General features: G+C 61.6%; 46 protein-coding genes and 1 tRNA gene (1 of these 47 only partly in view). 11 read left to right on the top strand and 36 right to left on the bottom strand.

From position 1 onward, the window contains the following. From E2A64_RS03180 to E2A64_RS03170, 3 genes are all read right to left on the bottom strand, one after another. Window positions 1-221, bottom strand: partial view of an acetyl-CoA carboxylase biotin carboxylase subunit gene (locus tag E2A64_RS03180; protein WP_133282978.1) — the beginning only. It extends 1801 nt beyond the left edge of the window; the window shows 221 of its 2022 coding nt (coding positions 1-221); its start codon is at window positions 219-221; its stop codon lies off the left edge, out of view. Further along, on the bottom strand, window positions 218-595 hold the full coding sequence (locus tag E2A64_RS03175; protein WP_206662415.1) for a hypothetical protein: 378 nt from the start codon (window positions 593-595) through the stop codon (window positions 218-220). Before E2A64_RS03175 ends, E2A64_RS03180 begins: the two co-directional genes overlap by 4 nt. Before the next feature lie 82 nt (window positions 596-677). Further along, entirely contained in the window at window positions 678-2210 is a 1533-nt protein-coding gene (locus E2A64_RS03170) for an acyl-CoA carboxylase subunit beta (protein WP_133282977.1), read from the bottom strand. A 141-nt stretch (window positions 2211-2351) separates the two neighbouring features. On the opposite strand from E2A64_RS03170, the gene E2A64_RS03165 reads away from it, so the two are divergent. Further along, window positions 2352-3785, top strand: coding sequence for a helix-turn-helix domain-containing protein (locus tag E2A64_RS03165; RefSeq protein ID WP_133282976.1), 1434 nt, complete (start codon window positions 2352-2354; stop codon window positions 3783-3785). A gap of 144 nt (window positions 3786-3929) precedes the next feature. Here E2A64_RS03165 and E2A64_RS03160 read toward each other — a convergent pair whose 3' ends face one another. Further along, complete coding sequence (locus E2A64_RS03160) at window positions 3930-4355, bottom strand: type II toxin-antitoxin system PemK/MazF family toxin (RefSeq protein ID WP_158285667.1); 426 nt, start codon at window positions 4353-4355, stop codon at window positions 3930-3932. 136 nt (window positions 4356-4491) lie between these two features. On the opposite strand from E2A64_RS03160, the gene aroQ reads away from it, so the two are divergent. Both aroQ and E2A64_RS03150 read left to right on the top strand, forming a co-directional pair. Next, window positions 4492-4929: a type II 3-dehydroquinate dehydratase gene (gene aroQ / locus E2A64_RS03155; RefSeq protein ID WP_133284231.1), complete on the top strand. Its 438-nt coding sequence runs from the start codon at window positions 4492-4494 to the stop codon at window positions 4927-4929. Window positions 4930-4947: 18 nt separating this feature from the next. Further along, the gene (locus tag E2A64_RS03150) at window positions 4948-5829 is read left to right on the top strand and encodes an MBL fold metallo-hydrolase (RefSeq protein WP_133282974.1); all 882 of its coding nucleotides are present in this window, start codon (window positions 4948-4950) and stop codon (window positions 5827-5829) included. Here the strand turns inward: E2A64_RS03150 and E2A64_RS03145 are convergent. From E2A64_RS03145 to E2A64_RS03095, 11 genes are all read right to left on the bottom strand, one after another. Beyond that, window positions 5826-6926, bottom strand: coding sequence for a LacI family DNA-binding transcriptional regulator (locus E2A64_RS03145; RefSeq protein ID WP_133282973.1), 1101 nt, complete (start codon window positions 6924-6926; stop codon window positions 5826-5828). The two genes, E2A64_RS03150 and E2A64_RS03145, sit on opposite strands and share 4 nt — an antisense overlap. Then, window positions 6919-8556: a dihydroxyacetone kinase subunit DhaK gene (locus tag E2A64_RS03140; RefSeq protein WP_133282972.1), complete on the bottom strand. Its 1638-nt coding sequence runs from the start codon at window positions 8554-8556 to the stop codon at window positions 6919-6921. Before E2A64_RS03140 ends, E2A64_RS03145 begins: the two co-directional genes overlap by 8 nt. 24 nt (window positions 8557-8580) lie before the next feature. Continuing rightward, window positions 8581-9573, bottom strand: a complete 993-nt coding sequence (locus tag E2A64_RS03135; protein WP_133282971.1) for an ABC transporter ATP-binding protein — start codon at window positions 9571-9573, stop codon at window positions 8581-8583. After that, window positions 9566-10663 (bottom strand): ABC transporter ATP-binding protein, encoded by a 1098-nt coding sequence (locus E2A64_RS03130; protein WP_133282970.1) that lies wholly within the window; start codon window positions 10661-10663, stop codon window positions 9566-9568. Before E2A64_RS03130 ends, E2A64_RS03135 begins: the two co-directional genes overlap by 8 nt. A 3-nt stretch (window positions 10664-10666) precedes the next feature. After that, on the bottom strand, window positions 10667-10855 hold the full coding sequence (locus tag E2A64_RS03125; RefSeq protein ID WP_133282969.1) for a hypothetical protein: 189 nt from the start codon (window positions 10853-10855) through the stop codon (window positions 10667-10669). After that, entirely contained in the window at window positions 10852-11790 is a 939-nt protein-coding gene (locus E2A64_RS03120; RefSeq protein WP_133282968.1) for a carbohydrate ABC transporter permease, read from the bottom strand. Before E2A64_RS03120 ends, E2A64_RS03125 begins: the two co-directional genes overlap by 4 nt. Continuing rightward, window positions 11787-12734 (bottom strand): carbohydrate ABC transporter permease, encoded by a 948-nt coding sequence (locus E2A64_RS03115; RefSeq protein ID WP_133282967.1) that lies wholly within the window; start codon window positions 12732-12734, stop codon window positions 11787-11789. Before E2A64_RS03115 ends, E2A64_RS03120 begins: the two co-directional genes overlap by 4 nt. 94 nt (window positions 12735-12828) lie before the next feature. Next, complete coding sequence (locus E2A64_RS03110) at window positions 12829-14154, bottom strand: ABC transporter substrate-binding protein (protein WP_133282966.1); 1326 nt, start codon at window positions 14152-14154, stop codon at window positions 12829-12831. A gap of 154 nt (window positions 14155-14308) precedes the next feature. Next, window positions 14309-15808 (bottom strand): T6SS phospholipase effector Tle1-like catalytic domain-containing protein, encoded by a 1500-nt coding sequence (locus E2A64_RS03105; RefSeq protein ID WP_133282965.1) that lies wholly within the window; start codon window positions 15806-15808, stop codon window positions 14309-14311. A 119-nt stretch (window positions 15809-15927) separates the two neighbouring features. After that, window positions 15928-16758, bottom strand: a complete 831-nt coding sequence (locus E2A64_RS03100; protein WP_133282964.1) for a transglutaminase-like domain-containing protein — start codon at window positions 16756-16758, stop codon at window positions 15928-15930. 107 nt (window positions 16759-16865) lie between these two features. After that, window positions 16866-17261: a VOC family protein gene (locus tag E2A64_RS03095; RefSeq protein WP_133284230.1), complete on the bottom strand. Its 396-nt coding sequence runs from the start codon at window positions 17259-17261 to the stop codon at window positions 16866-16868. A gap of 320 nt (window positions 17262-17581) precedes the next feature. Here E2A64_RS03095 and E2A64_RS03090 point away from each other — a divergent pair, with 320 nt between their 5' ends. Next, window positions 17582-18706: a glycosyltransferase family 8 protein gene (locus E2A64_RS03090; RefSeq protein WP_158285666.1), complete on the top strand. Its 1125-nt coding sequence runs from the start codon at window positions 17582-17584 to the stop codon at window positions 18704-18706. A 120-nt stretch (window positions 18707-18826) separates the two neighbouring features. Further along, on the top strand, window positions 18827-19858 hold the full coding sequence (locus E2A64_RS03085; protein ID WP_133282962.1) for an NAD-dependent epimerase/dehydratase family protein: 1032 nt from the start codon (window positions 18827-18829) through the stop codon (window positions 19856-19858). Between the two features lie 36 nt (window positions 19859-19894). On the opposite strand, the gene E2A64_RS03080 is transcribed toward E2A64_RS03085, so the two are convergent. Further along, window positions 19895-20494, bottom strand: coding sequence for an invasion associated locus B family protein (locus tag E2A64_RS03080; protein WP_133282961.1), 600 nt, complete (start codon window positions 20492-20494; stop codon window positions 19895-19897). A gap of 303 nt (window positions 20495-20797) precedes the next feature. On the opposite strand from E2A64_RS03080, the gene E2A64_RS03070 reads away from it, so the two are divergent. The 3 genes from E2A64_RS03070 (at window position 20798) to E2A64_RS03060 (ending at window position 34042) form a co-directional block, all read left to right on the top strand. Then, window positions 20798-29716 carry an autotransporter outer membrane beta-barrel domain-containing protein gene (locus E2A64_RS03070; RefSeq protein ID WP_158285665.1) on the top strand — a complete coding sequence of 2973 codons (8919 nt, stop codon included), beginning with the start codon at window positions 20798-20800 and terminating at the stop codon, window positions 29714-29716. A gap of 194 nt (window positions 29717-29910) precedes the next feature. Further along, the gene (locus E2A64_RS03065; protein ID WP_133282958.1) at window positions 29911-33747 is read left to right on the top strand and encodes a PAS domain S-box protein; all 3837 of its coding nucleotides are present in this window, start codon (window positions 29911-29913) and stop codon (window positions 33745-33747) included. Between the two features lies 1 nt (window position 33748). Beyond that, window positions 33749-34042: an Hpt domain-containing protein gene (locus tag E2A64_RS03060; protein WP_133282957.1), complete on the top strand. Its 294-nt coding sequence runs from the start codon at window positions 33749-33751 to the stop codon at window positions 34040-34042. On the opposite strand, the gene E2A64_RS03055 is transcribed toward E2A64_RS03060, so the two are convergent. The 6 genes from E2A64_RS03055 to E2A64_RS03030 all read right to left on the bottom strand — a co-directional run bounded on the left by E2A64_RS03055 (window position 34039) and on the right by E2A64_RS03030 (window position 40643). Next, window positions 34039-35472 carry a glycosyltransferase family 2 protein gene (locus E2A64_RS03055; RefSeq protein ID WP_133282956.1) on the bottom strand — a complete coding sequence of 478 codons (1434 nt, stop codon included), beginning with the start codon at window positions 35470-35472 and terminating at the stop codon, window positions 34039-34041. The two genes, E2A64_RS03060 and E2A64_RS03055, sit on opposite strands and share 4 nt — an antisense overlap. After that, on the bottom strand, window positions 35469-36503 hold the full coding sequence (locus E2A64_RS03050; protein WP_133282955.1) for a HEAT repeat domain-containing protein: 1035 nt from the start codon (window positions 36501-36503) through the stop codon (window positions 35469-35471). The genes E2A64_RS03055 and E2A64_RS03050 overlap by 4 nt, the downstream gene beginning before the upstream one ends. A 2-nt stretch (window positions 36504-36505) precedes the next feature. Continuing rightward, the gene (locus tag E2A64_RS03045) at window positions 36506-38236 is read right to left on the bottom strand and encodes a tetratricopeptide repeat protein (protein ID WP_133282954.1); all 1731 of its coding nucleotides are present in this window, start codon (window positions 38234-38236) and stop codon (window positions 36506-36508) included. A gap of 6 nt (window positions 38237-38242) precedes the next feature. Beyond that, on the bottom strand, window positions 38243-38611 hold the full coding sequence (locus E2A64_RS03040) for a response regulator transcription factor (RefSeq protein WP_133282953.1): 369 nt from the start codon (window positions 38609-38611) through the stop codon (window positions 38243-38245). Between the two features lie 17 nt (window positions 38612-38628). Next, the gene (locus E2A64_RS03035; protein ID WP_133282952.1) at window positions 38629-40140 is read right to left on the bottom strand and encodes a hypothetical protein; all 1512 of its coding nucleotides are present in this window, start codon (window positions 40138-40140) and stop codon (window positions 38629-38631) included. Window positions 40141-40259: 119 nt separating this feature from the next. Further along, window positions 40260-40643, bottom strand: coding sequence for a response regulator (locus E2A64_RS03030; protein WP_133282951.1), 384 nt, complete (start codon window positions 40641-40643; stop codon window positions 40260-40262). Window positions 40644-41183: 540 nt separating this feature from the next. On the opposite strand from E2A64_RS03030, the gene E2A64_RS03025 reads away from it, so the two are divergent. Both E2A64_RS03025 and E2A64_RS03020 read left to right on the top strand, forming a co-directional pair. Further along, entirely contained in the window at window positions 41184-42491 is a 1308-nt protein-coding gene (locus E2A64_RS03025; RefSeq protein ID WP_133282950.1) for a tyrosine-type recombinase/integrase, read from the top strand. Between the two features lie 500 nt (window positions 42492-42991). Continuing rightward, window positions 42992-44011: a DNA cytosine methyltransferase gene (locus tag E2A64_RS03020; RefSeq protein WP_206662413.1), complete on the top strand. Its 1020-nt coding sequence runs from the start codon at window positions 42992-42994 to the stop codon at window positions 44009-44011. On the opposite strand, the gene E2A64_RS03015 is transcribed toward E2A64_RS03020, so the two are convergent. From E2A64_RS03015 to E2A64_RS03000, 4 genes are all read right to left on the bottom strand, one after another. After that, window positions 43962-45257 carry a PP_RS20740 family protein gene (locus E2A64_RS03015; protein WP_133282949.1) on the bottom strand — a complete coding sequence of 432 codons (1296 nt, stop codon included), beginning with the start codon at window positions 45255-45257 and terminating at the stop codon, window positions 43962-43964. The two genes, E2A64_RS03020 and E2A64_RS03015, sit on opposite strands and share 50 nt — an antisense overlap. Next, the gene (locus E2A64_RS03010; RefSeq protein ID WP_133282948.1) at window positions 45244-47151 is read right to left on the bottom strand and encodes an ATP-binding protein; all 1908 of its coding nucleotides are present in this window, start codon (window positions 47149-47151) and stop codon (window positions 45244-45246) included. Before E2A64_RS03010 ends, E2A64_RS03015 begins: the two co-directional genes overlap by 14 nt. A 371-nt stretch (window positions 47152-47522) precedes the next feature. Then, window positions 47523-47762 (bottom strand): hypothetical protein, encoded by a 240-nt coding sequence (locus E2A64_RS03005; RefSeq protein ID WP_133282947.1) that lies wholly within the window; start codon window positions 47760-47762, stop codon window positions 47523-47525. A 14-nt stretch (window positions 47763-47776) separates the two neighbouring features. Further along, entirely contained in the window at window positions 47777-48115 is a 339-nt protein-coding gene (locus tag E2A64_RS03000; RefSeq protein WP_133282946.1) for a hypothetical protein, read from the bottom strand. A 144-nt stretch (window positions 48116-48259) separates the two neighbouring features. Here E2A64_RS03000 and E2A64_RS02995 point away from each other — a divergent pair, with 144 nt between their 5' ends. Then, a complete protein-coding gene (locus tag E2A64_RS02995) occupies window positions 48260-48451 on the top strand; it encodes a helix-turn-helix domain-containing protein (RefSeq protein WP_244598126.1) in 192 nt (63 codons plus the stop codon). A 32-nt stretch (window positions 48452-48483) separates the two neighbouring features. On the opposite strand, the gene E2A64_RS02990 is transcribed toward E2A64_RS02995, so the two are convergent. The 10 genes from E2A64_RS02990 to E2A64_RS02945 all read right to left on the bottom strand — a co-directional run bounded on the left by E2A64_RS02990 (window position 48484) and on the right by E2A64_RS02945 (window position 57445). Next, on the bottom strand, window positions 48484-48801 hold the full coding sequence (locus E2A64_RS02990) for a DUF6074 family protein (RefSeq protein ID WP_133282944.1): 318 nt from the start codon (window positions 48799-48801) through the stop codon (window positions 48484-48486). Between the two features lie 853 nt (window positions 48802-49654). Then, window positions 49655-51793, bottom strand: coding sequence for a hypothetical protein (locus E2A64_RS02985; RefSeq protein WP_133282943.1), 2139 nt, complete (start codon window positions 51791-51793; stop codon window positions 49655-49657). Further along, complete coding sequence (locus tag E2A64_RS02980; RefSeq protein WP_133282942.1) at window positions 51793-52026, bottom strand: hypothetical protein; 234 nt, start codon at window positions 52024-52026, stop codon at window positions 51793-51795. Before E2A64_RS02980 ends, E2A64_RS02985 begins: the two co-directional genes overlap by 1 nt. After that, window positions 52023-52205 carry a hypothetical protein gene (locus E2A64_RS02975; RefSeq protein ID WP_133282941.1) on the bottom strand — a complete coding sequence of 61 codons (183 nt, stop codon included), beginning with the start codon at window positions 52203-52205 and terminating at the stop codon, window positions 52023-52025. The genes E2A64_RS02980 and E2A64_RS02975 overlap by 4 nt, the downstream gene beginning before the upstream one ends. Then, complete coding sequence (locus E2A64_RS02970) at window positions 52202-52393, bottom strand: helix-turn-helix transcriptional regulator (protein WP_133282940.1); 192 nt, start codon at window positions 52391-52393, stop codon at window positions 52202-52204. The genes E2A64_RS02975 and E2A64_RS02970 overlap by 4 nt, the downstream gene beginning before the upstream one ends. A gap of 95 nt (window positions 52394-52488) precedes the next feature. After that, window positions 52489-53178 (bottom strand): hypothetical protein, encoded by a 690-nt coding sequence (locus E2A64_RS02965; protein WP_133282939.1) that lies wholly within the window; start codon window positions 53176-53178, stop codon window positions 52489-52491. After that, window positions 53171-53247 (bottom strand) — tRNA-Arg (locus tag E2A64_RS02960). Before E2A64_RS02960 ends, E2A64_RS02965 begins: the two co-directional genes overlap by 8 nt. A gap of 319 nt (window positions 53248-53566) precedes the next feature. Continuing rightward, a complete protein-coding gene (locus E2A64_RS02955; protein ID WP_428977441.1) occupies window positions 53567-55126 on the bottom strand; it encodes an ATP-binding protein in 1560 nt (519 codons plus the stop codon). A 43-nt stretch (window positions 55127-55169) separates the two neighbouring features. After that, window positions 55170-56603 carry a dihydrolipoyl dehydrogenase family protein gene (locus E2A64_RS02950; RefSeq protein WP_133282938.1) on the bottom strand — a complete coding sequence of 478 codons (1434 nt, stop codon included), beginning with the start codon at window positions 56601-56603 and terminating at the stop codon, window positions 55170-55172. Between the two features lie 23 nt (window positions 56604-56626). Next, window positions 56627-57445, bottom strand: a complete 819-nt coding sequence (locus E2A64_RS02945; RefSeq protein ID WP_133282937.1) for a TVP38/TMEM64 family protein — start codon at window positions 57443-57445, stop codon at window positions 56627-56629. Window positions 57446-57671 lie beyond the last annotated feature (226 nt).

The raw sequence follows: 57671 nt of genomic DNA, 5'->3' as shown, positions 1-57671 counted from the left end.
CAGGCCGCGATGATCCTGTCGGCCAGAAGATAGGACTGGGCGGCCGGCGGCGGGCCGATATGGACGGCTTCGTCGGCCATCTTCACATGTTCGGCATTGCGGTCGGCATCGGAATAGACGGCGACGGTGGCGATGCCCATCTTCTGCGCCGAGGCGATCACCCGGCAGGCAATCTCGCCGCGATTGGCAATGAGGATCTTCTGGAACGGCTTGGTGGTCATACGTCGAGAACGTCCTTGAAGGCGTCGGGATAGGTTTTGCGGGCGGCGTGTTCGTCGATCTTCAGGAGCGCCTCGTAGCTTTCCGGATCGAAGGGATTCTCGGCCGGCACGATCTCGCGGTTGAAGAGCCAGGAAATGCGCCCGGCATCGAGATTGCCGCGCTCGAAGGGCTCATCGCCGAACATGTGCCAGATGGCATGCAGGAAGGCGGTGTCGGCGAGCTTCTCGGTGGAGGTGCGGTCGTTGAACCGCTTGCGCTCGATGATCTTCGTCGCGCCCTTGGGGTTGGCGCGCCGCACGGTGAACTGGAACCCGGTGCCCGGAAGGCCGGAGGGAAAGCCGCGATGTTTGGTCATGTCAGGAAGTTTGGGCATTTCAGGCGGCAGTCCTTGTGTGGATGAATTCTAATTTCGTGTTGGCTGAGAGAGGGGGACGCTGCGACAAACTCGCTCTCCCCTACAGCGGAATGTTGTCGTGCTTCTTCTTCGGGGGCTCGACCTTCTTGGTCTTGAGCATCTCGAAGGCGCGGAGCACGCGGCGGCGGGTGGAATGGGGCATGATCACCTCGTCGATGAACCCGCGCTGGGCGGCGACGAAGGGGTTGGCGAAGCGGTCCTCGTATTCCTTCGTCCGGGCGGCGATCTTGTCGGGGTCGCCGAGTTCGGAGCGGTAGAGAATTTCGGTCGCGCCCTTGGCGCCCATCACGGCGATCTGCGCGGTGGGCCAGGCATAATTGACGTCGGCGCGGATGTGCTTGGAGGCCATCACGTCATAGGCGCCGCCATAGGCCTTGCGGGTGATGACGGTGACCTTCGGGACGGTGGCCTCGGCATAGGCGAAGAGGAGCTTCGCGCCGTGCTTGATGATGCCGCCATATTCCTGGCTGGTGCCCGGCAGGAAGCCCGGCACGTCGACCAGCGTCAGGATGGGGATGTTGAAGGCGTCGCAGAAGCGGACGAAACGGCCGGCCTTCTTGGCGGAATCGATGTCGAGGCAGCCGGCGAGCACCATCGGCTGGTTGGCCACGACGCCGACGGTGGAGCCGTTGAGACGGATGAAGCCGCAGAGGATGTTCCTGGCGTGGTCTTGCTGGATCTCGAAGAACTCGCCCTCGTCGGCGACCTTCAGGATCACCTCCTTCATGTCGTAGGGCTTGTTCGGGTTGTCCGGGATCAGCGTGTCGAGCGACATTTCCAGCCGCCCCTGCTCATCATGGGTGGGCAGGACCGGCGGCTCCTCGCGACTGGACAAAGGCAGGAAGTCGAACAGACGCCGGATTTCCAAGAGCGTCTCGATGTCGTTGTCGAAGGCGCCGTCGGCGACCGAGGATTTCTTCGTGTGGGTGGAGGCACCGCCGAGCTCTTCAGCCGTGACGACCTCGTTGGTGACGGTCTTGACCACGTCCGGGCCGGTCACGAACATGTAGGAGGTGTCGCGCACCATGAAGATGAAATCGGTCATGGCGGGCGAATAGACCGCGCCGCCCGCGCAGGGCCCCATGATGACGGAGATCTGCGGAATGACGCCCGAGGCCTGGACGTTGCGCCAGAAGACTTCCGCATAGCCGCCGAGCGAGGCCACGCCCTCCTGGATGCGGGCGCCGCCGGAATCGTTGAGGCCGATCAGCGGCGCGCCGTTCTGCACCGCGAGATCCATGATCTTGCAGATCTTCTCGGCATGGGTTTCCGACAGCGAACCGCCGAAGACGGTGAAATCCTGGGAAAAGACATAGACCGGACGGCCGTTGATGGTGCCCCAGCCGGTGATGACGCCGTCGCCGGGATATTGCTGCGAGGCCATGCCGAAATCGACGCAGCGATGCGCCTTGTACATGTCGTATTCCTCGAACGAGCCCTCGTCGAGAAGGACGTCGAGACGTTCGCGCGCCGTCAGCTTGCCCTTGGCGTGCTGGGCGTCGATACGCCGCTGACCGCCACCCAGACGCGCCTGAGCCCGGCGCTCTTCGAGCTGATCGAGAATATCCTGCATGGTAACTCCCCCGGCTGGCCAGCCGGTTTGATTGCAATCCGACGGCGACATTACCGTGGCGGGAGACCCGCGAACAGGGTTGAAAATGTGAACAAGTTGAAATAGCAAATATCAAAATCATCATTTTGCGAAATTGCGAATATGCGTGCGAGAAAGCTCTTCATCGGCGGCAAGATCCGGGCGATCCGCACGGAGGCCGAACTGACGCAGGCGGCATTCGCGGCCAAGCTCGGCATCTCGACGAGCTATCTCAACCAGATCGAGAACAACCAGCGCCACGTGAGCGCTGCGGTACTCCTGGCGCTGGCGGAGAATTTCGCCGTCGACATCACCAGCCTGTCGGATCAGGATTCCGACAGGATTCTGGCGGACGTGGTGGAAGCGCTCGCCGATCCGCTGGTGGGCGCGGCACAGCCCTCGAGCGCCGACGTGAAGCTGGTGGTGCAGAACGCGCCGAGCTTCGCCAAGGCCTTTCTCGCCATGCACCAGGCGATGCGGCGGGCGGGCGAGCAGATCGCCGAACTCGACGAAACGCTGGAGCGGACAGGCGCGCTCAGCGAGCCGACGCCCTACGAGGAAGTGCGCGACTTCTTCCATTATGTCGACAACTATATCCACGAGCTCGACCTCGCCGGCGAGAAGCTGGGCGAGCAGATATCGAAGAGCCGCGGCAGCCCTGTGAGGGGGCTTGCCGAACATATCGAGCGCAAGCACCGGGTGCGGGTGACGATCGGCGCCGAAAGACAGGACGGCAGCGAAAAGGACGGCAAGACGCTGCGCCATTTCGATCCGCTGAGCCGGGTCCTGTGGCTCAATGCGCGCACGCCCGCCTCCACGCAGGCTTTCCAGATCGCCCACCAGACCGGGTTGCTGGAGCACGAGGCGACAATCGACCGGATAATCGAGAAGGCGGCGTTTCATTCCAACGATGCGGCGGCGATCTGCCGGATCGGACTCGCCAACTATTTCGCGGGTGCGGCGATCCTGCCCTATGGCGCATTCCTGACGGCCGCCCGCGAATTGCGGCATGACCTGACGCTTCTCGCCGACCGGTTCGGCACCTCGATCGAACAGGTGGCGCACCGGCTTTCGACATTGCAGCGACCGGGACACAAGGGCGTGCCGTTCTTCTTCGCCCGCGTCGACCAGGCGGGCAACATCACCAAGCGCCATTCGGCGACGAAGCTGCAATTCGCCCGTTTCGGCTCGGCATGTCCGCTGTGGAACGCTCACCGCGCCTTCGAAACGCCGAACCGGATCACCCGGCAACTGGCCGAAACACCCGACGGCATCCGCTATCTCTGCCTCGCACTTGCGGTCACGAAAGCGAGCGGAGGCTGGCGCGACCCTGTGCAGACCTATGCGCTGGCGCTGGGTTGCGAAGTCACTCATGCCAACGAACTCGTCTATGCCGACGATCTGGACCTGAGCCAGGCGTCGAGCTTCGAGCCTATCGGCATTTCCTGCCGGATCTGCGAGCGCCGCGACTGCCACCAGCGCGCCGTGCCGCCGCTCAAGCGCAGGCTGCACGTGGATGCCAACGACCGCGGCATCATTCCCTATTCGCTGGATTGATACAGAAACAAAAAGCCCCACCTCGGAAGGCAGGGCTGTCAACCGACGGAGCTTGGTATCGCTCCGCAACTGGTTCGCCGTCTCGCGACGGACTTGAGGCGCACCACCATCTCTGGCGAGCGCAATCAACCAAAAGGTGTGCTTTCACCCGCCCTTTGTCAAGTGCTCGAGCGACAAGGCATGGAGCATGGCCGACTGGATCTTACGCAATTCAGCCGGAGGAAGCCTGATTTGCAAATATCTGCGCCGGCCAGTGCCGGAGCGGCCGTCGAATGGCAAGCTCATCCGCTCATACGACAAGGTGGCAAGCATATCCGCCTTAGCCCACTTTACCGCTCCGGAAAAAGTATCGGGAAGATCAACCGGCAGTTCCACCTTGCATTGGTAACGAATACCGGAGCGGCTCGGTGTCGTACTCAGAGGAACCACGGTGCAAAGACCATCCCGATAAGGCAGACGCTCGGAAACCACGACAGCGAGCCGTCGCTTGACCATTTCGGGTGGCTTAAAGCCGGTGTCGTAATTGCAGATGACAACCAGCCCGATTGCCGGTGGAAACTTGAGAGCCATCCTGCAATTTAAACAAGAGTAAATATAGAACACAACCTTCTGCAACCCGGTAGTGCACGGACAGACCCAAGGGACAGGTTCTTGACGGAAACCGGGGAACATGGGACGGAGCGAGGAGCGGAAGAAAGGCCTCACAATGGCGAAGACGATCTACATTCTCAACGGACCGAACCTGAACCTTCTGGGCAAGCGGGAACCGGAGATCTACGGCGCGGAAACGCTGGCCGACGTGGAGAAGTCCTGCGGCGAGCTTGCAAGCGACAAGGGCCTTGCCATCGCCTTCCACCAGTCGAATTCCGAAGGCGCGATCGTGGACCTGATCCACGAAGCGCGCGAGAAGGCCGCGGCCATCATCATCAATCCGGCCGCCTACACGCATACCTCGGTGGCGATCCTCGACGCGCTCAACGCCTTCGAGGGACCGGTGATCGAGGTGCACATCTCCAATGTTCACAAGCGCGAAGCCTTCCGGCATCATTCCTTCGTGTCGGGCCGCGCTGACGGCATCATCGTGGGCTGCGGCACACAGGGCTACGAGCTGGCGCTGATGCGCGCGGCAAAGCTTCTCGACTGAGACAGGCAGGCTCGCCGGATGAACTATCCGCTGCACATGGACATCCACCCCGAAGTGACGGCGTTCTTCGATGCCGGCACCAACACGATCTCCTATGTTGTGCGCGATCCGGGCTCGACTGCCTGCGCGGTCATCGATTCGGTGATGGACATCGACATGGCGGCGGGCCGCATCACCCATGACGGCGCGGACCGGATGATCGGCTTCATCGAGGCGCAGGGCTACGACCTCGAGTGGCTGATCGAGACCCATGTCCATGCCGACCACCTCTCGGCGGCGCCCTATATCCAGGAGAAGCTCGGCGGCAAGATCGGCATCGGCGAGAAGATCCTCCTCGTGCAGGACACGTTCGGCAAGATCTTCAACGAGGGCACCGAATTCCAGCGCGACGGCTCGCAGTTCGACCGGCTGTTCACCGATGGCGACAGCTACACGATCGGCGGCATGCCGATATTCACGATCTACACGCCGGGTCATACCCCGGCCTGCATGACGCATGTGATCGGCGATGCAGCCTTTGTGGGCGATACGCTGTTCATGCCGGACGGCGGTTCGGCGCGGGCGGACTTCCCGGGCGGCGACGCGGGCCAACTCTACGATTCGATCCAGAAGATCCTTGCGCTGCCCGAAGAGATGCGGCTGTTCATGTGCCACGACTACGGGCCGAACGGGCGCGACATCCAGTGGGAGACCACGGTGGGTGCCGAGAAGCGCGACAACATCCATGTCGGCGGCGGCAAGACCCGCGAAGAGTTCGTACGGTTCCGCACGGAGCGCGATGCGACCTTGTCGATGCCGCGTCTGATCCTGCCTTCGCTGCAGGTCAACATGCGCGCGGGCGAAGTGCCGCGCGACAAGGACGGCCGCCCGATGCTGAAGCTGCCGATCAACTCGCTCTAGACTTCCGGTGTATCGGCCACTCTCTCCGGCTCGGCGAGCCTGGGCATGTTTTCCTTGAGAAATATGTCGATGCGGATGAGTTCCTGCCATGGATCATGGGGAACGCGGTCGATCTGCGCGCGCAACAGGCGCACGGAACTTCGGACCAGATGGCCGGCATCCTGCGAGATCACCGCGTCGAATGTGCCGCTTTCGAGCGCCTCGCGGGAGATATCGGTCAATTCATGGCCGATGACGGTGAGGTTCCTGCCGAGCCCCGCACCTTCCAGAAAACCCACGAGACCGCGATTGGCGCCGGTCGAGGAATAGACCGCGCAGATGTCGTCCTGCGCGAAGACGCGGGAGAGAAGCTGGCGCAACAGGGCCGGATCCTCCGGCGCCTCGATGGAGGGCAGGATGTGAAGGCCCGGATATTCGCCCTGCATGACGGTGTCGAAGCCCAGACGCCGCTCGATGTGATCGCGGGCAAGCCGCGAGCCCGTCAGCACCACCACCTTGCCCCGCCGGCCGCCGAGGAAACGCCCCATCAGCCGCCCGGCGGTCTTGCCCGCGGAAATGTTGTCGATGCCGACGAAATGATCGCGCGCCGAACTCGGCAGGTCGGAGACGAGGGCGACGACGGCGACGCCGTTCTTCTTGAGCCGGTCGATCGCATCGCGCACGGAAGGCGTTTCCGGGCCGAAGACGGCGACGCCATGGAAATGGCGCGGATTGATGCGGCCGATGATGCTGGCCGCCTCCTTCGGATCGAAGGAGCGGACGCGGATCTTGTGAACGCGGGTGCGGTCGCCGCCCTGGACCCGGGTGAAATCGCGGATCTTCTGCTCGATCGTGGCGACGAACTCATCCTCGCTGTCGGGCAGGATGAAGAGGAGATTGTAGAAGCGGCCACGGGCCAGATTGGCCGCCGCGCGGTCGCGGACATAACCCAGTTCCTCGATCGCGGTCTGCACCTTGTCGATGGTGACCTTGCGCACGCCGGGGCGCGCGTTGAGCACGCGATCGACGGTCGCCAGCGACACCCCGGCAACACGCGCGATGTCGTTGACCGTCGGCGCGTCTCCGGAAATGCGCTCTGGCTCGGCGGATCTAGGCATCAGCACCCGTGCTTCGCGCCAGCCCCTGGAACAGAAGTGCGACGGCTTCCGCGCCGGGATCGTTGTGGCCGGCGAGATGATCCTCGGGCACGTAAGATGCCCGCCCCGCCTTGGCCTTGCGGATCGAGGCGGTCGAATCGGCGGCCTGGCGCGCGGCTCCGGCTGCCGGACCGAGGCCGTTTTCCAATGCGTCGAGGGCCGGTTCCAGCGCATCGATCATGGTGCGGTCGCCCTTCTGCGCACCGCCCACTTCGCAAATGCGGTTGAGACCGAATTTGAGTGCCTCCAATGTCGACATGCCTTTCGCATAGGCGTCGCCCGTCGCGCCGAAGAAGATCGCCAGGATGACACCCGACGAGCCTCCCATGGTCTGGGACAGCTCGTTGCCGATCGCCGGGAAAAGCTGCGTGAGGTCGGCCAGCGGCATCCTGTCGAGCTTGCCCTTCAGCGCCCGCGAGGCGGTGGCGAGCGTGGAGCCCGTATCGCCGTCGCCGGACTTCGCATCCAACTCGTTGAGCTTCCGCTCGGCGGCGATCAGGATGTCGCAGCACTCCTCGATCACGCGCCGGGTGGAAGCGTTGTGCGAAGGTACCGGGCTGATCGGCGTGAGGCCATCCGGCAGGGCCACGGTTTCCACCGGAGATATGGCATGAAGCCCCGGCCAGGCCGGCATGCCGACGGGGGCTGCCAGCGCCGTTTCCCATTCCGGCCTGAGCGGCATTACCGAGACCGAGAAGCCGTGCATGTCGAGCGAGGTCATCAGAAGCGCCGGCCCGATGACGGCTTTCACCTTCTCCGCATGTCCGGAGCGCACCAATTCGTAAGCGAGCACCGACATTTCGAGCGGGGTCGTGGAGCCGAGATTGTTGAGAAGCACCGCACAGCGCTCGCCGGTCATGTGCGGACCGAGGCGCTCCATGACCATCGCCATGGCCGAGCGGGCGGATTCGAAGGCCACCTGCTCGACACCGGCCTCGCCGTGGATGCCAAGGCCGAGTTCGCCCATGCCGGGCTTGATCCGGTCTTCCTTGCCGACGCCGGGAATGGTGCAGGAATCGAGCGACATGCCGATCGAGGCGATGCTATCAATGACGCCCTGGGCCGTGTCGCGAACCTCGTCCAGCGAGGCTCCGCTCTCGGCTACGTGACCGGCGATCTTGTGCACGAAGAGCGTGCCGGCGACGCCGCGCGGCTGCGGCAGGTCCGGCAGCGCGATGTCGTCATTGACGACGACCATCTCGACCTTGACGCCGAAGGCGCGGGCGCGCTCGGCAGCCAGACCGAAATTGAGACGGTCGCCGGTATAGTTCTTGACGATGAGAAGGCAGCCCGCCTCACCCGAAACAGCAAGGATACCGGCGAGAACCGCATCGACGGAGGGAGAGGCGAACACCTCGCCGCAGACGGCCGCCGTCAGCATGCCCCTGCCGACGAAGCCCGCATGGGCCGGCTCGTGACCGGAACCGCCGCCGGAGATCAGCGCGACCTTGGACTTGTCCCAGTCCGAGCGCATGACGACCTTGATGTGCGGAAAGCCATCCAGCCGGGTGAGCTTGCCGCCCGATGCACTCAAGAGGCCATCGATCGCCTCGGTGACGAGGTTTTCCTTCGAATTGACGAACTGGTTCATGTCGCTCTCCCTATCCGCCGAGGCTTATATCCGCTGACCGGTCGCATCGAAATAGAGCGGGTCGCGGGGTTGGATTTTCAGTGTGTCGCCGGTTGCGTAATTCTGGTGCGGGTCGGCGAGCGTGGTGATCGCCTGTCCTTCGAGGTCGAGATGCACGCGCATCTGGTCGCCCAGATGCTCGACGCGGGTGACCTTCGCCTCCCTGCCCGCGCCCTGCTCGATCTGCTCGGGCCGCAAGCCGATGATCGCCGCATCCGCCGGTGCGCCGGGAAAGACCGAGACCGGCAGCAGGTTGATGCGCGGCAGGCCGAGGCGGCTCGCCACATAGGTGCTGACCGGGTTCTCGTAGATCTCGCGCGGTGTACCGAACTGCACGAGCCCGCCCTCGTCGAGCACGCCGACATGGGTGGCCATGGTCATCGCCTCGATCTGGTCGTGGGTGACATAGAGGACAGTGGCGCCCAGCTGGGCCTGAATGCGCTTGAGTTCGACACGCAGCTCCGAGCGCAGCTTGGCATCGAGCGAACTCAAGGGCTCGTCCATGAGGAAGATCGCCGGCTCGCGCACCAGCGCCCTGCCGATCGAGACGCGTTGCATCTCGCCGCCCGACAGCTGCGTCGACTTGTTGTCGAGCTTGTGATCGATCCTGAGAACCTTGGCGACCTCGGAAATGCGACGATCAATTTCGGCCTTCGGCGTCCTGAGGATCGGCGACTTCAGCGGGAATTCGAGGTTCTCGCGCACCGTCAGGTGCGGATAGAGGGAATATTGCTGGAAGACCATGGCGACGTTGCGCTCGGCAGGCGAGGTACCGTTCACCACCTCGCCGCCGATGGTGATCGTGCCGGCGTCGGGCGCCTCGAGGCCGGCAATCAGCCTGAGCGTCGTCGTCTTGCCCGCCCCGGTGGGGCCGAGCAGCACGACGAAGGCGCCGTCCGGAACGGTCATCGAGACATGGCGGACGGCTTCGGTCGCACCGAAGGTCTTCGACACGCCGTTGAGGACCACTTCAGCCATGGGACAGCACCTCGCGGTTTGCTTCCGACAACACGGCCCGGCCGGTTTTCGTGTCGAAAATTGTGAGCGCACCCTGCCTGAAGGACAGACCGACCTGGCTGTCCACCCCGACGATCCGGCTCGACGGGGCGCGGACCTTCAGGTTGCCGCCCTGCGTGGCAACCGAAATGATCTGGGTGGTGCCGAGATATTCCGTCGCCGTCACAATGCCGCGAACGGGGGAGTTGTCGTCGATCACGACATGCTCGGGACGGACGCCGAGCGCAAGCTTGCCGCTTGCCTCGCCTGCCTGGACGGGAACGGCCACTTCCACATCATTGAGCCGAATGGAACCGGTTCCCGGTTTCACCGCGCCCTCGAAGTGCAGGAAATTCATCGGCGGCGAGCCGATGAAATCGGCGACGAACATGGTCGCCGGCCAGTCATAGATATTCTGCGGGGTGCCGAACTGCTCGACCACGCCGTGGTTCATGACCACGATCTTGTCGCCCATCTGCATGGCTTCGAGCTGATCGTGGGTGACGTAGACGGTCGTGGCGCCCATGCGATCGTGCAGCGCGCGCAGCTCCTCTGCCATGCGCTCGCGGAATTCGGCATCGAGCGCGCCGAGCGGCTCGTCCATCAGGAAGGCCTTCGGCTGACGCACGATCGCGCGGCCGAGTGCGACGCGCTGGCGGTCGCCACTCGACAAGCCGCCGACGGGACGGTCGAGGATGTTGCCGATATCGAGAATGCGGGCCACCTCCTCGACGCGCTCGCGCACGTCCTTGCGGGCCATGCCCTGGCTGACGAGCGGGTAGGAAATGTTCTTGCGGACGTTCATGTGCGGATAGAGCGCGAACATCTGGAAGACGAAAGCGATGTCGCGGGCACTGGCACGCATCTGCGCGACATCCTGTCCGTCGAGCAGGATCTGGCCGGAGGTGGGAAGTTCGAGACCGGCGATCATCCTGAGTGTCGTTGTCTTGCCGCAGCCGGAGGGGCCGAGCAGCATGAAGAACTCGCCGTCCTCGATGGTGAAGCTCGAGGACTGGACCGCGGTGAAGGATCCGAATTCCTTGCGCAGATTGTTGATGACGATCTGGGCCACGTTCTACTCCGGGAAATGACTGACGACGATGAACATGACGGTTCCCGCCAGGGTGACGATGAAGGAGTAGGTGTAGGCCCACATCACGAATGGCTGCATGAGCATGACGACGCCGAGGGCGATGAGCACGGTGGCGAGCATTTCCCAGGGGCTGCGGCGCAGCCGGGCAAGGCCCAGGAGAAAATCGGTCATTTGCGAACCGCTCCGAAGGTGATCCCGCGCAGAAGATGTTTGCGCAACAGGATGGTGAAGACCATGACGGGGACGAGGAAGAGCGTGGTGCCCGCGGCGACCGCCGGCCAGTCCTTGCCAACGCCGATGATGGTGGGGATGAAGGGCGGCGCGGTCTGCGCCGTGCCCGAGGTCAGAAGCACGGCGAAGGCGTACTCGTTCCAGGAGAAGATCAGGCAGAAGATGGCGGTGGACGCTATCCCCGTGGTCGCCTGCGGCAGCACCACCTTGTAGAAGGCCTGGAAGCGCGTGTAGCCGTCGATGAGGGCCGCCTCCTCGTACTCGATCGGGATCTCGTCGATGAAGCCCTTCAGCAGCCAGACCGAAAGCGACAGGTTGACCGCGGTATAGAGCAGGATCATCCCGAGATGGGTGTCAGACAGCCCCAGTTGCCGGAACATCAGGAAGATCGGAATGGCGACCGCGATCGGCGGCATCATCCGTGTCGACAGGATGAAGAACATGAGATCGTCCTTCAGCGGCACCCGGTAGCGCGAGAAGGCATAGGCCGCCAGCGTGCCGAGGAAGATCGACAGGAAGGTCGAGCCGAAGCCGATGATGATCGAGTTGAGGAATCGCTCGCCGTAGCGGCTCGGACCCGAGATCACCATGTCGTACCGGCGCACGATGCGGTCGTACCAGGTCTGCGGCGGCCCGATCTCCTCGAGCGCTTCCGGCGTCATGCGGGTGCGGGTGGTGAACAGGTTCACATAGCCTTCAAGCGTCGGTTCGTAGACGATCTTGGGCGGATAGGCGATGGCATCGGCCGGCGACTTGAAGCCGGTGGCGATGATCCAGACGAGCGGCATGAGGGTGACCAGCGCATAGACGACGACCACGATGCCGGCGAACCATTTCTGGCCCTTCGAGGGTTCGGTGACCGAGAAGCTGCTCATCGTTCCTTCACCTTGTTGAGGGCCTTCACATAGATCGAGGCGAGACCGAAGACCGTGACGAAGAGGATCACCGCATAGGCGCTGGCAAAGCCGGTGCGCCACTTCTCGAAGGCCTCCCGCTTCAGGTTGATCGAGGTGAGTTCGGTGATCGAGCCCGGGCCGCCGCCGGTCAGCTGCACGACCAGGTCGAACATCTTGAAGTTCTCGATGCCACGGAAGAGCACGGCGAGCATGAGGAAGGGCAGCGCCATGGGGATGGTGATGGTCCAGAACTGCCGCCAGGCGCTGGCGCGGTCGCACTCTGCGGCCTCGTAGATCGAATCCGGGATCGAGCGCAGACCGGCGAGGCAGATCAGCATGACGAAGGGCGTCCACATCCAGGTATCGACGATGACGATCGCCCAGGGGGCGAGATTGACGTCGCCGATCATCGAGAATGAGGCAGGATCGGCTCCGGTGAAGAAGGCGATCACATAATTGAAGAGGCCGATCTGCGGCTGGTAGAGAAACGTCCAGAAATTGCCGACCACGGCCGGCGAGAGCATCATCGGCAGAACGATGATGGTGGTCCAGAGATCGTTGCCCTTGAACTTCCGGTTGATCAGATAGGCGAGCCCGAAGCCGATGAGCACCTGCAGGACGAGCGTCCAGATGAGGAAATGGGCCGTTGCCTGCATCGAATACCAGATGTCGGGATCGGTGAGGATGCGCTCGTAGTTGCGCAGGCCGACCCATTTGACCTCGGCGTTCAGCCGGTTGGCGCGATAGTTGGTCAGGCTCAGCCAGACCGTCCAGATCAGCGGAAAGATGTTGATGGCCAGAAGCAGGAAGATGGTGGGGGCGATGAAGACCCAGGCGAGCGCCCGGTCCGAAAGCCCCCTCACCTTCCTTCCGAGCGCGAGCGGTGCCGCGGCCGGATTACGACCTTTTGTGTCGTCCGTCATGAATTCGTTCCACGGAAATGGATGTCACCGGATTGTTCGGCCTGGTACGGGCGGGGCTTGAGGCAACCCCGCCCGCCAGGGAGGCGGCAGCCCGTCAGAGCTTGCCGTCATCCTCGAAGGTTTCGGTCCAGTCCTCGACGAGGCCGTCGAGCGCTTCCTGGGCCGTGCCGTTCCCGGCCACCACATAATCGTGGAAACGGCGCTGGGCGGCCTGGAGAAGCGTCGCATAGCTGGGCTCGGCCCAGAAATCCTTCACGATCGCCATGGAATCGAGGAAGGTCTGCGCATAGGGCTGGCTTGCCGGGAAGGATGGATCGAGGGTGACCGCCTTGAGGCAGGAGAACCCGCCCATTTCCCACCACTTGGCCTGGACCTCGGGCTGGGCGAACCACTTGATGTATTCGAGGGCTGCGTCCTTCTTGTCCGAATAGGACACGACCGAGATGCCCTGACCGCCGAGCTGGGCGAACTGGGCGCCATCCGGGCCCGCCGGGTTGACGAAATAGCCGGTCTTGCCGCCACCCACATTGGCATCGTTCTCGAAGCCCGGCCAGGTGAAGGCGAAATTCATCTGCAGCGCCACCTGGCCCGACTTGAAGGCGTCGATGCCTTCGGACATGTAGCCGTTCGACGATCCGGGCGGCGTGCAGCAGTCGTAGAGTTCCTTGTAGTATTCGAGGCCGGCGACCGCACCGGCCGAGTTGACGAAACCATCCATCGAATAGGGCTCGTCCGGGTTCTCATACTGGAAGCCGAAGGAATAGAGCACATCCATGACGCCCATGGTGATGCCTTCCGAGCCACGCTCGGTATAGATGGACGCGCCGTAGACCGTCTTGCCGTCGATCTCACGGTTCTGGAAGAACTCGGCGATGTCCTTGAGCTCGGCGAAGGTCGTCGGGGCTTTAAGATCGCGGCCGTGTTTCTCCTTGAACTCGGCCTGCAGCTCGGGGCGCTCGAACCAGTCCTTGCGGTAGGTCCAGCCGACGACGTCGCCAAAGGCCGGAAGCGCCCAGTAGTTGGGCGTGTTCTTCGGCCATTCGGAATAGCCCGTCACGGTGGCATCGATGAAATCGCTCATCTGGATGCCTTCCTGCTCGAAGAAGTCGTTGAGCTTGATGTAGTGACCGTTTTCGGCGGAACCGCCGATCCACTGGCTGTCGCCGATCATCAGATCGCAGAGCTTGCCGCCGGAATTGAGTTCGTTGAGCATGCGGTCGGCGAAATTCGGCCAGGGCACGAACTCGAAATTCATCGAGTGGCCGGACTTGGCCTCGAAATCCTTGGACAGTTCGACGAGTGCGTTGGCGGGGTCCCAGGACGCCCAGCAGAGTGTCAGATCTTCAGCCTGAGCGGATTGCGCCCAGCCGAGAGCGAGCGCCGAAACCGCGGACGCGGCGGCGAGCTTGGCAATGTTCATGTAACTCCTCCCAAAGTGACAACCGGGCGCCGGACCCTCCACAGCCCCGCCTCTCCCGATGGTCCGAAACGCTATTTGAGGTACGCACCTCATGTCAAACAAAAAATGAGGAGCGTACCTCAGAACGACATTTCCGGATGGTCGAAGTCCGTGCTCAGAACATCAGAAACAGACCGGCCAGGACTGCCGCAGCAACCAGAAGGACCAGCAATCCACGCGGGCTTGCCGCCTCTTCCACCGCATCGTCCAGCTGCTCCTCGAAATAGGACTTCGCCTCGCGATGCCGGCTGAGGCCGCTCGGACGATATTTCCCGGGCGCGTCATAGTGCACGACGCTGTCCAGCTTGAGCCGCTCGATAACGCTCGGATGCAGAGGCGCGTCCTCGGGCACGCTCCGCAACTCGCGGGGCCATTTCATCCGCCCCGACTTGATCTCGTCATGCTGAATCCCCGAGGGATCGGGATAGATCCGCAGATAGGCCTCGTCGATGAGGATGGGATCTTTCGCCGCCAGGGACCGCTCGACCATCCAGCCGAGTGCAATGTCGGACAGCCGGGATTCGGTTTCGGGGTAACTTCCACCAACGTCACTGTGGACGCCGGCGAACCAGACCTGTTCGAACCAGTCGTCGCTCTTCCCCTCGCCTTGCGATGACTCGTAGGTCCACTCGACGCGACGGAAATCCTTGCGGTTTTCGTCAATGGACAGGGCATGCTTGGCATATTCGACCCGCGGATTGAGGTACTTGTCGTAGAAGGCCATCTTCCAGGCACGGAAATGCAGGGTCTGCAGGAGCGGATAGGATGTCTCGGACGACCATGCGAGATGCGTGCGCAGATAGACGAGGACCGCTCCAATGAACGCCAGCGCAACCCCGGCGCAGATCCATGCCTGATAGGTCAGCCAGGAAGGCTGAAAGAAAAGTGTCAGACCCCAATAGACGAGAGAGACAAGTCCCCAGGTGACGGCCAGGATCACCGCCCCCATCGCCAGCTTGCGCGGCGCGCTCGCACCGACTGCGGCCACCGTATCCCATACGCCGATAAAGTAGGGAACGGCGTTCGACCAACCGGTGTCGGCCCACTCCGGCCGGACATTGGATCCATATTTTTCACGGAAGCGAAGAGCCAGTTCGTGGCGCTGCGTCTTGAAGCGCTCGCTCTTGCGGCCCAGTCCGTGCTGGTAGACCCCGATCACCGCCTCGCGCGCGATGCGTTCTGCCGTTTCGGGGTCGCGGAAGACGGGCTTTCCTCCTTCGGTGACGGGGATACCGCAATAGGCCATGACGCCGCCGAGGCAGCGCACCGTGTAGGCGCCGCGCGAGAAGCCATAGAGATAGACGCGATCACCCTCTTCCCAGTGCCGCAACAGGAAGGCGTAACAATCGACGATGTTGCGGGTGAGCCCCAGCCCCATGGCCTGGGCCAAGATGTTGTAGGCCTTGCGCCAGATATCTGAGCGAATGTGCTCGCTGTCGAGGGACGAGCCCAGACCGGGGTCGTAAAAGGCAATCTGCCTGTCGGGCGAAATACACGTGTCGGGCGCCGAACGCGTGGCACGATAGAGCTTGTAGACGTTGCTGCGCAGCTCATCGAGCGTGAGGCCGCTTCCCTGCCCGGTCCCGTCAGAAAAGATGATAATGTTCTTCGGCATGCCAAAATCCCAAAAGCAGAAACGCAACTTTTGGTTCATTTAGCACATAATAAAACGCCCGCAAAGTTGAACATCGCCAGCTCGCCGAGCGATCACCTATCGGCGAATTTGACGCATATTCACGTGCCGTAACGCTGCTCCGGCAAGACAACCTCGTCCGTGACGATGTCGAAACGCACGAGATTGGCGGAGCCGAAGCTTGTCGATATGGCGACGTCGGTTGCGTCGCGGCCGGTCGCGATCAGGATGCGGCCGATGCGCGGATGATTGTGGCGGGCATCGAATGTGTACCAGCGACCGCCGAGATAAGCCTCGAACCAGGCGCTGAAATCCATCGGCGCAGGATCGGCAGGCACGCCGATATCGCCGAGATAGCCGGTGCAGTAGCGCGCCGGGATGTTCATCGCCCGGCAGAAGGTGATTGCGAGATGGGCAAAATCACGGCAGACGCCGGTGCGGTCGATGAAGCCGCCGAACGCCGAGCGGGTGGAATCCGCCTTCTGATAGTCGAAGGCGATATGATCGTGCACGAAATCGCAGATCGCCTGCACGCGCGGCCAGCCGGGCTCGGTGTTGCCGAATTGCGCCCAGGCAAAATCAGACAGCTTGTCCGTGTCGCAATAGCGACTGCCGAGCAGGAACGGCAGGACATTGTCGGGCAGGTCGCGGACATCATGCTGGACCGCGTGCGGCGAGACGGCATCGGGCTCGCCGGAATCCTCGATCAGGAAATCGGTCGAGATCGTCGTCACACCCGCAGGCAGGACGATGCGGGCGCAGAGATTGCCGAAGGCATCCTCGTAGGCCGAAGCCTCGAGGGGGCGGTCGAATGCAAGCACCTGCCCGGTCAGGAGATCGCCGCGACGCGACGGGTGCACGTTGAGCGTGAGCAGCATTTCGGTCGGCGTTTCGCACCGATAACCCAGATGAAAACCGGCATGAATTTGCATGAACCAAACCTCCCTGAGCGCCGGCGGATGCACGACTGCACTCAAACGCCGACCGGTTACGGGGGTTCCACGCAGGATTACTTATTTATTGCGGCGACAGGGCGCCCTCACACGCGATCCAGCCTGCGGAGATGCCAGTCGCGATCGTTAAATTGCTGGATCTCGACACTGTATCCGTGCGGGCTGAGGAACATCGAGGAATATATCCCGAACGTCCCGCTATGGGCGGGTTTGCGGACATAGTCGACCCCTTTCGCGGTGAGGAAGTCGTACCATCCATCCACATCGTCGGAGACGATCGTGATCGTGACGCCGGCCTGTTCGGTCGGCCGGTCGGGCAGGTTGCACACACCCAGAAAGCTCGTCTCGCTGAGCTTGTAGATGTGGCAGCCCCCCTGGTCGACGACGAAATCCAGCTCCATGATCTCGCGGAAGAAGCGGGAGGTCATTTCGAGGTCGTCGGTATAGGTGAAGACGACGGTCTGTCCGATCGAGGGGTGCATGGGTGGCTCCATGGGAAGCGGGTGCAGGAAGACCGACCGGATCATGTCTCCGGCCCAAGCTCAAGTCAGACTGTGGCGAGGCCGGCACGGTTGCGGAGACAGGCCGCATCGCCGATCGGAAAGAGCCGTGATGAACGCGATCAGTCCCGGAATAGAAGACAAGAAAGTTCCGCGCGCGAAACACCATATACAATAGCAGAGGAGACAAGATTACATTATTGACAAGAGGCGACCTTGAATTAGATTTGGATGCTCATTCCTCAGCATGACCTAAACTTACCGCACGTCGCAATCCCGCAAACCAGATGCACGGCGCAACAGTGAAGAATGCAATTTTCCTGATCACGGATGCTCGCTTCGCCAAGATAACCGGAGCGGTCGGCAAGCGACTGGCCAGGCAATGGGAATGTGATGTCCATGTGTTTGTCGAAGACGAGAATGCCGACCTCGTGGACGTTCCGGGCGGCAGTGATATTCGTGTCCATCGCAACAAGATCAAGGCGAGTCTGCCCCGCAATATTCCGCTCTACGAGAGATGGCCACACATAGTCTTTCTGCGATGCTTTGCGACGACGCTGCTCAAGGATTACGATCGCCTGCTTTATCTCGACGCCGACATTCTGTGCGAGCGCGCCGACCAGTCCATCTGGGGGATCGAGCTGGCCGATGCCGGGTTAGGCGCGGTCACGGATGCCGCCACCATCGACAGGGCGCCGCTGGCAACAGGCTTGCCCCGGGCGGAATGGCTCAGCCGCATCGGCGTTTCGAGCGACCGCTATTTCAATGCCGGCGTCATGCTGATCGATCCGGCACGGCTGGATTGCGAGATGGTGAACCGAAAGCTGGCTCACTATTATGACGACCGTCATTTCGCGGGAATAAAGTCGCAGGACTTCTTCAACCATGCCTTTGACGGCCGATGGACGGAACTCAATCCGCGCTGGAACTATCAGCCGCCCTTCTTCGAACTGGGGCTCGATGGGTGGATTGATCCGGTGTTCCTGCATTTCTGTTCGTCGAACAAGCCCTGGTTCTTTCCGGACAATCCGGGAGCTTCGGGCTCCAGGCTCGAGCATGAGAAGGCATTCTTCGAAATCCTCGAGGAAGCCGGCATATCACCCCACGAGGTAGCAGCCTCCGCCCAGCACAAGAAGAGCAACGCCCATTACAGGACATCAAAGATGCTTCGGGCGCGGCTGCGCGCCACCTTATCGCGATTTGGCGTGAGGATGGGCAAGGAGCGCCGCGCGCGCGCGACCTGGCTGGCGCAGCGAAGAAAGATGATCGACTATCTGAACACCGCGCACAGAGACGGTCGGTTTGCCGACGCACTGGCGCGCTCCACTCACCCGCCTCTCACCAGCGATTTGAAGTTCGACGGCCGCAAACTCTGGTTGCAGCATTCGCCGCAGATGCCGGATGAACGTCCGCTCGCCGCCAACTGACGCCCCGACGAAGCCCACCCTGTAACCCGAGGCATCGCCAGCCTTTCGCGACAACCGCCCTGTTTGCCGAAATCTGGCGGACGCAGACATCACAAGCAGCTTATGAAATCCGCAAATTCCATGAATGACAGACCCTATTTGGTGACCGGCGCCGCCGGCTTCGTCGGATACCATGTCGTCCTGGCGCTACTGGCCCGCGGCGACACGGTGATCGGCATCGACAATATCAACGGTTATTACGACCCCGCGCTGAAGGAGGCCCGCCTGGGAAATCTCGCAGCCGGGGCGGCGACGAAGAATGCGACGTTCATTTTCGAGCGCATGGACATTTCGGACACCGGGGCCGTGGCGGGCCTCTTCGAACGGCACCACCCTTTCAGGGTCGTCCATCTCGCCGCCCAGGCAGGCGTCAGGCACTCGATCGAAAACCCGGGATCCTATGTGCAGTCCAATCTCGTGGGTTTTGCCAATATTCTCGAGAGCTGCCGCAATGCGGGCATCGACCACTTGACCTATGCATCGTCCTCGAGCGTTTACGGCGCCAATGGGAAGAGACCCTTCAGCGAGCACGACAATGCCGATCATCCGGTACAATTCTATGCCGCCACCAAACGCGCCAACGAACTGATGGCGCATGCCTATAGCAGCCTGCACCGGCTCCCCACGACAGGGCTCCGCTTCTTCACCGTCTACGGCCCCTGGGGAAGACCGGACATGGCCTATTTCAGCTTTGCTCGGAAGATACTGGGTGGCGAGCCGATACAATTGTACAATTTTGGGCGCCAAAGCCGCGACTTCACCTATATCGACGATGTCGTCGCCACCATGCTCGATCTTTGCGACCGTCCGGCACGCGGGAATGACAACTGGCGTCCCGAGCATCCCGACCCGCAATCATCGGCCGCGCCTTTCCGGCTGGTCAATATCGGCAGCGCCAAGCCGCACTCGCTCGGCGCCCTTGTCGGCGCCCTGGAAGCCGCGCTCGGCGTAAAGGCGGAGATCGAGTATCTGCCACCGCAACCGGGCGACATATCCGACACCCATGCGGATATCTCAAACCTCTCGGCATATATCGGAAGCGCGCCATCGACGCCCCTCGACCTGGGAATCTCCCGGTTTGCCGAATGGTATCGCGACTTTTACAACGCCTGATACGCGGCCCGGGTCAGATCCCCGTCGCTCCGCGACCTAGCTGAGCTTCGCAAAGGCTTCCCTGAAGCCGCCGAGAAAAATGGGGATCTCGATCTTGTTCCTGTTCAAATTGCCGAAGGCAACGAGCAGCTGCTTGCCGTCCTGCAGCTTCTCCAGCACATCCGGCTTGATCGATAGCCCGACGTAACAGCCTTCCGGATCGCATGTCTGAATCGGTTGCTTCTCCAATTCCTCACCGTCGATCGCCATCGTGATGCCGTCAGGCAGGTACAGGCCGTGCGGAAGCTGAATCATCATCGTTGCCTGTTCGGCTTCCGGAGGCATGCGCACGGATATGGAGATGAGAAGCTGACCGGTCTCTTTGATCTGCAGCCTTTTCACCGCTTCACATGTGGTATGCCCGGTCAGGCTAGCGCAGTTCACGAGCCACGGAATTTCGGCCCCCGGGTCCGCCTGCACCTGCTCCGTCTTCACGTCTCTTGCCGGGTCCTGAGCAAAACCAGCCACCGGCCAAACCGCGGCGAGGAGACAAACCGCGCCCAGTTCAGCTCCGGCAAATCTCCGCAATATTTTTACAAAACTCATAGTTGAAAACCCGAATTTCATGCAACCTCTACCAGGATCATCAATATTCATGATCTTTCGATCAGATTAAAATCAATCCCAGATATTCTGATCTTGGAACAGGCCATTTTATCCTGCTTACCGTATCAGTTTTGTGACAACTGCATGGTTTATCGGGCTCGCAAACATATTTTTTTAAGCACGTTATTTTTATCTCGCATTTTCCTCACATCTAATAGACAGCTCCCGGAAATGGTGCTTGTAGGAGCGCCGAATAGACGTTTTCGCCAGATGCGGCGCCGCTTGTCCGCGGTGTCGCCATGAGGGCCCGCAGTCTATTTACAGGCTGCCGGTCAAGTCGTACCGGAGTTGAAAATGGGGAATCTTGTTCGGCTGGTTCGCCGCGGCGCTCATCACGCGTACGGCCCCACTCATCCCCTGGATTCAGGAATTCGAAAATCCGTCTGGCGGAGAGCCGGCTTTGCGAGCCTGCTTGCAGCGCTCTGTCATACGCCTGCGCAGGCGGCGCCCGTCAGCTGTGCCCTGTACGGCGGCAACCAGGTCTGCACCGTAACAAATGACAATGGCACTCTGGATCCGACCGACGATTTCGAAGAACTCGTCAATTCGGACGGCGAATATATTCCGAGCGACGACAACAAGCGGATTGTCGTCGTCGTATCGGAGGACGGCACCCAGGTCACGCTTACCGACGTGGAGGGCAACGAACTTCCTGCCGACCAACTGACGAACTATCTGGCCACTCTCGCAGGCGCGGCTTCCGACGGCTCCGGGACTGATGAAACCGACAGCTCCTCCATCAGCGGCATCGTCAACCGGTCGACCGGCAAGAACGGCAGCAATGGCGGCACCCACAATTACCTCGTCTATTCCTACGGGGACAATGGCGGCAGGGCCGCAGACGGTGGCGCAGTCAATATCGAAAACGACCTGAACATAGTCGCGAACGGCGTTGGGATCGAGGCGACCAGCCAGGGTGGCAGAGGCGGCAATGGCGGCGGCGCAGGTGCTGCCCTCGGTTCGAATGCCGGTAGCGGCGGCGATGGCGGCGCGGGCGGAACCGTCAGCGTCGGAAACGAAGGTAACATCACCACGTCCGGCGATGGCGGACACGGCATTCTTGCCCAGTCGCTCGGGGGAGATGGCGGAAAGGGCGGCAAGGCCAGCGGTCTGGTTGCCCTCGGCGACCGAGGCGGCGACGGAGGGGATGGCGGCGATGTCACCGTCGACAACAGCGGCAACATAACCACGCAGGGCGACGAAGCCTACGGCATCTACGCCAGAAGCTACGGCGCCGGCGCAGGGTCGGGTTCAAGTTCGGGCGGTCTGGTCTCCATCGGCGGCAATGGCGGCGGCTTTGCCAGCGGCGGCAATGTTTCCGTCACCAATTCCGGCGCGATCGGCACGGCGGGCGAAGGCTCCTACGGTGCATTCGTGCAGTCGATCGGGGGCGGGGGCGGCGATGGCGGCAATAGCGGCGGTCTCTTCGCCTCGGGAGGAAAGGCCGGCTCCGGCGGCAATGGTGGCGTTGTTTCGTATACCCAGACGGCGGACGGACGAATTACCACACAGGGCGATGGCGCGACGGGCGTGCTGGTTCAATCCATCGGCGGCGGCGGCGGCAACGGCGGCAACGCGGTCGCCGTCGGTTATGGCGCATCGCTGGCATTGGGGGGTTCCGGCGGCAGCGGTGGCCATGGCGGCAAGGTGAGCGTCAATGTGGACGGAGGCATCCAGACGAGCGGCGACAGCGCCAATGCGATCGAAGCGCAGTCCATCGGCGGGGGCGGCGGCAATGGTGGCGTGGCCATTTCCGTGGCCGCGGGCACATCCGGATCGATAGGCGTTTCCGTCGGTGGCAGTGGCGGCAGTGGCGGTAACGGCAGCGATGTGGACGTCGATTCCTGGGCCGACATCGCGACGTCGGGCGAAAGCGCGAATGGTGTCATCGCGCAATCCATCGGCGGCGGCGGCGGCAATGGCGGCGCGGCGGTCAGCGCGTCCCTGTCGCCCGCGACGTCGATCGGTGTGACGGTGGGCGGCAGCGGAGGGGGCGGCGGCAATGGCGGGAATGTCACGGTCGATGTCAATGACGGGTCGATCACGACCACCAACGCCAACTCCAATGCAATTCAGGCTCAGTCGATCGGCGGCGGCGGCGGCAATGGCGGCCTTTCGGTGGCCGTATCCGGTGGCTCGGGCGCGGTCGGCATAAGCCTGGGCGGCAGCGGCGACGCGGGTGGTTCAGGGGGCCGGGTGGCTGTCGACAATTCGGTGACGCTGAAAACCATCGGCGACAATTCCACCGCGATACTTGCGCAATCGATCGGCGGTGGCGGCGGCAATGGCGGCCTTTCCGTGGCAGCCGCCGCGGGCGGCGCAGCAGCGACTGTCAGCATTGGCGGCAATGGCGGAGCCGGTGGGACGGGCGGAGAAGTCACGGTGACCAATACCGGACAAATCACCACTGCTGGCGATTACTCTTACGGTATTGCCGCGCAATCCATCGGCGGGGGCGGTGGCAATGGCGGCGGCTCGATTTCAGTCAGCGCCTCCGGCGGCCCCTATGCCGGCAGCGTCGGCCTGAGCCTCGGCGGCGGCGGCGGCGCTGGCGGCACCGCGGGCGCCGTCACCGTGTCCAATGTCGCACCCGATGCGCCAGGCAGCACAAACATTTCGACGCGAGGAGACGGCTCCTCGGCCATTCTCGCGCAGTCGATCGGCGGAGGTGGCGGCGCGGGTGGCTATTCCGTCGCGGCGACGATTTCGGGCGGCTCGAACGGCAGCGCGGCGGCTTCCGTCGCATTGGGCGGCGCGGGCGGAGATGGCGGCACTGCCGGCGCACTGACAGTGGCGAATGACGGAACGCTGATCACGGAAGGCAATCTGGCCTCGGCCATCGTGGCACAATCGATCGGCGGCGATGGCGGGTCCGGCGGAACCGCGGTTGCAGGTTCCATCAACATCAGCGGCGCCAGGGGCGTTGCCGCCTCGGTCTCGCTCGGAGGGAACGGGGGCAAAGGCGGCACCGGCGCCGGTGTGAGCGTGACCAACAAGGGTGCCATCGTCACTCATGGCGACCTGTCCAACGGTATTCTCGCGCAGTCCATCGGCGGCACGGGCGGCAGCGGCGGCGTGTCCGTTTCCGGCTCGATCAACGTCTCGGGAGGTTCGGGCGGCTCAGTCGGCGTGAGCCTCGGCGGCAGCGGCCGCAAGGGCGGTGCCGGCGGCAGTGTCGCCGTCACCAATGAGGCGGGACTGACCACGCTCGGCGATCTCGCATCCGGCATCGTGGCACAGTCCGTCGGCGGCGATGGCGGCAGCGGCGGCATGTCCGTTACCGGCGCCCTCAATGCTAGCGGCAGCAGTGGCGGTGCGGCTTCCGTCACGGTCGGCGGCAGCGGCGGAACCGGCGGGACAGGCGGCAGCGTCACCGTGGCGAATGACGGCAAGATCGTCACTCTGGGCGATCTGTCATACGGCATCCTGGCTCAATCGATCGGCGGCAATGGCGGCAGCGGCGGCATCGCCGTGGCAGGCGCGCTCAGCGGATCAGGCGGCTCGGGCGGCTCCATCGGCGTGGGCGTCGGCGGGTCCGGCGGCATTGGCGGGACCGGCGGAACGGTCACCGTCACGAATAAGGCAGACATAACGACGACCGGCTATCGCTCCAGCGCCATCGTCGCCCAGTCGATCGGCGGCGACGGCGGGACGGGAGGCCTTTCTGTCGGCGTGTCCGGGACCGCATCGCAATCCCTGGCCGCGGCACTCAGCGTTGCAATTGGCGGCGACGGTGGCGTCGGGGGACATGCAGACGCCGTCACGGTCACGAATACCGGCAACATCGTGATGTATGGCGCGTCCGGCGTCGATGACGACGACGAGGACAGTGCAGGCGAAATCGAAACCGTCGGCGCCGACTCATATGCTGCGATCGTGGCGCAATCCATCGGCGGATCGGGCGGCATGGGAGGCGCCGGCGGCTCCGGCACCGTTACGCTCGGCAGCCGGAATTCCCTCGTGGGCAGCGTGACGATCGGCGGTTCGGGTGGCACAGGCGGCGCCTCGGGCATGGTCAGCGTCGACAATAGCGGCGACATTCTAGGCTTCAGCAATGAAGTGATGGGCATCGTCGCGCAATCCATCGGCGGCAACGGCGGAACCGGCGGCGCGTCGGTCTCGGTCGATTTCAGCCAGCAATCGGCATTCAACGCGAATTTTTCCGCGACGGTGGGCGGCAGCGGCGGCGGCGGCGGGACCGCCGGGAACGTGCATGTCGACAACAGCGGCACGGTCGTGACGAAGGGCGATTCCGCCTATGCCATCCTCGCGCAGTCGATCGGCGGCAATGGCGGCAATGGAGGGCTTGCCGTCTCGTTGAGCGGCTCTCTCACGACGGGTTCCGGCCAGAGCGTGAATCTCGGCGTGACGGTGGGCGGTGCCGGCGGTGCCGGCGGCAAGGCCGGCGATATCGACGTGATGCTTGCCGACAAGGCCCTGCTTGTGACCAGGGGCGAGAACGCCCCCGCCGTCATCGCACAATCCATCGGCGGTTCAGGCGGCACGGGCGGGTTGTCGGTATCGGTGACGGGAACCTACAGCGCGGGAACAGTCTCGGGAGTTCCGCTCAATCTCGGCGTCAGCGTGGGCGGGCTCGGCGGTGACGGCGGCAAAAGCGGCAATGTTCACGTCGCCACCGAAGACGGCACCGCGATCTATACCGCCGGCGATTTTTCCTACGGCATTCTGGCCCAGTCGGTCGGCGGGAATGGCGGAAACGGCGGCGGCGCGGTCAGCGGCATCCTGAACATCGCCCCGACAGGCAACCCCGCGATCGATGTCGCAGTATCCGTCGGCGGTTCGGGCGGCGCAGGCGCCACGGCGGGGAAGGTCACGATCGACAATGGCGCCACGGTCGTCACGGGCGATCCGGATGATTCCTCGCTTGGCCAGTACGCTCACGGGATCGTGGCGCAATCGATCGGCGGCAGTGGCGGCACCGGCGGCTGGAGCAGCGCAATCACGTTTTCAGCAGGTGCCAGCGGCCAGTCGGCGGGCACTGTGAACATGTCCATGTCAATCGGCGGCGGCGGCGGCACCGGCGAGGACGCGGGCAAGGTGGATGTCACCAATTCCGGCACGGTGGTCGCCTATGGCGAAGGCGCTTTCGGAATTCTGGCCCAGTCGATCGGCGGCGGCGGCGGGGCCGGCGGCAGTACCAGTTTCGACCCCTCCTTGGACGACATCAGCGAATTTGAAGCGAATGGCGGAGCCATATCGGGCGGGACCGGCGCAAATACCTACAATTACTCGGGTGCGGTCGGCGGCTTCGGCGGTGTTGCCGGGGATGGAGACAGTGTAGCGGTTACCAATGGCGGCGATATCTGGACCTACGGCGTCAGCGGTCACGCAATCGTCGCGCAGTCGATCGGCGGAGGCGGCGGTGTCGGCGGAAACAGCACCTCAGCTTCGCTTGCCGCGACCGCAAGCCTCTCGACAACGATTGCCGTGTCGGTTGGCGGCTCGGGCGGAGCTGCCGGTGATGGCGGCAATGTCATCGTCAATAACGAGGGCCAGATCGTTACGGCCAAGGAAGGCGCCTACGGCATCTATGCTCAATCGGTCGGCGGCGGCGGCGGTACGGGCGGCGATGCCAACTCCTGGACATTGCAGACCAAGGATGCAGCGCTTGGCAAAAATGTCGGTCAAAGCTTCCAGGTCTCCCTCGCCATAGGTGGCGCCGGTGGCGCCGGCGGTGACGGCGGCGCGGTAGCCGTCAACAACAGCGGCAATATCTACACCCAGGGCGCCGGTTCGTACGGCATCTTTGCCCAGTCCGTCGGCGGCGGCGGCGGTGACGGCGGCGGAGCGAAAACCTCCGCAGGCGTCCTCACCGCCTTGCTCGAGAATGACCAGACCAACAAGAACAACTGGTTCCGCACCGGCAAATACAAGATGACGGTCGGCGGGCTCGGCGGCTCCGCCGGGGACGGCAATCTCGTGACTGTCGACAACAGCGGCAACATCTTCACCGTCGGGGATCAGGCGACGGCGATTTACGCCCAGTCCGTGGGTGGCGGCGGCGGCGCCGGCGGCAATTCCGACGCCGGGCTCGACGGGAATCTCGTCATTGGCGGATGGGGCGGTTCCGGCGGCAGAGGCGATGAAGTTCTCGTCTCCAATACCGGCACGATCTCGACGCAGGGAAGCTCGGCTCACGGCATTTTCGCCCAGAGCATCGGCGGCGGCGGCGGCGATGGCGGCAATGCCGATTTCGGCAATGCCGATTCCATTCGCAACGAAATGATCAAAGCGTTCCGCAAGGAAGGCAAGAACGGGATCACGGCGGTTTTCAAGAAGTTTGCCGAGAAGTTCAAGACCGTCAACCTCGGCGTCAGTGTCGGCGGCTTCGGCGGCTCGGCCGGTGATGGCGGCAACGTCACGGTGTGCAGTGGCGGAACGTTCACCGGCTCGTCCGGAGACTGCGAAGGCGGCGATGCGAAAGGCTCGATCCGCACGACCGGCGACGGCTCCCATGGCATCGTCGCCCAGTCGGTCGGCGGCGGCGGCGGCATCGGCGGCTCCACCACCTTGTCGAAGCTTGGCAAAATCGGCGTCGGCGGTCTCGGCGGCGTGGCGGGCGATGGCGGCGATGTCGCGGTCAGCAATCACGGCAACATCACAACGACCGGCGCCGGTGCTTACGGCATTCTGGCACAATCCGTCGGCGGCGGCGGCGGCATCGGCGGCGACATCACGCTCGGCATCGACGTTCTCGGCGAAGACAGCTCCCTTCTTTCCCGCGGGTATGACGAGGGTACGGTCGGCGACGTCGTCGGCGCTCTCGAGGCAAGCCTGGCCGATCCGGATGTCCTTTCGGAGGTCATCACGTCCCTCACCGGCTCCTATCGTGAACTGGATGGCATTCTGAACACGGCGGACGACGTGGTCGCCTTCGTGTCCGCCCTGCTGCAGTATGATTTCGATACCGGACCCTTCGATGTCTCGATCAACGGAACATCGGTAACGCTCGAGATCGGAGAGCTGCTCGCAGGGACCGACGGCGATGGCGGCAACGTGACGGTCGATCATACCGGCGACATCGTAGTGACGGGCGGAGCCGTCGCAGGTGATGAGGATGCTGTCGGGGCGGGATCGGTCGGCATCTTTGCCCAAAGTGTCGGTGGCGGCGGGGGTATCGTCGGCAATACGACGACGGTGAGCGAAGCCGAACTCGGCATCGATATCAACGATGACGGCGACATGGCCGACAGCTTCGAGGTTTCCGACGGCACGGCCTTTGCCGGCACCACGGGCGGCAATGGCAATGGCGGCGATGTCTCCATCACGAGCAGCGGCAACGTCGTCGCAGGCTGTCTGAACTGCATCGGCATCTTTGCCCAAAGCGTCGGCGGCACGGATGGCGGAACGAATGGCGACATCACCATCAATGTCGATGACGGCCTCGTAATGGGCGGCCTGCTTTATGGTGACGGCTCCGGCATCGCCGCAGCGATCATCATCGACGGCGGCAACGACAATACGCTGTCCATCGGTGAGAACGCCATGGTCTACGCATTGAGCGGGCAGGCGATCACCGGCAGCGGCGGAAACGAAACCATCCGGAACTCGGGCTACATCGCCGGCAATATCAGCCTCGGCAGCGGCGACAACAGCCTCCACAATTCCGAAACCGGCGAAATCGAGACGGGCCACGAGATCGATCTGGGAGACGACGAAGCGCTGTTCTACAATGCGGGGCTGCTCGATCTCGGAGGCTATGAGACTGTCCGTACGGTCACCCTGACAGGCAGTTACGAACAGAGTGCGACCGGCACCATTTATGCTGACGTTCATTTCGGCGACGGTGAAGCGTCCGATCTCCTGATCGTGTCGGGATCGGCAAAGATAGACGGCGTGATCAACGCGAACCTGATGTCACTGGCTCACGTGGGCGACACCGTCACCATCATCAAATCGGAAGACGGCACCTTTGGCGACATGGCGAACAACACCTTCGCCAGCAGGCTCGGCAGCGAAAGCGGGCTGCCGGATGTCCTTGATACGCTCACGGTGGATTTCGGTGTCATCACCTCGGGCGAGGATGTGAAGCTCGCGATCAACAAGGTCGATTTCTCGCCCGAGAATCCGGATCAGAACTCCTCGACCAAGCTGAGCCGGAATGAAACCGAAGCTGGCGACTATCTCAATCGTATCGTGATGGGGGAAGGATCGGTTGCTCTCGGCACGTTCATTGCCGACATCGCCAATCTTCAGGATTTCGACACCTACAAGCAGGTCATGAACCGGGTTACGCCGGAATCCTATGCGGCCAAGCTTGCGCCGACACTCTTCGCATCGCAGCGTTTCAGCACGATGATGCAGAATTGTCCGGAAGGCGACCGCCAAGGCGCAATCGTGATGTCCGGAGAGTGCATGTGGCTGCGCATCGCCAATCTCAGCGAGTTCGACAAGGATGGCTCGGCCGGCTTTGGCAGCACGCAGGAATCTTCTCATGGCTATCAGGCCGGCTTTCAGCTCAACATCGCTCCGTCCTGGTATGTCGGCGGGGCGATCGGCTATGACATGGTCAGTACGGTCGCTGCCATTTCCTCCAGCACTGGTGATCGCCTCAGCCTGGGCGGCTTCGTCAAATACAAGAACGATGACTGGCTGGTCTCGCTGGCGGCATCCGGCGGGCATAGCTGGTATGAGACGCAGCGGTTCACCGACCTGGCATCGCTGACCTCCTATGCCGGAGCGGCACAAGCCGAAGACCAGATCAGCAATGCCAACTTCCAGCTTCGCACGGCACGCAGCTTCCATTCCGGCGACTGGTACGTGACACCTGCGCTCGACATGAATGTCTTCTACCTGCAGATGAACGAAGGCAAGGAAAGCGGCGCCGGCGCGCTCAATCTCAACCTGCAGCAAACGGGTCAGTGGGTCTTCGGTATCACACCCTCGCTGGAGACTGGTTTCGAATACACCGATCCGGCGACCGGCGTCGTCTACAGGCCTCATCTCGGTGCCGGGGTAACCGTCTACAACCGGGATTATCTCGGCGTCGATGCCACCTTCGAGGGCGCACCGGCCAGCGCGGGAACTTTCCGGGCCACCAGCGATCTCGATCAGGTGACGGCGAATTTCTCCGCCGGCCTCGACATTCGTGATCCGGACGACCAGTTCGGCCTTCGCCTCAGCTATGAGGGACGCATCGGGGAACGGACCGAGAGCCATGCCGGCAAGCTGGAGTTCGGCGTCAAGTTCTAGATGCCTTCCCTCCTGCCGGTTTCCAGAGCCCTCACCCGGCTTCCCGCTCGGAGGGAGCCCCTGCCGCAGGCCAATGCCGTGCGCCCCATCCGGGCGACAAGGGGAGCGACACCACATAATATCGGGAGCGGCACTTATCCGAACGTTAAGCGACGTCTGAGAGAAAGGTATCGGACAACACGGGATATAAAAGAATGCTTGGGAAGCCCGCGCGCGAAAAGGCGCCCGTCGCACGGTCCGGACTTCTGGTCGTGGCGATCCTGGCGACAGTCTACCTGACTGCGGGAGCCGTCGGCCTGCAGATGGCCGTGCCGCCCGGTTACGCGACCGTCCTCTGGCCGGCCTCCGGTCTTGCCCTTGCCATACTGCTGCTCCACGGCGTGCGCCACTGGCCCGGCATCCTCATCGGCTCGTTCATCCTGAACTCGCTGGTCGGAGGCATTTACAGGGACGGCGCGATTGACCTCGTGGCGATGGCCGCCGCCGCCGGCATTGCCGCAGGCTCCTCGCTACAGGCCGTTCTCGCCTTCAAGCTCATCGAGCGTCTTTACGGGATTCCGATCCGTATTGGCGGCTATTCGGATCTCATCCGAATAGCCGTCATCTGCGGTCCGGTCGTCTGCACCGTGGCGGCGACCGTGGGCGTTACCACGCTCTGGCTGGCCGGCGCGGTGGACGGGCCATCCTATCTGAAGAACTGGCTCAACTGGTGGGCCGGAGACACTCTCGGCGTCATCCTCTTCCTGCCGATCGGCCTTCTCAATCCCTGGCGTCCCTGGACGGTGGAATGGGAAGACCGCGCGGTGACCGGGTTTACCATTGCGACACTCGCCATGTTGGCGATCCCCCTGCTCGGGACGGTCATGGCCTGGAATGTCGCAAGCCGCGTGACCTTCGAACACAGCTCCGAGAATTTTTCCGCGCTGGCCAACAACAACCTTCAGGCCCTGGACTCGCGCATGAACGCCTATAAGAGGGCGCTCGATGGCGGAGCCGGTTTCTTCGACGCCTCGGACAGGATCACAGCGCCTGAATGGCGATCCTATGTGGAGACGCTCACCATCCGGGACTCGCTCCCGGGCATCAGCGGAATCGGCTTCATCGAACCCGTGGATGAAACCAAGCTGGACATTTACCCCAGGCTGGTGATGGCTGACGGGGTCGCCGACCTCGAAATCCATCCGGACGGAGAGCGCTTCGACAATTTCATCATCAAATATATCGAACCAGTCGCTCCTAACCGGAAGGCCGTCGGCCTCAATATCGGGTTCGAGAAAAACCGCCATGAAGCTGCAGTTCATGCGCGCGATACCGGCCTTCCAACAATTACCAGGCGTATTCTGTTGGTGCAGGATGAAACCGAGAGCGCCGGGTTTCTCCTTCTCCGGCCGATTTATTATGGAGACCCCGATTTCCTGAAGACGGCGTCGGCCCGCCAGGCCGCATTCAGAGGCTGGATCTATGCACCTTTCATCGCTCCGCGCTTCATGAATGGCCTGACACTCGGTCAGGGACAACTCTTCAACGTCCGGATCTATGACGGCTCGTCGACGGCTGAAGACGACCTGATATATGCTTCAGGCGCCTCTCGCCCGGCTGCACACTTCAAGCTGAACATTGAAGTGCCGGTCATGGAACAGACCTGGACCATCGTCTGGGAAAGCACCCCGAAATTCGAAAGCGCGGTCACAAGCAAGCTGCCGTTGATCACGCTCGTTGCCGGACTGGCTCTGTCGGTCATGTTCGCCGCGCTGCTTCTTGCATTCACGCGACGCGAGGAGACCGTCCGCTCGATCGTCCAGACCAAGACGCGCGAGCTGAGCGCAAGCGAGCAGCGCACCCGCTCGCTGATCGATACGGCGATGGTTGGCATCATGCTGCTCGACGAAGAGCGCAACATCCTCTCCGCCAATCGTGCCGCGGAGCATATTTTCGCTCGCAGCGACAAACGGCTGGTCGGCACGCCCCTCTCGAAGGTCATCGGCGGCGATCTCAAGTTCGACCTCGGCGGCCATGCGAATGCGCTGCGGAGAACGCGAAGCGGCGAGGGTGTGGATCTCTATATCGAGCTCCAGATCAACCCCTGGAAGGATATGGACGGAGCAAGCCGCTATACGGCACTGATCCGCGATGTGACGTCCGAGGAAGTGGCCAAGCAGGCACTCACGGAAAATGAACGCCGATGGAACGCTGCGCTGGAAGGCTCGGAGATCGGCGTTTTCGATATTGATCTCACGACCGGCATCTCCGTCGTCTCCAAAACCTGGAAACTGATGCTTGGCTTCTCCGCTGACGAGGAGATCGATGCCCAGTCGGAATGGCAAAGCCGGATTCATCCGGATGACAGGCCGACGGTCGAAGCAGCCGATCGGGCATGTATTGAAGGAAGCTCGCAGCGTTCCGTGTCCGAATACCGCATCCGGCGTGTCGACGGCGACTGGATCTGGCTGAGGTCGGACACCGAAGTCACGGAACGCAGCGACGACGGCACGGCGCTGCGCATGATCGGCACCCAGACCAATATCACCGAACTGCGAAAGACCATGGACGCGCTGCAGCGAAGCGAGGAACGGTTCCGCACTGCCATTCACAATGCACCAGTCGGCATGGCCATGGCTTCCCTGGACCGGCGATGGATGGAGGTCAACCAGGCCCTTTGTCATCTGCTCGGCTATCGCCCGGATGAGCTGATCGGAAAGGATGCGCGTGACTTCATCCATGTGGAAGACATCGATCCCGACGACGCACGTCCCCGGCAACTCGCGGATGGGGCAATCAATTCCTACCAGCGCGAGATGCGCATGCTGCACAAGAACGGCAGGCTTGTCTGGGTGCTGGTGAGCGTATCGATGGCCAGCGATCTCGAAACCGGTTCCAGATATTTCATCACGCAGTTCCAGGATCTCACGGAGATCAAGGAAGCCGAGCAACTCAAGACAGAGTTCGTGGCAACCGTCAGCCACGAGCTGAGAACCCCGCTGACCTCCATCCGGGGGTCGCTGGGCCTTGTTCTGGGCGCGATGAAGGAAGACCTTCCGGCAAATGTCACGCGGCTTCTGTCGATCGCGCACAGCAACTGCGAGCGCCTCGTGCTCCTGATCAACGACATCCTGGATCTCGAGAAGATCTCCAACGGCAAGATGCGCTTCGACAAGCGCAAGGAAAGCATCGCGGACATCGTTCAACAGGCATTCGAGGCCAACCAGGGATATGCGGACGCGCACGAGGTCATCCAGGAACTGGCGATGCCGCTGCCCAAGACCATCGTCAATGTCGACCTCGCCCGCTTGCATCAGGTCTTTGCGAACCTGTTGTCAAACGCGGCAAAATTCTCCCCCGCGGGTTCGACGGTGCGCGTGTCCGCGCAAGCCATAGACGGTGGCGTGAAGGTGATGATAGCCGACCAGGGGCCGGGCATTCCCCCCGAATTCCGCGACAAGATATTCAGCCGCTTTTCGCAGGCCGACGGTTCGGCGACCCGGGCCAAGGGCGGCACGGGCCTTGGCCTCCATATCTCCAAACAGATCGTGGAGCAGATGGACGGCGAGATCGGGTTCGACGCGACCCCTGGCGAAGGGTCCACGTTCTGGATCACGCTGCCGGCCGTCGATACCGAGGAAAGCAGTCTTGCCGCGGCGGCGACGGAGGGCGACCTGCCTGCCATCCTGCATGTCGAGGATGATCGTGATTTTTCCGAGGTGGTGGCCGCCTATCTCCGCGACCGTGCGCGCGTCATCTGCTCCGCCACCATTCCGGAAGCGCGCTCGCTTCTCGCCGGCGGGACTATCGACATGGTGATCATCGATATCGGCCTCTATAACGGAAACGGCCTCGAACTGCTCGGTCAGGTCTCCGAGATGGGGCTGCCGATCATCGTCCTGACCGCCCAGGAAGATTACGACCCCGATATCCGCGTCGATGCATATCTTCCGAAATCGCGGGTGACAGAAGCCAGAGTGGTGGAGACCGTCGTCGGCCTTCTGCAGGAGAGAGCGCAAGTGCAACGCGAAGCAGCGCGCGGGCGCAGTTGACATGGATCTGGATGTCTTCGCCCAGCGCTTTCGAGCTCGATGCGCCACGGATCTGGCGGTCCTGAAGGAAATACGTGATCAGCCTGGCGACCTGGCTGCCTCACCGAGACGTCCCGAGCTCACCGAAAGGACACACAAGATCGTGGGCAGCGGTGCATTGTTCGGCTATCCGGAGGCCAGCGAGAAGGCTCGGCTGCTGGAGGACCTCCTCGTGGACCAAACTCAGCCCTCACATGCGCAACTGGCCGCAGCGCTCGATGAGCTCGTGAAGACGCTGGAAAGCATCGTCCGCTAGTTGCTTGACGAATTGAAGCCGGTCCGTGGCATCTCGCCCCAGGAGTTGTCCTGTCGCAGAAACTGCCAGCATCCGCGGATACGCCAGAAATTGTTGAGCTGGCGGTAGCCAAAATTCTCGACAATCGCGGCGAGCAGCAAGATCGCGAGATCCCTCGCATTGGGGAAACGCCGGAGTTCCATCTCCTCGAGCACCAGCGAGCCGACGCTGACGAAAATTCCGTAGACGAACACAAGCGCGGTGTAGGCAAGCAGGAAATCGAGATTGAGGATGCCCAGATACCAGAACAGGGGAATGAGGATGTAGCCCAGAACCTCGGCTACAGGACCGACCACATCCACGATGAAGACGTGGACCATTCCCAACAGCCCGATACGGCCGTAGCGCGGGTTCATGAACATGCCGCGATACCGGAAGAAGCATTCGAGCGCCCCGCGCTGCCACCGCGAGCGCTGCCGCCCCAGAACGGCAAGAGTTTCCGGCGCTTCGGTCCAGCAGACCGGCTCGGGGATGAACTCGATACGATAGTCTTTGCGGATCTGCCTCATGTGCCGGTGGAGTTTGAGCACGAGATCCAAATCCTCTCCCATGGACCCCTGGGTGAAGCCGCCGACCGCGATGACGTCACCACGCCGGAAAACGCCGAAAGCGCCGGAAATCAGCATCAGGGCGTTTATTCGGCTCCAGGCAAGCCGGGCCATCAGGAAGGCACGCAGATATTCGATCACCTGGAACAAGGGCAAAAGCCTGGTGGGCAGCCGGACCTCGGTCACGCTTCCCCGTTCGAAGGTCGAGTTGTTGGCTATCCGGATCGTGCCGCCCACCGCGATCGTTCTCTCGGGATCCTCGATGAAGGGCTGCGAGGCACGGAGAAGTGCATCGTTCTCCAGTATCGAATCACCGTCGATGACGCAGAAAAGCGGTGCACGCGAAACATTGATACCGGCATTCTGCGCATCCGCCTTCCCCCCGTTCTCCTTGTCGATCACGGTCAGACGATCATTCGTCGGATTGCCGTATATGCCGCGGATGGGCTGGTGCTCGAGCGATTCCTCATAGGAACGGCTGACCTGCCTGAGCTGGAAAGCCTCGATCAGCACCTCCAGGGTCCTGTCCCTCGAGCCGTCATTGACGATGATGACCTCATAGCTCGGGTATTCCATCGACAAAAGGGAATGAACGGTCTCGGTGACGTTGAGCTGCTCGTTATAGGCGGGGACTATGATTGCGATCGGTGGAGCGACATCGGCAAAGCGATGCCACAAGAGACTGGAGCGCGCTACCGGAGGGCGTCTCATAAGGGCGTATGTGGCGACGAGAAGCTGCGCGAGATAGACAAGGGTCTGGAGCAGCCCCGACGTCATCACGATGACCGCAACCCAGAAGGCAACATCGAACAGGAACGCGGTGATGTCTGCATCGAGCGTCATGCCGCGTCCTCCGCCATGACCATCGAAGCCGTGCGCTGACTGCGCGACGGGTCGCCCTCGGCGATCGAACGGAGCATGTCGATACCCTCCTGGCCGAACGCGTGAAGCGCATGCGCCGCCCAGTATCTCACCGGCCATTCGGCGTCTTCCAGGAGAGTTGTGAGTTCCGGAATCGCATCCCGGGCGCCGACCAGACGAACCGCCTGGGCGGCTTCCGATCTGACGCGCCAGTCCGCATGCCTGAGCGCCTCGATGACGGTCGGGGCCGACGAGGGATGCGCCAGCCGTCCGACCGCGTTGACGGCCGCTGCGGCGATATCGGCCGATTCGTCGCGGGTCATCTCGCGAATGAAGGCCAGGTGACTGTAGTCGCCCGTCTGGCCAAGCACGGCAATCGCCGCAGAGCGCATCAGGGCATTGGCACGGATATCCAGCGCGACGCTTCGCAGTTCTTCGGAGCGTTCGGCCCCGAGCGTCTGAAACAGGTCGACGATCCGTGCCGAACGCTGGCCACGATAGCCGATCATGTTCATGACGTCGGCGAGAGGCGGCAAGGCCTGCATTTCGCCCAAGGCAATCGCCGCGGCAATACGCACCTGGCGCGAACGGTCGCGCAGAGCGGCCAGCAGGGCGCGGTTGGTCTCGGCTGCGGGAAAAGCCGTCAGACGTTCTGCCGCAAAAATGCGTTGGGACCGGTTGCCCTGCCTCAGCTGCTTGCGAATGACCCGCTGGATCCCGATCTCAGCGAAGACTTCCTCGATCTCGCGCCGCTCGTTTCCGCGCAACAGCGCGAGAAATTCGAAACCGGCATCGGCTATCACGGTCTTCGGAATGCCCGACAGCGACGCCAGAACCTTCTCCTTGTCCTCATCGGCGGTAAAACGGATCAATGCCGCGTTCAGTCTGGCCTTGGCGGCGTTCCGGTTCTTCTCCAATCTCGTGACGATGACCCGCCGCACGATAAGTACGAGCATGACGAAGATGGACGTGAGCGCGAGCGCGATTGATAACGACCAGACCAATCTCAACATCGTCAAAACCGGTAGGACAGTCCTGCACCGACAGTCTTCCTGTCGAATGCGGTCCTGCTCTCGTTGGAGTAGTTGATCCTGAAGGCCAGTCCCTCCGCCAAGTCGAGCGAGGCGCCGACAAACCAGGTTTGCGTGTCGATCAGCGCGGCGCTGTCGATCTCCGGCGCGTCGCTGTAGCCGACGAAAAACCCCAACCGGTCGAACGGATTGACGTCGGCGCGGACCAGATAGCCGTCTGCCGTCGCCCCGCTCTGGCTCGCCGAATGGATCCACCGTCCGTACAGCGTCACCCGGGTGCCGAGCTGCACACCGACGCCGGGCGCAAGCGTGGTGATCGAGTCCGCGGAATAGCGGTCATGTCTGAGATCCACGTCAAGAAAGGGCGAGACCGATGTATCGGTGGGAATGTCGATCCGCAGCCCGCCGGCGATCGTCGCATCCGGAAGAAAGTCGCCGTCGGGCGTGACGGAGATCCCGCCATGGGCCGACACGATCGTGCTGAACCGGTGGTCGACCCTGAGGCCGAGCTGAACATCCTCGACGTCGCCGCGCGTCGCGAGGCGTCCCGACACCGTCAATGTCGTATCGGGGCGCAGGCGATAGGAGGCCGCTGCAATGGTGTCTGTCCATGACGGCCGGTCGCCCGACAGCGTACTGTATTCGGTGCCGAGATCCAGTCGCCAGTTCGGCTGGTCGGCAAGCGTCATCCGATCCAGAACCGCCTGCGACCCGGGGTCGAGCGCCCGGGCCTTTTCAAATGTCGCGCGTGAGGAACTGTATTGGCCGAGCGCTTGTTGAGCGTCGCCCAGTCCGATGAGCGCATCCGCATTGGACGGATCCCGCTCCAGAACGCTCTGGAACATGTCCCGAGCCTGCCGATAGCTGTGTTCGCGCATGAGGAGGCGCCCGGCCAGAACCGCGATATCCGCGTTTTCCCGCTCGGCAACGCTCAGGTCGTCGACGATTCCCCTTGCGCCCGGCACGTCATCGCGCGCCAGCGCCAGACGCAGCAGTCCGGCCCGCGCGTCGATATAGCTGGGAGCGATGTCGAGAGTGCGCAGGAAAAGGCGCTGAGCTTCATCCGGATCGCCGTTGACGGCAAGGACCAGACCCAGTCCCACCAGCGCGTCGGTATTGCCGGGATCCGCGGCCAGTGCGCGACGATACTCAGCCTCCGCGAGTGCGAAACGCCCCTCGAGCCTCAGTGCCGTCGCACGTTCGAGAGCCGTCGGCCGCGGTTCGGCACGCAGGGGCGCGGCCGTTTTCACGACCGGAGACCGAACGGGCTTGCTGTCGATCACGCCGGCACGCGCCCTGCTGATCCGCTCCGCGAGTTCCGCGGCATCCGCATAGTCCGGCTGAGCGCTCAGGACCTCGCGGTTCAGCGCGTCCGCCTTCACGAGATCGCCGTCCCGGAAGGCGAGCTGCGCAAGCCCGAACTTGGCATCGGTATAGCCAGGCGCGATGGAAAGGACTTTATCAAAGGCCGATCTGGCACCTTCCCGATCATCTGCGGCGAGGAGCGCGAAACCGAGCTGGACGAGCGCATCCGCATTGTCGGGTTCAAGTTCGAGGGCGCGTCGCAGCAGTGACGTCGCGTCCTCGGTCGCCCCCGCCTTGCGGGCCTCCACCGCCTGCGCATAGAGTTCGTCGGCGGTCTGGGCGCCGGCGGGCGAATACATCGCCATGGCGAGGAGAGATCCGGCAACGATGATGCGGGTGGCGCGGCCCATCGGCTTCTACTTCTTCGAGAGGATCTTGGAGAGCCGGGTCATCAGCTCGTCCGGAATGAACGGTTTCACGAGGTAGTCTTCGGCGCCGCGCTCCAGCGCGGAGACGATTTCCTGCTCGCCCTTGCGTGCCGTCAGCATGATGACCGGGATATGCCTGAGGTCCTCATTTGCCTTCAGCCGCGACAGGACCTGAAAGCCGTCGAGCTTCGGCATCATCGCATCGAGTACGACCAGCGAAGGCCGGGCTTCGGCAGTTTGCTTCAAGGCTTGCTCACCATCCTCGGCCTTGATGACCGTATACCCCTTGGCCTGAAGGCGGAACTCCATGAGTTCGAGGATGAGCGTGTCGTCGTCGCAGATGAGAATCGTATGCATAGCCTCAGACTCCCTCACTATTTTGTTGTCTCTCTACTGGAAGCTGCGGCTTCCGCTTTCATATCGAGTCCGTGGAAAGCAAATCCCGTGAAAGATTTCCAGGCAGCGAACTCAGGGGCCACTCGAGCTGCGAGCGCCGACATCGTTGCCGCATCTCCCATGAAGCTGATCCGGCGGGGATCGATGACAACCTCATGGGACAGGTCATACCACCAATGTTCTCCATTCATGGTTAACGAGACGTTGCCAAGGCTGACCATCGGCGTGCCATCCACATCAATTTCCAGGACAAGAGGGCCCTTTTCGGCCCGCCTGTATGTTCTGTGCCACTCCTTTTCCAGGATGCCGTTCTCGAGCGCGATCCTGACAGCCCGGTTCCGGTCGGCCCCATATGCAAGCCATGGCTCGCAAATCTGCCAAAGGGAGATTTCGTCCGTGCGGTAAGCCATCACGACGATTTCCGCGATTTGGCCGTCGAGATCGTCGAGGGCACGAATGCCGGCATCGCTGGCCTGCATCCAGAAGGGCACGACGACCGAGACCGGACTGCCGATCTCATCGGCCAGCGCCCTGATCGTCGCCTTCCACTCATCCCACATCTCTTCCGGATTCACATGAGAACCGCCGAGGTAGGGCTCGATATCATACTGGACGCCGGCCAAACTTTGCCTTGCGGACGAACCGCCGATGAACCCGGAGATCGCCGAGGCTCGCGAAAGCGCGTGCAGGCGTCCGTCCCGAGAGACCATTTCCGGATCACCTTCAACTGCAATCGTATCGATGTTTCGCTTGCGCAAGCGCTCGATCAATGCACGGAGATCCGTTTGATGAACGACCGAATTCCCGGCGACAGGAAGCTGGAGATAGACCTGGTCGATGCCGCCGGCTTCGAGGCGATCTTCAAGCTGCCCATCCGCCTCCAGCGCATCGGCCGCGTTCCACATCCAGGCTCCCGCTCCGGCCGGAACGCTGCCACCCTCCGGCACATCGAGACGCGCCGACCGTATTTCGATCCTGCCCGAGGACGAGGGGCACAGGATGCGGATGTCGGGCAGGTCCTTTTGCGCCCATGACCGGCTCGGCAAGGCCAGGACCGTCTCGGCATCCGTGATCTCGGCCGACGCCCATACGTTTTCCCCGGTCGCGCGGTCGACGACGGCGACCGCAAATCCGCCCTCCCCCTCCGATCGGACGAGAAGCCTCATGGGCACTTCTCTCGGCACATAGGCGTTGCCTGCACTCACCAGAAGTCCGGCCGGAGCGGAACCGGCCTTGCACTCCATGACAAGAGAGCCCGTCGATCCCGTGGTGACGGTCGCCCGCTCCTCGAGCCCGAACACACGCGTAGCGGCATCCGCGAGCAGATCTGTGCCGATGGGCAGGGGAAGCGGCGCAGGTGACATTTCACCCGCTTCGGGGATTGCCGCGCGCAACGGACGGAACATGCCCGCCTGATCGACGCCCTCCACGATGATCCGCGTGGGCAGTTTCTCAAACTTCGGGATGCGTGCGGACCAGACTTCGTTCATTGCAGCCCCACTTGCCGGACGCTCTTCCCTTGCATCCTGCGCCTCCGACCGTGATGAAAGCAAAGCAACGAGAAGCGCAAGGCCGAACTGCAACCGGCTCGGCCCTGGCGCCCGTCTGCTCAATCTCGTCCTGCCGTCAGATAGCGCATGGCCTCTCCCGCCAAAGCCATCGGGTCAAAGGGCTTGGCGATCACGCCGACGGCACCGAGGGCGAGAAACCGCTCCACCTCATGCGCCTGGGTGCGCGCCGTAATGAAGACCACGGGGACGCCGGACGTGGTCTCGTCGTCCCGCAGGCTGGAAAGCGTGGCGGGCCCGTCCATTCCCGGCATCATGACATCGAGCAGGATAAGGTCAGGCCGTTCGCCCCTCGCCCTTTCCAGGGCCTCGGCTCCGGACGCGGCAGTGGCAACCCTGAACGCCGGCTCCAAGGCCAGAGCCATTTCCGCGATTTCACGGATATCGTCTTCGTCATCGACGTACAGGATCAGATGGTCTGTCATTGAGTTTCAGTCTTTCGCTCATAATTTCGCAGCGCCGGCTGCCGCAATACCGGACCTCGGAGCCATGGCCTCGGAAGACCGGACGGGAGATCAGCCTCCAAGATAGAGCGGGTCGGGCAGATGTCATCCTTGTGTGGTTCGTAACGCGACCTGTGAGCCTGAGAAGCGATTCAAACACCCGACGTCGCAGACCGCAAGGAGCACAGAAGGTGGAGAAAAAAATGGCGCCCGGGCAAAATTCGTTCGAACGGCTCTCATCGCCTGTTCCAAACGATTGCCGCCGAAACCCCGAGGAAGACGCCTTCCACATTTCGCATCGCGAATTTACGTGAAATGGCGCACCCGAAGAGATTCGAACTCCTGACCCCCAGATTCGTAGTCTGGAGGTCATTCTGTGCAGGCGAATGCTGGTAGATGGCGTTCAACTTCTAACTCCTTGTTTATTCGACAATTGCGATCTCGCGTAGGGTGCAGTAGAGTGCAAACTAATGCAAAAGAGAGCGGATATCTATTGCCCCAGAATTGCCCCAGGAGTTTTGAGTGGCCAAGTTGACGACTGACCTCCTCAAGCGATCGATGCCTGAGAAAGGCAAAAGGCTCGAGTTGCGTGATGATGAGGAATCCGGCCTGATCTTTCGGGTGACGGAAAAGGGCAAACGCTCTTGGTCCGTTCGCTACGTGAACGCATCCGGCGAACACCGGCGCAAGTCGATAGGCCCCTTTCCGTCGATCTCGCTTTCCAGAGCGCGCGAAGAGGCTCGTAAGATCAAAGGCGCGGTCGCCGGAGGCGCGGATCTCGTTCAAGATACCCGACTGGCGCGCGCTGAGGCAATGACGAAGCGCCTGAGAACGCTGGAGGGGCTCGCCGAATCCTACTTCGCAGATGCCACACTAGGACTTCACCGCCCCAACGCCCGCGGAGCCAAGCGGGACTCGACGCTCCGCGAGGAACGCCGGGTTTTCGACAAGCTGATCAAGAAGGACATGGGCGCCCTACCCCTTGCCGACATCAAACGGGCGGACATCCAGGCGCTGGTTTCGCGGCTCTCAAAGAAGGCCCCGTCGAACGGCCGGCACGCTCGGAACGTCATTCGGCAGCTCATGAGCTACGCTCTCTCCAAAGACCTGATCCCCGCCAACCCAGCCCACGATATCGCCGTGATCACCCCGACGCCTCGAGAGAGGGTGCTGGACGATGACGAAATCCGCGCGATCTGGCGCGCCTGCGCACAGCCGGGCGCGGTGGAGAAGCTTGCACTGTCCATCGAAATGGGAATTGCTCTCCGCTTCGCTCTCGCAACCCTACAGCGCGGCGGCGAGGTGATTGGTGCGCATTGGGACGAAATCGATCTGGACAGACGGCTTTGGACCGTGCCAGCCACCCGCATGAAAGGAAAGCGTCCGCACGTTGTCCCCCTGAGCGATATCGCGACCGGTTTGCTGTTCAAAGCAAAGGAAGCGATGGGCGCAGAAGGGCATGTCTTCAAATCCAGCGCCGAGGAAAGGGGACACTTCGACCGGCACGCGTTCACGCGCGCCATGAGCCGACTGACCAGCGCTCTGAAGATCCCTCGCGCGACACCTCACGATTTTCGGCGCACCGGGGCAACGAACCTGACCAGCGAACGGATCGGGATCCCGCGGTTTGTCGTTTCCCAGGTTCTGGCTCACAGCGGCGACACGGGCGGCTCCGCCGTCGTCACCGGCCGCCACTATGACCTTTACGATTACCTCGCCGAGAAACGCCGCGCCCTAGACGCATGGGGCGCGCTTTTGACCGAGATCGTCAGCGGTGAAAGCCGGTCTGAAAATGTGATCCCGCTAACGTCAGTAGAGCGATCTTCATGAGATGCAATTTCATCCCGGCTGTAGCTTTCTCCATAATGGCGATAGGGATGACTACATCGACAGCGCATTCCGACCCCATTAAAATAACCAAGAGCGGCCTAGGGTGCTTTGACAAACACTATGCGGAGAAGCTGTTTACCTACTCTATCGAGGGGGACCGGGAAGCATTGACGAAGGCGATCACTAATGCGGTGATTTTCGATCTTTGCCGTGAGTTCAAAGCAGGACAGATTGTATATCGAGAGGATCTGGAAGTCCTCGGACTGCAATGCCTTCGACCTGCCAGCGAAATGCGATGCCTGTGGACGCTTCAGTCATTTACCACTGAGAACTGATACTTTAAGCGGTACACCATGCGCCACTCATGCAGGGAAATGCGATATGCAAGATCTCCGCTGGACGGCGGCGTAGTGCCCCCCAATGTTCTGGATTCCAAGTCAAAACCGGGCTAACCTTCGAACTCGCGAGAAGCACCGCCGCAGGCGCAGAGGAGTGAACATTTGCTACTGAGCCTTTTTTGCGGCGCCGGCGGTATGGATCTGGGGTTTGAGAACGCCAATTTCGAGATCGGCTTAGCCTTCGACAAGAAGGCAGATAGCGTTCGCACCTACAACCATAATCGAACTGACAAGCACGGTCATTGTTTCGACGTGAACGATCTCACACTCGAAAAGCTCGATGACTTATGGGGCTCCGAATTTGCGCCAGAAGGCGTTATTGGCGGACCACCCTGTCAGAGCTTCAGCCAAGCCAATCGCGCCATTACGGAAACCGACCCACGACATCAGCTACCACTCGTTTATGCGAAGCTTCTAAAAAAGCTCAACGCGCGCAACCCTGTCAGTTTCTTCGTTATGGAGAATGTTAAAGGTCTCCGCAGTGAACTGCATGCTCACAGACTGATCATCTTCAAGGATGCGCTAGCTGATGCGGGCTTTTTTGTTTCCGAACAGCTCTTAAACGCGGCAGACTACGGCACCCCTCAGAAGCGCGAGCGTCTGTTCATCGTCGGTTTAAATAAGTCTCTGCTCGGCGAGACGGTGTGGCCGGGACCAGAAAAATCACCTGAAGTGGAGAGGGGACCCGCAATTTCTACGGTTCTTAGGGGGCTTCCAGAGCCGTTCTATTACTCAAAGAACGCTAATCCGTCAGCTTTTCCTTACCACCGTAATCATTGGTGCATGGCTCCTCGGTCAGCTCGGTTCAAGAATGGTAGTTTGCGCTCGGGAGACAGCAGCAACCGCAGTTTTAAGACACTGGCATGGGAAAAGCCGAGCATTACCGTCGCCTATGGCCATCGCGAAGTCCATGTTCATCCAGACTGCCACCGCCGACTAAGCGTGTATGAAGCGATGCTACTGCAGGGATTTCCGCACTCATACGAGCTTCTCGGGTCGCTATCGTCGCAAATCGACCAAGTGAGCGAGGCCGTCCCGCCGTCAATGGCTGAGGCCGTTGCAAGAAGCCTACTCAAGCACCTTTCGCCTGAAGAAGGTCTGGAAAACGATGAGGCGGCGTAGCCTGCCCCGCGACTGCTTCTGCAACTAGAGGCGATAGTGTGTCGATTTCATAGCCAGCCTCTATCAGTAGCGAATGCGTAGCAGCGTTCAATTCAACGCTGAGTTCTGCATCCGCCTCGAGAAGTGCATCCAAATCGTCGATCTGACTTGCCCCTTCCAAAATCTGCATTGACGGGTTGTTCGTGGAGCCACCCGGCGACGGTTTTTGCCTCGATACACTGTGTGGGTCCACAAGCCCCACGGGCGGCGGAAGAAACTCGAATGCAAGCGAGACCATGGAAGGTGAAGCATCTTCGGTCGGCCTTGTCGAATAGCAATGAGATCGTTTGAGCTTGATCGACCATTGTTTCACTTCGGCCAAATGTAAGAGCCATTTCGCAAACCCAAGCGAGAACATATTTAGAAACGGGCGTCCGTCAGTTTTTGACGACTCAATGGCGCCTTCAAGCTCAGTCGCCTCGCCGTTCAAAAATGCAATGGCGCCTAGCTCAAAATCTGCGTTCGCCTTCGCATTCTCTCTAACCGCGTTGCAAAGTGCCTCGAACGTATCGGCGTCAAGATTGTCGTCGCGAGCATCAACAGTGACGAACAATAGCCAGCGATGATTAGCCTTGCCGAGCTGAAGCTCGACCAAACGGAAAATTGCGTCTATCAGGCGCCGTGAATGGGTCGCTCTCGTGGGCGCGATGGAGCCACAAGCGTCAATGTTAATGATGTGAAAAGGTGCACGCCGCTTTAACTCGTTTAGTGTTCCGCTTGTAGTATTGCAGATAGATTCAATGCTGCGAGGAAGCGTCAACGAGGTATCCATGATATACCCAGCCTGTATCAGGGATGTCTCCCTAACCCGCGCGCGCGCCATCATGGCTGAGTCTTCGGCGTCGCTGAGAAAGCCCACGCTTTCCAGCTTGCAATCATTATCGCCACACATTTCCCCGATGAGCCGAACGTCGAGATAGTCGAGCCCTGGAAGGGTTAGATAGCGTATCTCTGGCGCTTGCTGGAAAGAACTACCGTCGGGCAACGTCATCTGTTTCGGCGCCAAGACATTTTGCTGCTTCAGCTTCCGAACAAGCGTGTTTGCCAAACCGACCCATTGGTCTCGGCGGACCTTCTGCTTCCTCGGACGGTGCCATGGAAAGAGGTGGTTTAGGCGGATTGGCACCGCGTCGGTGCTTACTGTCGCAGGCAGGGAATCTTCCGCCAACTCGACGCCAAAATCTTCCGGCCCCTCACTTGATGCCATGAGTTTGCATCACCTTTATAAGATCGTTAACTAGTTCTGCTCGCTCCTCCTGCCTGAGATCAGACAACACTCCGTAAGCCTCGAGAACGACCGATATGGAGGTGGCCAGCGTCACGTGGTCGGCGGCGGGCTCTTGCTTCCACACCATCGAAGCTTCCGCCACGGCTGCTGGCAACTGAGGAATTTCGGTCTTACGAAAAGGAGGATCTGCCTCGGCGCCGCGCCGGGAAGTCCAGATGTCATACGCCGATTGAAGTGTAGCTTCGGCCGTCTGTGTCTTTTGCTCGCGGCGTTCTCTCTCAAGATCTTCGCCAGCGATATGTTTAAGGCGGTTGGCGAGTAGCCTGAGCGCTCGGTGCAGCCATTTTTGAATGTAGATGTAATGCGGGTGACTGTAGTTGAACGATTCTCTGTCGATGTTTATCGCACCATCCAAGCCCTCAAGTACGAATATCTCAGCAGTAATCTGCCGGAGACGGCTCTGCTCTGAGACTTGATAATCTGCGAAACGGGCGTCAAATAATGTCCCGCTTGCTTCGCGGACGCGGATTATCGATCCTTGGATGTCTTTTGGCGTAATCCTACTATTCCAATAGAGATAAGCCTCGAACCTTAGAACACCGCCAGCACGGTCCAACGAAGTTTCCGGGAAAGGTGCGATTTCGCTACCCACCATCATAACAGGCGCCGGGAGGCGTGACGGAACGGCCAACTCTGCTGGCAACTTGATAGGTCTACGCAGGAGAATTCCATCGAACTCCACATCGAACCTATCAACACTGTCGGTCTTCCCTGAAACGAGCCCGAAATGCTCCCTTACAGTCTCATCAATCGCAAGCTTTGTGATTTCGGCCCGTTTGTTCGTGCGCGGCACCTCTAGAAAGATAATTCCTGAGTCGCCGGTAGTCTCGAATGGGTGCTGATCGATATATTGCAGCGGCAGTGAAAGGCTTAATTTCCATATAGACCGGAGATATTCGTCGAGCTGCTCGAGCGAAGCTCCCTTCTTAGAGCTCGCGTCAGTTTCCGAGGCTGCACGCACGAGTTCTCGAAATTGATCCAGCGGTTCTAAGCCATCCTTCCAAGGAAGATTAGCGTCGAGATGGGTGAGCCCGCGCTTTTCATCCTGACGTCGTCCAATGTGATAGGTCGGGGGCGGTAAAATCGGTTCGTCGTTAGGCCCGCGCTCAGCCTGAGCCTGCCACATATTCGTGCTTTGCAGCAATCTGCGAATCTCCGGTCGAAGCTCATGTAGAATGATGGTTGTTCCATGCGCATCCACTTCTGCATCCGGGACCTCCTCCGACCGAATTTTGACTCGGCCAGCTTCAAACTCGGAGCCAGGAGGTTTGTCCTTCAGCCTGGACTCATTATGCGTTTTCAAAATTACAGTGGCCCACGATCGGACATTCTCGCCGCGAGCTTTGGTAATAATTTGAAAATGCTGTGTAAGCTGAGCGACGGCGAATAAGCCAATACCGATTTTGCCGATTAGAGGTCGACCGCCAGGACTGAAGTCCGGATCGCCCTCACTCGCGGTATGTAGCATTGGCCCTTCGGTTGTGCGCTTACTACTGCCACCTATATTTTCAACAACGAAGGCTAGCGTCTCGGGAGACATGCCCGCGCCATCATCGCGAATTGTAATTTGATCAAATTCTGGCGCGCCGGTTTCGATTACCACTCGCGTTGCGTCGGCATCATACGCGTTCGCACACAGCTCTCTGAAGGCTGCCCACGGTTCGCGATAAATACCATCAGTGACCCGCGCGATTATGCGTTGGCTGGTGTTGAGAGGGAGTTCTAGCGCCTCACCTTCCACAGATTGCCGTATGCGCTCGCCTAATATCTGGGCCCTGTGGATCTTTTCGCTTTCAACTGGAACAGCTGACATCTACTCCCCAATCATGGGCAAATTTCTTGCAATCGTAATTTTACATACTTTTAGATTTAACCCCGTATACGATGTGTTGCCAAGGTATTGGCAGCTCATAATTTCAAGCGATCCGCTCTGCAGGATGGCGACCCATTAATGATTGTCGGCGGCGGTTCCCCCTAGGGCAAAGAGAATCCGGACGATATGCCGCGAGGCTGCGCCCCGCGAGCGGCACAAGCGGGATACGGTCCCTAAACGTGCTGTGCCGCCCTCGTAGGAGAGCGATTAGCGACTTAGCTGTCTTGAAGGGTGGCGAGCATGGTGGACGCGGCGTGCGGCCTGTACGGCCCACGAGGCAGGGTAGGTGGCGCTAACGCGCCGGCATGCTGCTACTGGATCGCGACGGGACGCGCAGGCGTCATGGACGCGTTGAGATCGCAGTACTGGAGCTCTTCAAGCTCGACCGCCTGATCGAGCGCTACGCGAGCCTTGCGCTGAATTTCGGAAATCAAGGCCATCGTGGGTTCGTCCGCATCGGAATCGGCAAGCCGTTCCCACAAGACAGTGACGAGCCCGGCGAGCGCCAAACTGATTTCGCTATGGGTTTCGATTTTCGATCGCGGTGCCATGAAGGTATCTCCGTTTAGGCGTGGGGTTGAGGTTGAGAGACGGCGACGGCCAAAGCCGCCTCCAGCGCCGCGATACGCGAACGCATCGCACTCTCGCGGCCGGAAGAGTAAAAGCGGTTGTCGGACATTTCCGTGAAGCGAAACCCGCGCTGCAAATCGGTGAGTTCAGCGAACAGCTTCGGCGCCACAGCCTTGGCTCTCACTTCGAACATCGCCTTCTTCGCCTTTGCCCATGCAAGCTTGAGAAACCATGCGAAGCACTCACGATATGTCATCGGGGAAGCCGACTCCCGCCGCAGGGATACCCGCGTGTCACGGTGAGCTTCGCGAAACATCTCGGCTAGGCTGGACATGATCAATCTCCGTTTGGCGTTATTCAAACACTGTGCTAAGAATTTAGAACACAGTTCGCTCATAGTAAATACAGTGTATGAATTAATTCAAACGAGGTGTTTATTTTGGTATCTCCAAGTCAAATCCGGATGGCGCGTGCGGCCTTGAAAATCGGCGTCCGCGAGCTGGCCGATATCGCTGGCGTAAATGCGGGAACGGTGAACCGATACGAGACCGAGAAAGGCGGCCTCCAGGCGGAGACGCGGGACAAGCTTCAGGCTGCGCTCGAAGCCCGTGGCGTGACGTTTCTGGCCGATGACGGGGAAGGCGCGGGCGTCAGGTTACGTCGTTCGTAGTGGGCTATCAAATGGCCGCTACCAAGCCGGAACTACGCTGCCCCCGAAGGGCTTCCAGCTTTCCACGTCGCCCAAGCGGCTCGCTTCATCTCTGAATGTACCGCTTCGGCGAATTCGGCAATTTGGTCTCGCACCTCAATTTCCGAGAAGCCTTCAGCCTGAAGACGTCCCCAAAGACGGCGGCATTCCGTTCGCCAAAACCTGTCCGCCGCCTCTCCCTTTTTCACCTCAAGTTGCCGAGCTGTCATCCTGATATGAACTAGCCTCTGGTCGATAGGAAAGGCGATGACCTCGGCGCTTCGCAAGGCGCGCCTTTCGTAGGTGAAGAGATCCATCTGCTCCTCATTCATGACCTGCTCTCCGATCGGATGTAGTGGCTCCCATGGGGCACCGCCCCTTGGAGCCCCGCTGGGGCCTGATGCCCCAGACCCCCGGCCGGCGTTACACGCGCGGCGGAAGGCAAGAGCGATGAAGGGGGAACTGGAGGAAATTGCTCGGTTTGCACTGAAGTGTCGCTTTCCTTAGTAGATACTATTCGCGACACTTCGGTGCAATTTGCCTTTTGCCGATAGAACCATGCCCTCCGACTAATGCCGAGCGCTTTCCAAGGCTGGGTTGCAGCTAAGGTCTGCGCCGCGTGGGACTCGCGATCCACACGCCCTTCAGCACGACGAATCCTTTCTTGCCGCTGCCGATCACGCTCGCGTTTCCGCTCTTTCATGAGCGCGGTGCGCTTTGCCTTCGTGAGATCGCAAGCACCGATCGTCTTTATACCGAGTTGTGTCCTTTCGCTCATCGAGAGACAGAGCATCTTGGCTACGCTATCCGCAGGTATCATCCGCCTTCGCTTTGCGCTCAGCAGGACGACACGCTCAATATCTGAAGCCGAGGCCCAGGGTGCCCAACGACGGCACCAATGGAACATATCCTGGTCGGTACACGCCCCCGCAGCCGCCTCGATATAGGAGAGGCACAGGCTCGCATCATCTGTTCCATCCGGATCAGGAATGTCGGTCCCATGCCTATGTTTGATCACCGCCTCGATTTCACGCAACCGCAGTATCTCTTTTGAGAACTTGTGGTCGGTACGTTTCGCACGCTTCCGAGACGGCTTCACCTTTAGGATTGCACGTCCCAAAAGCAGGTGTTCGGTGCCGTCCTCGTTTAGCCGCGTCCGGGACTTCAATACTGAATTTGCCACACTCATTCGCCCCCATCGGCGAAGTTGCGGCGCATCTCGGCACCGACCCGAGACCGCGCCGCTTCAGCAGCGGTGCCGGCCTGATTGAGCAGGTTCACAAGCTCTCGCGCCAAGGCGACGGCGGATTGAATAGAGGCCGCGTTTACCTTGGGCGTTGCGACGACGGAGAGGGCTGCCTGTAGTGCTGTGGCGGCACTCGTCGCCTGTGACTGGAGCTCGGTATCGTCGATCTTCGGTTTATACGGCACTGGACGCTCGATGAGCTCATCACGATAGTCTTGCTCGAGCTGTTTCATGCTCTCGACTTCAGCCTGCCGAGGCGTGGCGAGACGACGGGCCTCTTTGGCGTTGTCGGTGCTGAGTTCCTCGACGATCCGTCGCGTGCCATCGGCCACGACACCGGTGAGGATCGCAGCGACCGCCCCGCGACCTGAAAGCAGTGATTTTGTCGCCCTGCGCGCACCTCCGCCCGGAACGCCGTCCGCGACCGCGCTGCCGCCGAGCGCTACGGCTGCCCGGGTCAAGGCCGCAGCGGAGCCGTCGAGCGCAACTGCCGATGCCTTCAGTCCGAACATGTCGGCGAACTTGCCTGCACCCCATTGGACGCCCTTGTAAGCACCATAGGTGCCGGCGCCAATGCCGAGGGCAGCCAAGAACGGATTATCCTCGCCAGCACGTGCGAGCGCGTTAATACCATCTGCGAGATTGTTCAGCCCCGCGGAGATTGAATCGATCGGGACCAACGCGGCGGACAGGTTTTGCATCGACCCGAGGAAGCCTTTCCAGGCGACGAAGGGATCGTTGCCGCGCGCTTCGCCTGCTGCCCGCGTACCCATAGCGTCATCCAGAAGCTCAAGCCACTTCTCTATTTGCTCGCGCTGGGTGACCATACGCGTGAGCAGAGCCGTGGCGTTTGAAGCTCCCGAAAGCTTGCCGACTGCGGTAGCGATGGCGGTGTCGTTGTTCATATCAACACCGTCTTTGATCAGCGCCGGGATCAGGTGCTTGACCACCCACTTATCGGGATCCGAGCCGAACAGTTCGGCGTCGTTGAGCCCGCTCTCCCCCCTAATGCCAAGGCGATTGCGCTCAGCGAGATACTTCTTGCCGCCGGCCGATCCCACCGCCTCGAGAACGAAGGACTTGAAGGCCATGGCAAGCGAAGTGCCGGCGGCATCTGGCCCCATATCCTGCATGTACACAGACGCGCGCGCTAGGAAGTCGGGCGACAGCGCCGGACCTGCTACCTTCGCGCGCCGGGCAAGCGTGAAATAGGTGCCGGGATCAAAATCAGGATCGATCTGCCCACCTTTTGTCGCCGCCTCAATCAGATCGTTGACGCGATCGATGCCGACTTGGCCGCTTTTGTTCACACCGAAATTGTCGAGGCCGCGGAGGAGACCGATCAGCATGTTACCGGCGACCTCTAGGCCGCGAGCACTCTGAAGAGAGACGAAAGATTCCACCATCTTGTCGAGCACGCCGAGCCCTCGCTCAGTGCCGCCCATCGTGGTGTAGGAGCTGCGGGCCATCTCCATGATGGCGGTGATCGGCACCGACGGATACTTTTCGGAGAGCTGCTGGGAGCGATCGAAAATCTTCTGCTGATCACCTTCCGGGATGTTCGCCATTCGCTGGCGGAAGAACTCTCGGCGGCGCTCCGAACTTGCGCCAACCGCCTCCAATCCGAGTTGGCCAGCGAGGTACGGCATGGTATAGGCGCCCGCCATGATGATGCCGGCGCGCATCATGTCCTTCATCCGCATGATATGGCCGCGAGTTCCCTTCTCGACCTTGCGAAAGTGATCCTCAACCGCAGCGCGGGTCATTCCGAGCTGGCTGATCGTTGACGTCCGCCAATGGGAGATTTCGGAGGAGCGGAGAGCGCGATCGATGCGCCTGGTCTTCATCGACTCATGGAGCCGTGCCCAAGACCTTTCAACTTCTCCGATTTGGTCGGCCGTCAGCTTGAGCTTGTCGAGCTGTCGCTGAAACCCGACACCCCAGGAACGGATGCCCCCTGCCCCCATTGCACGCGCCTTGCGTTCGATCTGATCCATGGCGCTGGCGACCTTGTTCGCTTCGCCGAGGCCTTCCGCCTTGATGCGAAGAAGCAGCCGGCCGATCAGTGTTTGAGCCATCAGATCTCTCCTTCGAGCTCGAGACGGGCCATCAGCGCGGCGGCTTTCAGCATTTGAAGCGGCGCGCGCATGAAGCGCTCGTCTTCATCTGCGAGAGCTTCCGTCATCGCGATTGTTTCGTTGATCCGCTCCAGGCCATGGCGAACGAAGGACCGGTTCAGTTGGTCGAATATCTCTTCAAAGAGATCGTCTTCCGTGGTCTCAAGATCGGGTGCATGCTGATCAAGTGTCATGCTGCACGGGCCTTGATGAGGTTCGCCTCGCGTATCGCAGCCACTGCTTCTCGCGCGGTGAGGCCGAACCGGCTCTTGAGCGCAGGCACCGCCGCGGGCTGAACTTCATGGCGTGGTGCTGTCGCCAGCCACCGCGCTGCCTTCCGGATCGCTTCCGAGTGCGCAAGCTCATAGGTCATGCCGCATCGCTTTCGCTGACGCGCTGAGCGAGCCATGCATTGATGCGTTCTTCCGGCCAGCCAACTCGGCGCGCGGTGAGCTGGACGGGGCGAGGAAATCGATTGTGGGAAATTTCTTCGTAGATTGTCCGCTTCGAAAGACCCGTGGCCTCTACTACGGCTGAGATCGGTAGCATGCGGTTGGTCATGTCTGCCTCCATCGGTTTGCGATGGGGTGCAGCTTGATGTGAGGAAGCGGTTGGAAATAGGGGGAGAAAATTCCGAAGCTACTAGAAGCTGCCCCCTAGCGGCGCGGTCCTCTCAGTGCCTCCGCGACATATTCGCGGACCTGGTCATGACCGAGGTTCTTGCCGGAGAACGCCAATGACCTCTGAACGAACTTGCAAAGCGGATTGGGATGTTCCTTTGAACCCGCCTTCAACTCTGAGACCAGCTTCCCTGCACCAAAACCGAAAGCGTCACAGAACATCCGCACTGCCCGGCGGTGCGGATCTACAGCCTTTTTGGAAACTGTTTGCGGAATGAGTTCACGCAAGGCTCGAAGGGTCGAAAGCGCTTTCTGATCATCAGAGCTCTCAGGGAAACCGTGCTTCCCCTTCACCGCAACAGCCTTTTCAAGCGCCGACAGATCCTCGTCCAAGCCGGCGGAAGCTTCCGTGATTGCGAGGCCTCCCTCCGATATCGAACTCAAAGCGAGATACTTGTGAACCGCGAGCCTCACCAGTCCGCGGAATACTTCCCGATGATCCTCCGACCAATCCGGCCTCGAGACTATTGCCTCAAGTTCTCCGTACTGATCCTCGGAAAGATCGGCCGCCATCAACATGCTCAATGGGTGATCCGGAGCAAGCGAAGCGCGAAGTTCGGACAGAGTTTCGGGACGGCGAGTTGCCCCCGATTTGCCCCCGGAATTTTCTGGAGTTTCTGGGTTGCTCATGATCAGCAGCCAACCCTTTGAAAAGAAATGGCGCACCCGAAGAGATTCGAACTCCTGACCCCCAGATTCGTAGTCTGGTGCTCTATCCAGCTGAGCTACGGGTGCGCGGCAGGCCTGACTGTTCGCCGAAGGGACCGTCTGCTTGCGAGGCAGTGACCTAAACGCTTGCGCAGATGATTGCAAGAGGGTTTGGGGAAAATTCCGCCGCGGGTCTGGAGATAGTCGCCCGGCATGAAGATCCGGAGCCGGCGGGGCGCGCCGCGCGGCCCGGGCCGAGCGGGCTTCTGGCGGAGAGATGGCTGCAAGCGCCATGCGCGAAAATTCCGCGAGCGCGGATTTGCCGACGCCGGGCTGCGAGCCGCCGCATCGCCTCCCCCGATGACACCGGGGCGCCCGGGCCTCCGGCTCCTCAGGCAGGCCGGACCTAGGCGAGCGTGCGGTAATTGGTGATCGGCAGCGGCTGGTCGGCGAGCTCGATACGGAATGTCGTGCCATGGCTGGCCGATTCGGCGAGCGCGATGGTGCCGCCATGGGCGATCACCAGCTCGCGGGCGATGGCGAGGCCGAGACCGGTGCCGCCCGACCGGACAGAGCCGCGGAACGGCTGGAAGAGGTTTTCGCGCGCCTTTGCCGGCATGCCGGGGCCGGTATCGGCGACATGGATCTCGACCACGCTGCCCTGTCTTGCAGCGAAGATGGTGATGCGGCGGACGAGGCTCGCCTCGGCTTGGAGATCGGCGCGCAGGGCTTCCACCGCGTTGCGGCACAGATTGTAGAGCACCCGGAACAGCTGCTCGGAATCGGCCTCGACCTCGAGCGTCTTCTCCATCTCGATCCGGAAATCGATGGCGCTGCCGGCTTCCTCCGAAAGGATCTCGCGGACCTCGCTGGACAGAGCATGCAGATTGATGAAGCGCCGCTTCGGCTGAGCTTCGCGCGCATGACCATAGGCGAGCACCTCGCCCGAATAGGCGACCGCCCGATCGATCGAACGCAGCAGTTTCGGCGCCAGCATCTTGACCATCGGATCGGCGAGCGACGCCAGCCTGTCCGAGACGAGCTGGGCGGAAGCCAGGATGTTGCGCATGTCGTGGTTGATCTTGGAAACGGCGAGGCCGAGATCGGCCAGATGGCGCTGCTGGCGCAGGGTCGACTGCAATTGCGTCTGCATGCCGGCCAGATGCTGCTCGGCGACGCCGAGTTCGTCGCGCACCGGGCGCGGCGCGATGATGCGGGCCGGGTTTTCCGGGTCACCGGAGAAGGCCTGCATGTTTTCCGTCATCCGCCGGATCGGCCGGATCATGATCCGGTTGATGGCGAAGAAGACCAGGGCCGCGGTGATGACCGAGATGAAAAGCGACAGGAGGAATATGTTGCGCGCATAGGTGAGCATCGCCTGACGCAAGGGCGCGTCCTCGAGAACGACGTCGATCACCATGTCGGGATTGCCGCCGACCGGGCCGTAGACGCGGATGATCCGGTCCCCGCCGAAAATCAGCTCGTCGAAGGCGTCGATGACGGCCTCGACCGGGCCGACGTCGGAAAGATCGTACTGATGGGTCACCTCGGGCGGCATGTCGGAGGAGACGAGCATGCGCGACATGCCGTCCTTCCGCAACGCGATCGCCTTGGTTCCCGTCGCCATCAGCGTGTCCTCGCGGATCGGCTGCGGCAGGCGCATGTCCTGCAAACCGTCTATGACCACGCTCGCGGCGGCGGCGGTGTTGAGCCGGTCCTGCAGCCAGCGCATGCGGGTATTGGCGACAGAGGGGAAAAACAGCAGCACTTCGGCGATCATCACGAAGAGGATCGTCAGCCCGAGAAGCCGGGTGGAAAGGCCGCGGATGGGGGCGGCGCGGACACTGGCCGAAAGGCCTGCCAGACGGTGGGGTTCGCCCGCATCGCCTCCCGGCGCTCCGCCCACGGGCTCGCCGCCGGTCCGGCCGTCATCAGCAGGTTCATCCGACTGACTGCTCCGCATCATCACTCCCCACAACCGACTACCAGGACCACTGTCAGGCCCGGCCTCAGCCGAAGCGGCGCAGGAAACGGACCAGCGAGCGGACCCAGCGTTTACGCGCCATGGGCGCATAATAGGCGACGGCCGCCCGTTTTCCAATCTCGCTCATGGTGGGATAGGGCGAGACGTAGGACCGCATCTCGCCGAGATTCATGCCCTTGTAGACCGCAAGCGCCCACATGTTGATCATCTCGCCGGCGCCGGCGCCGACGATGGACGCGCCGAGAATGCGCGCCTTCCTGTCGGCGATCACCTTGATCATGCCGGTCGTACGGCGCTCGGCATGGGCGCGATCGTTCTCGGCATAGGGCCAGCGCAGCACCGAGATCCTGTCGCCATGCTTCCTGCGCGCGGCCTCCTCGTCGAGCCCGACATGAGCAAGCTCGGGATCGGTGAAGGTGACGCGCGGGATGATCGTGCGGTCCTCCCTGGCGGGGAGGCGGAAGAGGATCTTCTGGATTGCGATACCGGCGTGATAGCCCGCGACATGGGTGAACTGCAGGCCGCCCGTGATGTCGCCGATCGCCATGACACGCTTGTTCGAGGTCTGCAGGTCCGGCCCCACCTTGATGCCCGAACGGTCGAACCTGATGCCGGCATTCTCGAGCCCGAGGCCATCGACATTGGGCCTGCGACCGGTGGCAACCAGCAGGGTGCTGCCGGTCACCTCGAATGTGCCGCCCTCATTGCGCTCGCAGGTGACGGTGACCTGCGAACTGCCGGACTTCGCGACCTCGACGACCTTGACGTTCTCTTGAACGGCAATTCCCTCGGTGCGCATCCGGTCGAGAACGATGGCGGCGAGTTCGGGATCTTCCTTGCCGAGGGCGCGGCCGCCTTCGATGACGGTCACTTCGGCGCCGAGCCGGCGATGGGCCTGCGCCATCTCCATGCCGATCGGTCCGCCGCCGATGATGACAAGGTGCTCCGGCCCCGCCCTGAGATCGAAGAGCGTTTCATTGGTGAGATAGTCGACCGTATCGAGACCCGGTATCGGCGGAACGAGCGGCGAGGAGCCCGCGGCAATCACGTAGCGCCGGGCGGAAATCTCGTAGTCGCCGGCAACCACGCGGCGCCTGTCCATGAAGCGGCCTTCCGCTTCTATCACCTTCACGCCCATAGCCCGGAAGCGCGCGGCGGAATCATTGGGCTCGATGGCCGCGATGACTTCGTGGATGTGATCATGGACGCGCTCGAAATCGATCGTCGGCAGACCCGCATTGACGCCGAAAACCGGAGCTTCGGCCACCGCGTTGACGTGTTTGGCCGCCGCGATCAGCGCCTTGGAGGGCACGCAGCCGTAATTGAGGCAGTCGCCGCCCATGCGGTTCTTTTCGATCAGCACCACGCTCACGCCGAATGCGGCGGCAGCCGCGGCAACCGTCAGGCCGCCGGAGCCCGCGCCGATGACGCAGATATCGGGTGTCAGGCGTTCAGTCATGAAATCCTCCGGAGCGCGACCGCTCAACTGTTCCCCGCGCCGCGCAGTCTGCGTAGCACGGGCGGGATGGCAGCGACCAGTGCCAGGACGACAAAGGCGATGGTGATCTCGGGGGTTACCAGATCGCCGACGGAAACCTCGCGGCCGGCCTCGGCGGCGGAGACGAGCACGCTGTCGACCCCCTGACCGAGCCAGGAATAGGCGAAGGTGCCGGGCAGGATGCCGAAGAAGGTGGCGATAAGATAGGTGCGCAGCGGCACGCCGAAGAAGGCGGGAGCGATATTGACGACGAAGAACGGGAAAACGGGAGCGAGACGGAGAACGAAAAGATAGCTCAGCGCGTCCTTCTCGAACCCGTCGGCGAGGCGATTGAGGAAACCGCCCGCCTTGCGCCTGAGCACATCGCCGAACGCCGATCTGGCAGCGAGGAAGACGGCGGATGCGCCAAGGGTCGCGGCAAAGGCAGTGACGACGCCACCGACCAGCCAGCCGAACAGAAAGCCGCCGAATATGGTCAGCACGGAGGCGGCGGGGAAGGAAAAGGCGACCGCCAGCACATAGAGGAGGAAATAGACGGCCAGCGACAGCCCGTAATTGGCATCGACGAGGCCGAGCAGGGCTTCGCGCTGTTCGGCGAGCATCGAGAGCGAGAGATAGTCGTGCAGTCCCGCCGCATACCCCGCGGCAAGGCCCGCAGCGAGGACGATGATGGGCAGATAGCGACGCCAGGCAGGCGGTGCGGGCGCAGCGTCAGCCGCATCTGCGACCTCGGGCGCGGACGGCGTTGCGCCCGGGCGATCCGCCTCCTCCTGCCGCTCCTCATGGTGACGCGCCGTGGTCATGATAGGGTTCCGTGCCGTGTTCATGAGCTGGAAGGTAGTCGGGCGTGGGGTAAAACACCAATGACGTTCGCAAGAGTTTTCGCAAAAGCTTCGTGAGCGCAATCACGGGGATTCTCACTTCGCCGTGAGGCTGCGCGGCAAAGAGTTCGGGACGGCAGGGCCGGGGGCGATTGACTTTTCCGGGGTTTGTCGCCTATAAGCCCGACGTTTCCGGGATCGGCTTGCG

Source organism: Pseudohoeflea suaedae, assembly GCF_004354915.1.
Taxonomy (GTDB): Bacteria; Pseudomonadota; Alphaproteobacteria; order Rhizobiales; family Rhizobiaceae; genus Pseudohoeflea; species Pseudohoeflea suaedae.
This window is presented reverse-complemented; position numbering and strand designations above follow the sequence as displayed.

Bases quoted from the DNA above. Each gene is read 5' to 3' on its own strand.
- E2A64_RS03035 (WP_133282952.1), bottom strand. From the start codon at position 40,140: ATGAACGAAGTCTGGTCCGCACGCATCCCGAAGTTTGAGAAACTGCCC.
- E2A64_RS03100 (WP_133282964.1), bottom strand. From the start codon at position 16,758: ATGCAAATTCATGCCGGTTTTCATCTGGGTTATCGGTGCGAAACGCCG.
- E2A64_RS02980 (WP_133282942.1), bottom strand. From the start codon at position 52,026: ATGACACTTGATCAGCATGCACCCGATCTTGAGACCACGGAAGACGAT.
- E2A64_RS03085 (WP_133282962.1), top strand. From the start codon at position 18,827: ATGAATGACAGACCCTATTTGGTGACCGGCGCCGCCGGCTTCGTCGGA.
- E2A64_RS03060 (WP_133282957.1), top strand. From the start codon at position 33,749: ATGGATCTGGATGTCTTCGCCCAGCGCTTTCGAGCTCGATGCGCCACG.
- E2A64_RS03065 (WP_133282958.1), top strand. From the start codon at position 29,911: ATGCTTGGGAAGCCCGCGCGCGAAAAGGCGCCCGTCGCACGGTCCGGA.
- E2A64_RS03045 (WP_133282954.1), bottom strand. From the start codon at position 38,236: ATGGGCCGCGCCACCCGCATCATCGTTGCCGGATCTCTCCTCGCCATG.
- E2A64_RS03030 (WP_133282951.1), bottom strand. From the start codon at position 40,643: ATGACAGACCATCTGATCCTGTACGTCGATGACGAAGACGATATCCGT.
- E2A64_RS02950 (WP_133282938.1), bottom strand. From the start codon at position 56,603: ATGACTGAACGCCTGACACCCGATATCTGCGTCATCGGCGCGGGCTCC.
- E2A64_RS02990 (WP_133282944.1), bottom strand. From the start codon at position 48,801: ATGAATGAGGAGCAGATGGATCTCTTCACCTACGAAAGGCGCGCCTTG.
- E2A64_RS03140 (WP_133282972.1), bottom strand. From the start codon at position 8,556: ATGAACCAGTTCGTCAATTCGAAGGAAAACCTCGTCACCGAGGCGATC.
- E2A64_RS03115 (WP_133282967.1), bottom strand. From the start codon at position 12,734: ATGACGGACGACACAAAAGGTCGTAATCCGGCCGCGGCACCGCTCGCG.
- E2A64_RS02975 (WP_133282941.1), bottom strand. From the start codon at position 52,205: ATGACCTATGAGCTTGCGCACTCGGAAGCGATCCGGAAGGCAGCGCGG.
- E2A64_RS03160 (WP_158285667.1), bottom strand. From the start codon at position 4,355: ATGGCTCTCAAGTTTCCACCGGCAATCGGGCTGGTTGTCATCTGCAAT.
- E2A64_RS02955 (WP_428977441.1), bottom strand. From the start codon at position 55,126: ATGATGCGGAGCAGTCAGTCGGATGAACCTGCTGATGACGGCCGGACC.
- E2A64_RS03150 (WP_133282974.1), top strand. From the start codon at position 4,948: ATGAACTATCCGCTGCACATGGACATCCACCCCGAAGTGACGGCGTTC.
- E2A64_RS03040 (WP_133282953.1), bottom strand. From the start codon at position 38,611: ATGCATACGATTCTCATCTGCGACGACGACACGCTCATCCTCGAACTC.
- E2A64_RS03175 (WP_206662415.1), bottom strand. From the start codon at position 595: ATGCCCAAACTTCCTGACATGACCAAACATCGCGGCTTTCCCTCCGGC.
- aroQ (WP_133284231.1), top strand. From the start codon at position 4,492: ATGGCGAAGACGATCTACATTCTCAACGGACCGAACCTGAACCTTCTG.
- E2A64_RS02945 (WP_133282937.1), bottom strand. From the start codon at position 57,445: ATGACCACGGCGCGTCACCATGAGGAGCGGCAGGAGGAGGCGGATCGC.
- E2A64_RS03135 (WP_133282971.1), bottom strand. From the start codon at position 9,573: ATGGCTGAAGTGGTCCTCAACGGCGTGTCGAAGACCTTCGGTGCGACC.
- E2A64_RS02970 (WP_133282940.1), bottom strand. From the start codon at position 52,393: ATGACCAACCGCATGCTACCGATCTCAGCCGTAGTAGAGGCCACGGGT.
- E2A64_RS03080 (WP_133282961.1), bottom strand. From the start codon at position 20,494: ATGAATATTGATGATCCTGGTAGAGGTTGCATGAAATTCGGGTTTTCA.
- E2A64_RS03110 (WP_133282966.1), bottom strand. From the start codon at position 14,154: ATGAACATTGCCAAGCTCGCCGCCGCGTCCGCGGTTTCGGCGCTCGCT.
- E2A64_RS03015 (WP_133282949.1), bottom strand. From the start codon at position 45,257: ATGGCATCAAGTGAGGGGCCGGAAGATTTTGGCGTCGAGTTGGCGGAA.
- E2A64_RS03005 (WP_133282947.1), bottom strand. From the start codon at position 47,762: ATGGCACCGCGATCGAAAATCGAAACCCATAGCGAAATCAGTTTGGCG.
- E2A64_RS03010 (WP_133282948.1), bottom strand. From the start codon at position 47,151: ATGTCAGCTGTTCCAGTTGAAAGCGAAAAGATCCACAGGGCCCAGATA.
- E2A64_RS03165 (WP_133282976.1), top strand. From the start codon at position 2,352: ATGCGTGCGAGAAAGCTCTTCATCGGCGGCAAGATCCGGGCGATCCGC.
- E2A64_RS03125 (WP_133282969.1), bottom strand. From the start codon at position 10,855: ATGACCGATTTTCTCCTGGGCCTTGCCCGGCTGCGCCGCAGCCCCTGG.
- E2A64_RS03000 (WP_133282946.1), bottom strand. From the start codon at position 48,115: ATGTCCAGCCTAGCCGAGATGTTTCGCGAAGCTCACCGTGACACGCGG.
- E2A64_RS03145 (WP_133282973.1), bottom strand. From the start codon at position 6,926: ATGCCTAGATCCGCCGAGCCAGAGCGCATTTCCGGAGACGCGCCGACG.
- E2A64_RS03055 (WP_133282956.1), bottom strand. From the start codon at position 35,472: ATGACGCTCGATGCAGACATCACCGCGTTCCTGTTCGATGTTGCCTTC.
- E2A64_RS03070 (WP_158285665.1), top strand. From the start codon at position 20,798: ATGGGGAATCTTGTTCGGCTGGTTCGCCGCGGCGCTCATCACGCGTAC.
- E2A64_RS02985 (WP_133282943.1), bottom strand. From the start codon at position 51,793: ATGGCTCAAACACTGATCGGCCGGCTGCTTCTTCGCATCAAGGCGGAA.
- E2A64_RS03105 (WP_133282965.1), bottom strand. From the start codon at position 15,808: ATGCCGAAGAACATTATCATCTTTTCTGACGGGACCGGGCAGGGAAGC.
- E2A64_RS03050 (WP_133282955.1), bottom strand. From the start codon at position 36,503: ATGTTGAGATTGGTCTGGTCGTTATCAATCGCGCTCGCGCTCACGTCC.
- E2A64_RS03170 (WP_133282977.1), bottom strand. From the start codon at position 2,210: ATGCAGGATATTCTCGATCAGCTCGAAGAGCGCCGGGCTCAGGCGCGT.
- E2A64_RS03095 (WP_133284230.1), bottom strand. From the start codon at position 17,261: ATGCACCCCTCGATCGGACAGACCGTCGTCTTCACCTATACCGACGAC.
- E2A64_RS03120 (WP_133282968.1), bottom strand. From the start codon at position 11,790: ATGAGCAGCTTCTCGGTCACCGAACCCTCGAAGGGCCAGAAATGGTTC.